At 68.0% G+C, this 54,890-nt stretch carries 57 protein-coding genes and 1 riboswitch (2 of these 58 cut by a window edge); of the genes, 31 read left to right on the forward strand and 26 right to left on the reverse strand.

Annotation, left to right across the window (positions count from 1 at the left end; genetic code table 11):
- Both BLQ70_RS16005 and BLQ70_RS16010 read left to right on the forward strand, forming a co-directional pair.
- Positions 1–578, forward strand: partial view of a GMC family oxidoreductase gene (locus BLQ70_RS16005; protein WP_091858483.1) — the final stretch only. It extends 1,087 nt beyond the left edge of the window; 578 of the gene's 1,665 nt are visible here — the last part of the coding sequence; the start codon falls outside the window, past its left edge; the stop codon is at positions 576–578.
- A gap of 59 nt (positions 579–637) precedes the next feature.
- Entirely contained in the window at positions 638–1,165 is a 528-nt protein-coding gene (locus BLQ70_RS16010) for a hypothetical protein (RefSeq protein WP_091858850.1), read from the forward strand.
- A gap of 57 nt (positions 1,166–1,222) precedes the next feature.
- On the opposite strand, the gene BLQ70_RS16015 is transcribed toward BLQ70_RS16010, so the two are convergent.
- The 3 genes from BLQ70_RS16015 to cobD form a co-directional block, all read right to left on the reverse strand.
- Positions 1,223–2,437 carry an MFS transporter gene (locus tag BLQ70_RS16015; RefSeq protein ID WP_170843436.1) on the reverse strand — a complete coding sequence of 405 codons (1,215 nt, stop codon included), beginning with the start codon at positions 2,435–2,437 and terminating at the stop codon, positions 1,223–1,225.
- A gap of 19 nt (positions 2,438–2,456) precedes the next feature.
- Positions 2,457–3,428 (reverse strand): D-2-hydroxyacid dehydrogenase, encoded by a 972-nt coding sequence (locus BLQ70_RS16020; RefSeq protein WP_091858488.1) that lies wholly within the window; start codon positions 3,426–3,428, stop codon positions 2,457–2,459.
- A 99-nt stretch (positions 3,429–3,527) separates the two neighbouring features.
- Positions 3,528–4,541 (reverse strand): threonine-phosphate decarboxylase CobD, encoded by a 1,014-nt coding sequence (cobD, locus tag BLQ70_RS16025; RefSeq protein ID WP_091858853.1) that lies wholly within the window; start codon positions 4,539–4,541, stop codon positions 3,528–3,530.
- Here cobD and cbiB point away from each other — a divergent pair.
- Complete coding sequence (gene cbiB, locus BLQ70_RS16030; RefSeq protein ID WP_091858490.1) at positions 4,540–5,517, forward strand: adenosylcobinamide-phosphate synthase CbiB; 978 nt, start codon at positions 4,540–4,542, stop codon at positions 5,515–5,517. The two genes, cobD and cbiB, sit on opposite strands and share 2 nt — an antisense overlap.
- A gap of 4 nt (positions 5,518–5,521) precedes the next feature.
- Here the strand turns inward: cbiB and BLQ70_RS16035 are convergent, their stop codons facing one another.
- The 5 genes from BLQ70_RS16035 to cobU form a co-directional block, all read right to left on the reverse strand.
- Entirely contained in the window at positions 5,522–7,177 is a 1,656-nt protein-coding gene (locus BLQ70_RS16035; RefSeq protein WP_091858494.1) for an acyl-CoA dehydrogenase family protein, read from the reverse strand.
- Positions 7,174–7,794, reverse strand: coding sequence for a TetR/AcrR family transcriptional regulator (locus BLQ70_RS16040; RefSeq protein WP_091858497.1), 621 nt, complete (start codon positions 7,792–7,794; stop codon positions 7,174–7,176). Before BLQ70_RS16040 ends, BLQ70_RS16035 begins: the two co-directional genes overlap by 4 nt.
- A 169-nt stretch (positions 7,795–7,963) precedes the next feature.
- Positions 7,964–8,428 carry an MgtC/SapB family protein gene (locus tag BLQ70_RS16045; protein WP_091858500.1) on the reverse strand — a complete coding sequence of 155 codons (465 nt, stop codon included), beginning with the start codon at positions 8,426–8,428 and terminating at the stop codon, positions 7,964–7,966.
- A gap of 97 nt (positions 8,429–8,525) precedes the next feature.
- The gene (cobO, locus tag BLQ70_RS16050) at positions 8,526–9,134 is read right to left on the reverse strand and encodes a cob(I)yrinic acid a,c-diamide adenosyltransferase (protein ID WP_091858503.1); all 609 of its coding nucleotides are present in this window, start codon (positions 9,132–9,134) and stop codon (positions 8,526–8,528) included.
- Positions 9,135–9,147: 13 nt separating this feature from the next.
- Positions 9,148–9,666 (reverse strand): bifunctional adenosylcobinamide kinase/adenosylcobinamide-phosphate guanylyltransferase, encoded by a 519-nt coding sequence (gene cobU / locus BLQ70_RS16055; protein WP_091858506.1) that lies wholly within the window; start codon positions 9,664–9,666, stop codon positions 9,148–9,150.
- A 55-nt stretch (positions 9,667–9,721) separates the two neighbouring features.
- A riboswitch (cobalamin riboswitch) is annotated at positions 9,722–9,906 on the forward strand.
- A gap of 37 nt (positions 9,907–9,943) precedes the next feature.
- Between cobU and BLQ70_RS16060 the strand changes: the two genes are divergently transcribed.
- Genes BLQ70_RS16060 through cobJ form a run of 9 tightly spaced genes read left to right on the forward strand, consistent with a single transcriptional unit; the run spans position 9,944 to position 19,230 of the window.
- On the forward strand, positions 9,944–10,120 hold the full coding sequence (locus BLQ70_RS16060) for a CbtB domain-containing protein (protein WP_061968845.1): 177 nt from the start codon (positions 9,944–9,946) through the stop codon (positions 10,118–10,120).
- A 12-nt stretch (positions 10,121–10,132) separates the two neighbouring features.
- Positions 10,133–10,873 (forward strand): CbtA family protein, encoded by a 741-nt coding sequence (locus BLQ70_RS16065; RefSeq protein WP_091858509.1) that lies wholly within the window; start codon positions 10,133–10,135, stop codon positions 10,871–10,873.
- 10 nt (positions 10,874–10,883) lie between these two features.
- Positions 10,884–11,273 carry a DUF1636 family protein gene (locus tag BLQ70_RS16070; protein ID WP_047580210.1) on the forward strand — a complete coding sequence of 130 codons (390 nt, stop codon included), beginning with the start codon at positions 10,884–10,886 and terminating at the stop codon, positions 11,271–11,273.
- A gap of 4 nt (positions 11,274–11,277) precedes the next feature.
- Entirely contained in the window at positions 11,278–12,333 is a 1,056-nt protein-coding gene (gene cobW / locus BLQ70_RS16075) for a cobalamin biosynthesis protein CobW (protein WP_091858512.1), read from the forward strand.
- A 9-nt stretch (positions 12,334–12,342) separates the two neighbouring features.
- A complete protein-coding gene (gene cobN / locus BLQ70_RS16080) occupies positions 12,343–15,786 on the forward strand; it encodes a cobaltochelatase subunit CobN (protein WP_091858515.1) in 3,444 nt (1,147 codons plus the stop codon).
- Positions 15,783–17,069: a precorrin-3B synthase gene (cobG, locus tag BLQ70_RS16085; protein ID WP_091858518.1), complete on the forward strand. Its 1,287-nt coding sequence runs from the start codon at positions 15,783–15,785 to the stop codon at positions 17,067–17,069. The genes cobN and cobG overlap by 4 nt, the downstream gene beginning before the upstream one ends.
- On the forward strand, positions 17,066–17,698 hold the full coding sequence (locus tag BLQ70_RS16090; protein ID WP_091858521.1) for a precorrin-8X methylmutase: 633 nt from the start codon (positions 17,066–17,068) through the stop codon (positions 17,696–17,698). Before cobG ends, BLQ70_RS16090 begins: the two co-directional genes overlap by 4 nt.
- A gap of 3 nt (positions 17,699–17,701) precedes the next feature.
- Complete coding sequence (locus tag BLQ70_RS16095) at positions 17,702–18,442, forward strand: precorrin-2 C(20)-methyltransferase (RefSeq protein ID WP_091858525.1); 741 nt, start codon at positions 17,702–17,704, stop codon at positions 18,440–18,442.
- Entirely contained in the window at positions 18,439–19,230 is a 792-nt protein-coding gene (gene cobJ, locus BLQ70_RS16100) for a precorrin-3B C(17)-methyltransferase (protein WP_091858528.1), read from the forward strand. Before BLQ70_RS16095 ends, cobJ begins: the two co-directional genes overlap by 4 nt.
- Here the strand turns inward: cobJ and BLQ70_RS16105 are convergent.
- The gene (locus tag BLQ70_RS16105) at positions 19,173–19,937 is read right to left on the reverse strand and encodes a cobalt-precorrin-6A reductase (RefSeq protein ID WP_061968860.1); all 765 of its coding nucleotides are present in this window, start codon (positions 19,935–19,937) and stop codon (positions 19,173–19,175) included. The two genes, cobJ and BLQ70_RS16105, sit on opposite strands and share 58 nt — an antisense overlap.
- Between BLQ70_RS16105 and cbiE the strand changes: the two genes are divergently transcribed.
- The 5 genes from cbiE to bluB are packed head-to-tail and all read left to right on the forward strand — an operon-like array spanning position 19,936 to position 24,269.
- Positions 19,936–21,186 carry a precorrin-6y C5,15-methyltransferase (decarboxylating) subunit CbiE gene (gene cbiE, locus BLQ70_RS16110; RefSeq protein WP_091858531.1) on the forward strand — a complete coding sequence of 417 codons (1,251 nt, stop codon included), beginning with the start codon at positions 19,936–19,938 and terminating at the stop codon, positions 21,184–21,186. The two genes, BLQ70_RS16105 and cbiE, sit on opposite strands and share 2 nt — an antisense overlap.
- Complete coding sequence (locus BLQ70_RS16115) at positions 21,183–21,575, forward strand: cobalamin biosynthesis protein (protein WP_170843438.1); 393 nt, start codon at positions 21,183–21,185, stop codon at positions 21,573–21,575. The genes cbiE and BLQ70_RS16115 overlap by 4 nt, the downstream gene beginning before the upstream one ends.
- On the forward strand, positions 21,572–22,336 hold the full coding sequence (gene cobM / locus BLQ70_RS16120) for a precorrin-4 C(11)-methyltransferase (protein ID WP_091858534.1): 765 nt from the start codon (positions 21,572–21,574) through the stop codon (positions 22,334–22,336). Before BLQ70_RS16115 ends, cobM begins: the two co-directional genes overlap by 4 nt.
- A complete protein-coding gene (locus BLQ70_RS16125) occupies positions 22,333–23,661 on the forward strand; it encodes a cobyrinic acid a,c-diamide synthase CobB (RefSeq protein ID WP_091858537.1) in 1,329 nt (442 codons plus the stop codon). The genes cobM and BLQ70_RS16125 overlap by 4 nt, the downstream gene beginning before the upstream one ends.
- Positions 23,658–24,269 (forward strand): 5,6-dimethylbenzimidazole synthase, encoded by a 612-nt coding sequence (gene bluB / locus BLQ70_RS16130; RefSeq protein ID WP_091858540.1) that lies wholly within the window; start codon positions 23,658–23,660, stop codon positions 24,267–24,269. The genes BLQ70_RS16125 and bluB overlap by 4 nt, the downstream gene beginning before the upstream one ends.
- 80 nt (positions 24,270–24,349) lie before the next feature.
- Here the strand turns inward: bluB and BLQ70_RS16135 are convergent, their stop codons facing one another.
- Positions 24,350–25,996 carry a caspase family protein gene (locus BLQ70_RS16135; protein ID WP_162260116.1) on the reverse strand — a complete coding sequence of 549 codons (1,647 nt, stop codon included), beginning with the start codon at positions 25,994–25,996 and terminating at the stop codon, positions 24,350–24,352.
- A 397-nt stretch (positions 25,997–26,393) separates the two neighbouring features.
- Here BLQ70_RS16135 and BLQ70_RS16140 point away from each other — a divergent pair, with 397 nt between their 5' ends.
- The 5 genes from BLQ70_RS16140 (at position 26,394) to BLQ70_RS16160 (ending at position 31,240) form a co-directional block, all read left to right on the forward strand.
- Positions 26,394–27,164: an ABC transporter ATP-binding protein gene (locus tag BLQ70_RS16140; RefSeq protein WP_061968871.1), complete on the forward strand. Its 771-nt coding sequence runs from the start codon at positions 26,394–26,396 to the stop codon at positions 27,162–27,164.
- Positions 27,151–27,891: an ABC transporter ATP-binding protein gene (locus BLQ70_RS16145; RefSeq protein WP_061968873.1), complete on the forward strand. Its 741-nt coding sequence runs from the start codon at positions 27,151–27,153 to the stop codon at positions 27,889–27,891. Before BLQ70_RS16140 ends, BLQ70_RS16145 begins: the two co-directional genes overlap by 14 nt.
- A gap of 76 nt (positions 27,892–27,967) precedes the next feature.
- A complete protein-coding gene (locus tag BLQ70_RS16150; RefSeq protein WP_091858543.1) occupies positions 27,968–29,173 on the forward strand; it encodes an ABC transporter substrate-binding protein in 1,206 nt (401 codons plus the stop codon).
- A gap of 172 nt (positions 29,174–29,345) precedes the next feature.
- A complete protein-coding gene (locus tag BLQ70_RS16155) occupies positions 29,346–30,233 on the forward strand; it encodes a branched-chain amino acid ABC transporter permease (protein WP_091858546.1) in 888 nt (295 codons plus the stop codon).
- 20 nt (positions 30,234–30,253) lie between these two features.
- Positions 30,254–31,240 (forward strand): branched-chain amino acid ABC transporter permease, encoded by a 987-nt coding sequence (locus BLQ70_RS16160; protein ID WP_091858548.1) that lies wholly within the window; start codon positions 30,254–30,256, stop codon positions 31,238–31,240.
- 9 nt (positions 31,241–31,249) lie between these two features.
- Here BLQ70_RS16160 and BLQ70_RS16165 read toward each other — a convergent pair whose 3' ends face one another.
- A complete protein-coding gene (locus tag BLQ70_RS16165) occupies positions 31,250–31,780 on the reverse strand; it encodes a hydrolase (protein ID WP_091858859.1) in 531 nt (176 codons plus the stop codon).
- A 132-nt stretch (positions 31,781–31,912) separates the two neighbouring features.
- On the opposite strand from BLQ70_RS16165, the gene BLQ70_RS16170 reads away from it, so the two are divergent.
- Together BLQ70_RS16170 and BLQ70_RS16175 are read left to right on the forward strand one after the other, a co-directional pair.
- Positions 31,913–32,359 (forward strand): MarR family winged helix-turn-helix transcriptional regulator, encoded by a 447-nt coding sequence (locus tag BLQ70_RS16170; protein WP_091858552.1) that lies wholly within the window; start codon positions 31,913–31,915, stop codon positions 32,357–32,359.
- Positions 32,360–32,476: 117 nt separating this feature from the next.
- Entirely contained in the window at positions 32,477–33,970 is a 1,494-nt protein-coding gene (locus tag BLQ70_RS16175; RefSeq protein WP_091858555.1) for an MDR family MFS transporter, read from the forward strand.
- A gap of 64 nt (positions 33,971–34,034) precedes the next feature.
- On the opposite strand, the gene dapD is transcribed toward BLQ70_RS16175, so the two are convergent.
- The 6 genes from dapD to BLQ70_RS16205 form a co-directional block, all read right to left on the reverse strand.
- Complete coding sequence (gene dapD / locus BLQ70_RS16180; RefSeq protein ID WP_061968887.1) at positions 34,035–34,877, reverse strand: 2,3,4,5-tetrahydropyridine-2,6-dicarboxylate N-succinyltransferase; 843 nt, start codon at positions 34,875–34,877, stop codon at positions 34,035–34,037.
- Between the two features lie 61 nt (positions 34,878–34,938).
- On the reverse strand, positions 34,939–35,697 hold the full coding sequence (gene cobF / locus BLQ70_RS16185) for a precorrin-6A synthase (deacetylating) (RefSeq protein WP_091858558.1): 759 nt from the start codon (positions 35,695–35,697) through the stop codon (positions 34,939–34,941).
- A 53-nt stretch (positions 35,698–35,750) separates the two neighbouring features.
- Entirely contained in the window at positions 35,751–36,002 is a 252-nt protein-coding gene (locus tag BLQ70_RS16190) for a hypothetical protein (RefSeq protein ID WP_139163567.1), read from the reverse strand.
- A 55-nt stretch (positions 36,003–36,057) separates the two neighbouring features.
- Positions 36,058–36,360 carry a hypothetical protein gene (locus BLQ70_RS16195; protein ID WP_061968892.1) on the reverse strand — a complete coding sequence of 101 codons (303 nt, stop codon included), beginning with the start codon at positions 36,358–36,360 and terminating at the stop codon, positions 36,058–36,060.
- Between the two features lie 158 nt (positions 36,361–36,518).
- The gene (locus tag BLQ70_RS16200) at positions 36,519–37,298 is read right to left on the reverse strand and encodes a VOC family protein (protein ID WP_091858563.1); all 780 of its coding nucleotides are present in this window, start codon (positions 37,296–37,298) and stop codon (positions 36,519–36,521) included.
- A gap of 23 nt (positions 37,299–37,321) precedes the next feature.
- Positions 37,322–38,308 (reverse strand): TRAP transporter substrate-binding protein, encoded by a 987-nt coding sequence (locus tag BLQ70_RS16205; protein WP_244512040.1) that lies wholly within the window; start codon positions 38,306–38,308, stop codon positions 37,322–37,324.
- 118 nt (positions 38,309–38,426) lie between these two features.
- Between BLQ70_RS16205 and BLQ70_RS16210 the strand changes: the two genes are divergently transcribed.
- Positions 38,427–39,302 (forward strand): aldose 1-epimerase family protein, encoded by an 876-nt coding sequence (locus tag BLQ70_RS16210; protein ID WP_091858864.1) that lies wholly within the window; start codon positions 38,427–38,429, stop codon positions 39,300–39,302.
- A 4-nt stretch (positions 39,303–39,306) separates the two neighbouring features.
- Here BLQ70_RS16210 and BLQ70_RS16215 read toward each other — a convergent pair whose 3' ends face one another.
- The 5 genes from BLQ70_RS16215 to BLQ70_RS16235 form a co-directional block, all read right to left on the reverse strand.
- Positions 39,307–40,896 (reverse strand): ABC transporter substrate-binding protein, encoded by a 1,590-nt coding sequence (locus tag BLQ70_RS16215; RefSeq protein ID WP_061968896.1) that lies wholly within the window; start codon positions 40,894–40,896, stop codon positions 39,307–39,309.
- A gap of 70 nt (positions 40,897–40,966) precedes the next feature.
- Positions 40,967–42,472: a serine hydrolase domain-containing protein gene (locus BLQ70_RS16220; protein ID WP_061968899.1), complete on the reverse strand. Its 1,506-nt coding sequence runs from the start codon at positions 42,470–42,472 to the stop codon at positions 40,967–40,969.
- An 11-nt stretch (positions 42,473–42,483) separates the two neighbouring features.
- Positions 42,484–43,644, reverse strand: coding sequence for an amidohydrolase (locus tag BLQ70_RS16225; RefSeq protein WP_091858566.1), 1,161 nt, complete (start codon positions 43,642–43,644; stop codon positions 42,484–42,486).
- Between the two features lie 123 nt (positions 43,645–43,767).
- Complete coding sequence (locus BLQ70_RS16230) at positions 43,768–43,983, reverse strand: hypothetical protein (protein ID WP_061968902.1); 216 nt, start codon at positions 43,981–43,983, stop codon at positions 43,768–43,770.
- A gap of 93 nt (positions 43,984–44,076) precedes the next feature.
- On the reverse strand, positions 44,077–44,817 hold the full coding sequence (locus tag BLQ70_RS16235; RefSeq protein ID WP_091858569.1) for a M48 family metallopeptidase: 741 nt from the start codon (positions 44,815–44,817) through the stop codon (positions 44,077–44,079).
- A gap of 89 nt (positions 44,818–44,906) precedes the next feature.
- Here BLQ70_RS16235 and BLQ70_RS16240 point away from each other — a divergent pair, with 89 nt between their 5' ends.
- Positions 44,907–45,263 (forward strand): hypothetical protein, encoded by a 357-nt coding sequence (locus tag BLQ70_RS16240; RefSeq protein WP_091858572.1) that lies wholly within the window; start codon positions 44,907–44,909, stop codon positions 45,261–45,263.
- A gap of 22 nt (positions 45,264–45,285) precedes the next feature.
- Here the strand turns inward: BLQ70_RS16240 and BLQ70_RS16245 are convergent, their stop codons facing one another.
- Positions 45,286–46,590 (reverse strand): polyhydroxyalkanoate depolymerase, encoded by a 1,305-nt coding sequence (locus BLQ70_RS16245; protein ID WP_091858870.1) that lies wholly within the window; start codon positions 46,588–46,590, stop codon positions 45,286–45,288.
- Between the two features lie 182 nt (positions 46,591–46,772).
- Between BLQ70_RS16245 and BLQ70_RS16250 the strand changes: the two genes are divergently transcribed.
- Positions 46,773–48,125, forward strand: a complete 1,353-nt coding sequence (locus tag BLQ70_RS16250) for an ActS/PrrB/RegB family redox-sensitive histidine kinase (protein WP_244512041.1) — start codon at positions 46,773–46,775, stop codon at positions 48,123–48,125.
- Positions 48,126–48,208: 83 nt separating this feature from the next.
- Positions 48,209–48,775: an ActR/PrrA/RegA family redox response regulator transcription factor gene (locus BLQ70_RS16255; protein WP_061968911.1), complete on the forward strand. Its 567-nt coding sequence runs from the start codon at positions 48,209–48,211 to the stop codon at positions 48,773–48,775.
- A 72-nt stretch (positions 48,776–48,847) separates the two neighbouring features.
- Here the strand turns inward: BLQ70_RS16255 and BLQ70_RS16260 are convergent, their stop codons facing one another.
- Positions 48,848–50,026, reverse strand: a complete 1,179-nt coding sequence (locus BLQ70_RS16260) for an MFS transporter (protein ID WP_091858575.1) — start codon at positions 50,024–50,026, stop codon at positions 48,848–48,850.
- Between the two features lie 99 nt (positions 50,027–50,125).
- On the opposite strand from BLQ70_RS16260, the gene BLQ70_RS16265 reads away from it, so the two are divergent.
- Complete coding sequence (locus BLQ70_RS16265; RefSeq protein ID WP_091858578.1) at positions 50,126–51,073, forward strand: LysR family transcriptional regulator; 948 nt, start codon at positions 50,126–50,128, stop codon at positions 51,071–51,073.
- A gap of 9 nt (positions 51,074–51,082) precedes the next feature.
- On the opposite strand, the gene BLQ70_RS16270 is transcribed toward BLQ70_RS16265, so the two are convergent.
- Both BLQ70_RS16270 and BLQ70_RS16275 read right to left on the reverse strand, forming a co-directional pair.
- Positions 51,083–51,550 carry an MmcB family DNA repair protein gene (locus tag BLQ70_RS16270; protein ID WP_091858580.1) on the reverse strand — a complete coding sequence of 156 codons (468 nt, stop codon included), beginning with the start codon at positions 51,548–51,550 and terminating at the stop codon, positions 51,083–51,085.
- A 50-nt stretch (positions 51,551–51,600) separates the two neighbouring features.
- Positions 51,601–52,671 (reverse strand): LacI family DNA-binding transcriptional regulator, encoded by a 1,071-nt coding sequence (locus tag BLQ70_RS16275; protein ID WP_091858583.1) that lies wholly within the window; start codon positions 52,669–52,671, stop codon positions 51,601–51,603.
- Between the two features lie 118 nt (positions 52,672–52,789).
- Here BLQ70_RS16275 and BLQ70_RS16280 point away from each other — a divergent pair, with 118 nt between their 5' ends.
- Complete coding sequence (locus BLQ70_RS16280; RefSeq protein ID WP_091858586.1) at positions 52,790–53,806, forward strand: TRAP transporter substrate-binding protein; 1,017 nt, start codon at positions 52,790–52,792, stop codon at positions 53,804–53,806.
- 89 nt (positions 53,807–53,895) lie between these two features.
- Positions 53,896–54,890, forward strand: partial view of a TRAP transporter large permease gene (locus BLQ70_RS16285; RefSeq protein WP_244512047.1) — the 5' portion only. It continues 853 nt past the right edge of the window; the window shows 995 of its 1,848 coding nt (coding positions 1–995); it begins with the start codon at positions 53,896–53,898; its stop codon lies beyond the right edge, outside the window.

Here is a 54,890-nt window from a genome sequence, read left to right on the forward strand (position 1 = left end):
TCGCGAAGTCTTCGCCGCAATACGCGACGGCGAACCTGCAATATCATTTCCAGCCGCTCTCGCTCGACAGCTGGGGCTCAGGGCTCCACCCGTTCGACGCCTTCACGGCCAGCGTCTGCAATCTCAGGCCGACCAGCCGCGGCAGCGTGCATCTGCGCTCGGCCGATCCGCGTGATGCTCCGGTGATCTCGCCGAACTATTTCGACACCGAGGAGGACCGGCAGGTCGCGGTCGACGCGATGAAGCTGACGCGCCGCATCGTGGCGCAGACGCCGCTCGCCCGCTTCCGGCCCGAGGAATACATGCCGGGCGATGCCGCCCAGTCGGATGACGCCTTGCTCGCCGCCGCCGCCAAACTCGGGACAACGATCTTCCATCCGGTCGGCACGGCGCGGATGGGCAGCAACGATGATCCGGGCGCGGTTCTCGACGAGCGGCTGCGCGTGCGCGGTGTTTCGGGCCTGCGCGTCATCGACGCTTCGGTGATGCCGGCGATCACATCCGGTAACACCGCCAATCCGACGATGATGATCGCCGAGAAGGGCGTAGCGATGCTCAAGGAAGACGCACGCCGGTAGGGGTTGTCGCGCCGGGCGGCATGGAATTGCCGCAAATCCCGGCCTATGAATCGGCTGCGATGACCGAAGATCTTCCGCCCCCATCAGCACCGGAGCGTAGCCCGCTCACACGCGGCTTGCTCGCGGTCCTGCGCGCCGTCATCACCGTCTTCGTCGTCCTCGACGAGCTCCTGCGGCCACTCTACCGGCCGCTGCTGCGCCGGCTCGCGGAATTGCGCGTCATGCGCCGGCTCGAGGAGAGCGTCGCCGCCCTGCCGCCGCCGCTCGTCCTGCTGGCGCTGGCGGTCCCCTTCGCTATTGCCGAGCCGCTGAAGCTCTTCGGCCTCGTGCTGTTTGCGCGCGGGCAGTTCTGGCCCGGGCTGGTGGTCACCGCCTTCGCGCATCTGATGAGCTTCGTCTTCGTCGAGCGCATCTATCATGCCGGCCGCGAGAAACTGCTGCGCTATCGCTGGTTCGCCTGGATCATGGGACAGGTGGTGCGCGTGCGCGACAGCGTGCTTGCCCGGGTCAGGGCCACGGCTGCCTATGGCCTGGTGATGCGGACACGCGATGCCGTGCGCCACTGGTGGCGCACGATGCTGGCCTAAGTCTTTTTTGCCGCATTTTCTTCACGCGAACCGGTGTCCACTTCGCTCGCAAATGCTCTAGCGGCTGCGCGCCAGCAGGAAAAGCGCGCCGGCGGCGAACGCCGAGAAGGCGATCAGCAGCAGCGTCGAGAGCATGACGCCGCCGCGCTCCAGCGAGACGGCGAAGACGAGCGGCGCCGCCGCCTTGATGACGAGGCCCGGCGCCGAGAGCTTGCCCATGGTTGCGCCAAAGCCAACCGGACCGAAGAGCTGGAGCGGCACGGTGCCGCGCACGATCGAGCTCAGCCCCATGCTGATGCCGAAGGCGATGGCGAAGAGCCCGGCGACGACCGGAAGCGAACCGCCGACAAGGAGCAGAGCGAGACCGAGCGGCATCAGGCAGCCCGAGACCCAGGCCGTCGTGACCGGCGAGACGGCGCGGCCGAACAGCATCTCGACAAGGCGCCCTGCGACCTGCGACGGCCCGAGCATCGCGCCAATGCCGACCGCGACGGCCGCGCTGAGCCCGAAGCCCTGGAGCAGCGCGAGCATATGCACCGCCATAGCCGAGACGACGAAGCCCTGGAGCGAGAAGGCCAGCGCCAGCAGCAGGAAGGCGCGGCGGCGCGCATCGCCATGGAGATAAGCCAGCTCCGGCTCCTGCGGGGCTGGCGTAGCCGCATCCACGGCCTGCGCGACGACCGGCCGCTTCACCCGCCCGGGCAGGAAAAACAGGTGCAGGGGCAGGCAGACCAGGAACTGCGAGAGGCCGTAGAGCCGGTAGACGCCGCGCCAGTCGAACATCCCGAGCAGGCTCGAGGTCAGCGGCCAGAACAGGGTCGAGGCGAAGCCGCCGATCAGGGTGAGCTGGCTGATGGCGCGGCGTGCCTGGCTGCCGCGCGCCTGCGTCAGCGCAGCGAAGGCAGCGTCGTAGAACACAGCGGTGGTCACCGCCTGCAGGGCAACCATCGCAAGCGTATAGCTGACGATGCCGCGCGCCTCGGCCAAGGCGAAGAGCGAGAGGCCGGCCAGCGCGGAGCCGATCGTCATCACCAGCCGCGTGCCGTAGCGGTCGATCAGGCTGCCGGTGACGGGCGCGACCGCGCCACCCAGCAAAAGGCCGATCGCGAAACCGCCGAAGGTCCATTCCGGCGCCCAGCCGAAATCGGCGGTCATGCGCGGCGCCAGCACGGTGAAGGCATAGAACAGCGTGCCGTAGCCGAAGACCTGCGTCACGCCGAGCGCGGGGATCAGCGAAGGGCCGCCCGGCCGGAGGAATCTGGGCGAAGCCATCGCCGCCACCTGCTGTCGCTCAGACGATCTGGTTGCGCAGGTTGGCTTCGCCGCGTTCGAGGCGACCCAGGTTGTCGAGGAGGATATCCACCACATTGCCTTCATAGGCGCGCGTCTCGCCAGCGCTGTGCGGGGTGACGATGACCTGCGGCATGCGCCAGAAAGGCGAGATCGGCGGCAGCGGTTCCTCATGGAAGCAGTCGAGCCCGGCGCCGGCGATGCCGCTGTTGCCGAGCGCATCGAGCAGGGCCATCTCGTCGACGACGCGGCCGCGCGCGACATTGATCAGGAAAGCGCTCGGCTTCATCGCGCCGAGGATGCGGGCATCGATCAGCCCCTCCGTCTCCGGTGTCAGCGGGCAGGTCAGGGCGACGAAATCGGCGCCGGCCACAGCCTCTGCGAGCTTGCTCGGATGCGCGACAGCCTCGACATGCGGTTGCGCCTCGGCGCTGCGGCGCACGCCGATGACGCGCATGTCGAAGGCGGCCGCCAATTTCGCCAGCCGCAGGCCGATGCGGCCGAGCCCGACGATGACCAGCGTCTTGCCGCCGAGCTCGTCCTCGCGCTGCGCCCTGTCGCCGATCATCGGGCGCCAGAACTGCTTCGCCTGGTTGTCCCGGGCGAAATGGATCTGGCGGGTCAGCGCCAGGATCAGCGACATCGCATGTTCGGCGACGGCCCGCTCATTGCTACCCTGGGCGCTGGCGAGGCGGATGCCGGCGGCGCCGATCGCCGGTTTGTCGAACTGGTCGGTGCCGGCGCTGACCGACTGGATGAAACGCAGCTTCGGCAATCGCGGCAGCAGGTCGTTGCGCCAGAGCCCGGAGACGACGAGCACATCGGCTTCCGGCGCCCGCTCGCGCAGATCGTCGAGGCTGTTGACCTCGAAACTTTTCGCAGTGCGGCCGCGCGTCAGGAACTCGTCCCGAAGCTGATAGGCTGCATGCGCGAAGCCGATCGTCAGTTCGCCTTCCGGCGGCAGGAATGCCATGCGTTGTCTCTCCCCGATTCCTTTTCGATGGACGTTAGCGGGCGCGCCCGCTCCTGTCCCCGCACTGGCCGCATGCAAGCTTCACGCTGATGGCGATGCTCAGGGGGCATCGACGCTGAGCGCCGCGTGCAGGCGCGACCAGGAAAGTTCGTCGCCCGGCAGGCCGAAACGCAGGCGATCCAGCGCATTCTGGAAGCGGCGAACATAGATGCCGTGCCGGCCGAGACGAGCGAAGAGCGTCGCCGCTTGCGGCGTTTCGAGGAGGCGAAATAGCGTCGTGCCGCCGACGATACGGCCATGCGGGGCGAGCAGGCCGTCGAGGCGGGCGGCATCGTGGGCACGCTGCGCGCCGGTCTCGGCGAGCCAAGCAGCATCCGACAGCGCCTGTGCGCCGACATGGAGCGCCGGGCCGGCAACCGACCAGGGACCGAGCGCCGCCTTGAGGCGCGCGATCAGGTCAGGCGCGCCGATGGCGAAGCCGAGCCGGAGTCCGGCGAGACCGTAGGTCTTGCCGAAGGAGCGCAGCACGATGGCTCCAGCCGGAAGGTCAGCAACGATGCTGGCCTCAGGCGTGAAATCGGCGAAGGCTTCGTCGACGACGAGGAGGCCGCTGTGGGTGGCGCAATGCGCGGCCAGGCTCGTCAATTCGGCTTGCGACAGCACGCGCCCATCGGGATTATTGGGGTTGACCACGACAATGGTCACAGCCGCCTCGGCAGGCGCCGCAGTTTCGCTGACGGCGTACCCCGCCTTGCGCCAGGCATGGCCGTGCTCGGCATAGGTCGGGCCGAGGATCACGACCGGTCCGGCGGGCGCCAGGCGCGGCAGCAATTCGATCAGGATCTGCGTCCCGGGCGCCGCGACGATGCCGGCATGCGCCGGGACGCGGTATGCAATACGGGCCGCCGCAAGGAGCGCCGCCTCGTCATCCGCGCCCGGCAGGCGCGTCCAGAGGCTTAACGGCAGCGCCGGAAGCGGATAGGGGATCGGATTGATCCCGGTGGAGAGATCGACCCAAGGCTCAGGCGCTTCCGGAAAGAGCGCGCGGGCCGTGGCGAGATCGCCGCCATGCCAGATACCGTCCTCAGCCACGACCCTGCTTGCGCCCTGCATGAACCTCTCCGCCAGCCTGCCGCTGCTCGTGCTCGCGCTGACCATCGAGGCGGCGTTCGGCTATCCCCAGCGCTTCTATGCCGCAATCGGCCATCCCGTCACCTGGATCGGGAGGTTGATCGGCGGGCTGGACCGATCGCTCAATCGGGAAGCCGCTTCCTTCGCCCTGCGCAAGGCGATGGGCGTGCTGGCGCTCCTGCTTCTGCTCGCCGTCGTCATCGCGCTGTCGGTGCTGATCCAGCACCTGTGCCTCTCCTTCGGGCTTCTCGGCCTGATCCCGCTCGCGCTCCTCGCCTCGACGCTGATCGCCCAGCGCAGCCTCTACGAGCACGTCGCCCGCGTCGCCGAGGGGTTGGAGCGGGAGGGGCTCGACGGCGGGCGTCGTGCCGTCTCGATGATCGTCGGGCGCAATCCGCAGACGCTGGATGAACCCGGCGTGTCGCGCGCGGCGATCGAAAGCCTCGCCGAAAATTTCTCGGACGGCATCACCGCGCCCGCCTTCTGGCTCGGGCTCGGCGGCTTTCCCGGCATAGCCGCCTACAAGGCGATCAACACCGCCGATTCGATGATCGGCCATCGCACCCCGCGCCATCTCGCCTTCGGCTGGGCGGCGGCGCGGCTCGACGACCTCGTCAACCTGCCGGCCTCGCGACTGACGGCATTGCTGCTGGTCGTCTCGGCAGCGCTCGATCCGACGGCGGATGCCGGCGGCGCCTGGCGGGCGGTGCGGCGCGATGCCGGCAAGCACGGCTCGCCCAATGCCGGCTGGCCTGAAGCCGCGATGGCCGGAGCGCTCGGCCTGCGCCTCGCCGGGCCACGCGTCTATGGCGAGACCCGCGTCAACGACCATTGGATGGGCGATGGCCGGGCCGAGGCCAACGCGGCCGATATCCGCCGGGCGCTCACGCTCTACAAGCGCTCCTGCGGCCTGCTCTGGGCGCTGGCGGCGCTGTTCGCGGCCTTGACGCTGCTCTGAAAGCTCAGTTCGGCACCGGCACGGCCCGCCGCGCGATCGCCTGCAGATCGGCGCCCTGCGGGAGCGAGCCGAAATGGCCGGACCAGCCGCCGGCCAATCGCGAAGCGACATAGGCGTCGGCAACCGCATGCGGCGCGTGACGGATCAGCAGCGAGGCCGACAGGGCCAGTGCCATGCGCTCGACGAAGCGCCGCGCCAGATGCTCGTGGCGGAGCACATCGACGAGGTCGGTTTCCAGTTCGGCGATAAACGCGTCGTAACGCGGATCGCTGCCGCGGGCGGCGCGCAACTCGTCGAGCAAAGCCGGCACGCAATCCGGATAGCGGCGGATCGAGCGGAGCACATCGAGGCAGACGACATTGCCCGTGCCTTCCCAGATGCCGTTGAGCGGCGCCTCGCGATAAAGCCGCGCCATCAGATGGTCCTCGATGAAGCCGTTGCCGCCATGGCATTCGAGCGCCTCGACCACGACCGGCGTGGCGCGCTTGCAGTTCCAGTATTTGGCGATCGGCGCGCCGATGCGGCCGATGAGCTTCTCCGCCTCACTGTCGCCCTCGCGGTCGAGCGCATGGACGAAGCGGAAGGCGAGCCAGGCAGAAGCCTCCGCTTCGAGCGCGAGGTCGGCAATGACATTCGCCATGATCGGCTGGTCGATCAGCGCCTTCTGGAAGGCGCGGCGGTGCGCCGTGTGATGCGCGGCCTGCGCCACCGCATGACGCATCAAACCGGCCGAGCCGACGGCGAAATCGAGCCGCGTATAGTGATTCATCTCCAGCCCGGCGCGGATGCCATGGCCGGGCTCGCCGATGAGATGGGCGATCACGCCGCGGAATTCGACCTCGGAGGAAGCGTTCGACTTGTTGCCGCACTTGTCCTTGAGCCGCTGGATCTGCAGGCGATTGCGCGACCCGTCCGGCAGCCAGCCCGGCACAACGAAGCAGGAGACGCCCTCTTCCGTGCGCGCCAGCGTCAGGAACACGTCGGAGTGCGGGACGGAGAAGAACCATTTATGGCCGGTGAGAGAATAGGTGCCGTCGGCATTGCGGGTCGCCACCGTCTGGGTCTGGCGCAGGTCGGAGCCGCCCTGCTTCTCGGTCATCGCCATGCCGACCGTGCCGCCGCGCTTCTGGCCTGCCGGCAGCGGACGGCCGTCGTAATCGGAGGAGGTGATCAAACGACCGAACTCGGCCCAGCGCGCGGGATCGCGCTGCAGGACGGGGATCGCCGAATAGGTCATGCCAAGCGGACAGCAGATGCCGTTCTCGCCCTGGTTCCAGAGATAGGAGACGGCCGCGCGCGCCACCTGTGCGCCGGCTCGTGGCTTGGTCCAGCACAGCGAATGGAATTCGTCGCGCATCGCGAGCCCCATCAACTCGTGCCAGGCCGGGTGGAACTCGATCTGGTCGACGCGCCGACCCCAGCGGTCATGCGTGCGCAACTCCGGCAGGCTGCGATTGGCCTGCCGCGCCAGATCCTGCACACGCTGCGATCCGACATGATGGCCGACCACGCTCGCCTGCTCGCGGAACCAGCCGGCGCCGAAAGCGTCGAGGATCGGCCCGAGCGCCGGATCGGCGGCGAAGGCGTCGTAATCCGCCAGTGCCGGGGCCTGATTCAGCACCTCATGCGTGTCGTAGCCGTAAGCGTCGAGCGTAGTCATGCGGCCTGTCCTTCTCGGGAAATCAACGCGGCGAGGGAGAGATCGGCGAGAGCCGCAGCGATCTCGCGACCGCGCTCGGGCGTGATCGGACGGTCCGGCGAGAGCGGACCGATCAGCGCCTCCATGAAGCCGCCGACGATCATCGCGGCGGCGGCATCGGGATCGACGGGGCGGAAGGCGCCGTGCCCTTCGCCCTCGACGACGAGCGCGCGAAAAATGCCGGCGATCTCGCGCCGGTAGTCGAGCCGCGTCGCATCGACGGCCGGATCGGCGGGCTCGGCGATCATCGACCAGGCAAGGCGGCGATTGGCGAAGGCGCGCCGGGCGAAGGCCTCGACGGCGGCGGTCAGGCGTTCGGAGACAGGCGCGTCGTTCGATGCGATCTCGCGCAGCACGGCAAGCTCGCGCGAGGATACGGCCGCAACGATCTCGGCCATCAACTCGGCCTTGGAGGCGAAATAGGAATAGACGCTGCCAGTCGAGACGCCGCTGGCGGAGGCCACCGCGGCGATCGACGTCTCGTGGAAGCCGACCTCCGAGACGATTCCGCGCGCAGCGGCGAGGATGGCTTCCCGCTTTCCAGCCTTGCGCGGTTGTTTCGGTGCGATACCGGCCATACACGATCCCGATATTGAATTTGAATTCGGATTCAATTTGAAGAGATAGCTAACCGCCGTCAAGGGCGGCAGTCGGGGGTCCAGCAGCAGCGCAGAGCAACCGGAGGCTCAGGTCGCCGACGGCATGCTCCGGCGAGCCCTGATGTCGGGATTCGAGTCAGCCCAGCACTCAGGAAGGCGGCGCCTCGCCGGTTCCGGCTGCCTCGCCGCGGCCGGCCCAGCGCTCGACCGAATGGTCGATGGCGAGCAGGACGAGCGCGAGCAGCGTTGCCGACGCCACGATGGCATGATCGCCGAGCCCGGCGGCGCAACCGAGCGCGGCGGTGACCCATATCGCCGCGGCCGTGGTCAGGCCCGTCGGCGTCGAATCGCCCCGGCGCAGGACGATGACGCCCGCACCCAGGAAACCGATCCCGGTCAGCAAGCCCTGGACGACGCGGCTGGCGGCGTCAGCCTCCTGCGGTTCGCTGAAGATCGTCGCGGCAGCGGCCGTGCCCAATCCGACCAGACCGAAAGTGCGGATCCCAGCCGCCCGCTGCTTGTTGGTCCGCTCCCAGCCGACGACGATGCCGGCAGCCATCCCTGCCAGCAGCCTGAGCAGGAGATCCAGCTCTCCCCACAGAAAACCACTCATGGCCCACCCCCGAAAACGATGATCGAGGGCAAGAACGCATGAGAACCGCTCGCGTTCGTTCCGTTGCGGAGAGCCGGCAGCCAGTGAGATATCGCTTTTAGAACTCGATGCCTTCCTGCGCCTTCACGCCGGCAGCAAAATGATGCTTCACCAGCGTCATCTCGGTGACGAGATCGGCTACCTCGATCAGCTCCGGCTTGGCGTTGCGGCCGGTGACGACGATGTGCAGGTCCGGCCGGCGGGCCGCCAGCGTCGTCACAACCTCGGCCAGCGGCAGATAGTCGTAGCGCAGGGCGATGTTCAGCTCGTCGAGCACCACAAGCCTGATCCCGGGATCGGCCATCAACTCCTTCGCCTTGGCGAAGGCGCGTTCGGCGGCGGCGATGTCACGAGCCTTGTCCTGCGTCTCCCAGGTGAAGCCCTCGCCCATGCTGTGCCAGCTCACCTGATCGCCGAAGGCTTCGAGCGCCTTGCGCTCGCCGGTCGACCAGGCACCCTTGATGAACTGCACCACGCCGATCCGCCAGCCATGGCCGAGCGCCCGCAGGATCAGGCCGAAAGCCGCCGTCGATTTGCCCTTGCCGGGGCCGGTATTGACGATCAGCAGCCCCTTCTCGAGCGTCTTGGAGGCGACCTCGGCGTCCTGTACCGCCTTGCGCTTCTCCATCTTCGCCTTGTGGCGGGCGGCGTCCTCGGTGTTGGTCATTATCTAATCCGCATCATTTCACGCGCATCGGCAATCCGGCGACCATGAAGACCACGCTGGCCGCCCGCGCCGCAAGCGCCTGATGCAGGCGCCCGGCCTCGTCGCGAAAGCGGCGGGCGAGCGCGTTCTCCGGCACGATGCCGAGCCCGACCTCGTTGCCGACAAGCACAAGCGGCGCCGTAACGCGCTCGCAGGCAGCGATCAGGACTTCACGAGCGGCGGCCGTATCGCGCTCGGCAAGGATCAGGTTGGTCAACCAGAGCGTCAGGCAATCGACCAGGATCGGCCGGCCCGCCGGCTGGGCGGCAATTGCCTCCGCCAGTTCCAGCGGCGCATCGACCGTCTGCCAGCCCGCTGGGCGGCGGGCGCGATGCTCGGCGATGCGCGCGCGCATCTCGTCGTCATAAGCCTGGGCGGTGGCGATATAGCTCCAGGGCGCTGGACAAGCCTCGATCAGCGCCTCGGCATGGCGGCTCTTGCCGGAGCGGGCACCGCCGAGGACGAGGGTGAGGTGGGAAATTTCGTTCGGCATCGTGGAAGCAGGGTTCAAAAGACCATCCTGCATTGCACAGCGGCACGGCGAAGGCTAATGATCGTCGCTGACGGTGCCTCCGCGAGGAGGTGAAAAGGGAACGCGGTGCGAGACCGCGGCTGCCCCCGCAACTGTAAGCGGATGTCCTTCGCCATCGGCCACTGGAGCGCCCGCTCCGGGAAGGCGGCAAGGGACGCGAAGTCCGTGAGCCAGGAGACCTGCCGTCAACCCGCAGAGATCCAACCGGCTGCCGGCGGGGCGGCCACGGAGAACGCATATGAACACCGTTTCGGTTTCCACCCCCACACTCAGCGTTTCGGAACGCGTCAAGGCGGTCGCAGCCGCGCTCGTGATCGGCGTCGCGCTGATCTATACGACCGGCTTCGCGGCTTCGACGAATGTCCACAACGCCGCGCACGACACCCGTCACGGCCTCGCCTTCCCCTGCCACTGAGGGAAAGCATCCATGATCACGCGTGTTCTCACGGTCAGCATTCTGGCCGGGCTTCTGGCTGGCTTGATCGTCGCCGCCCTGCAGCATGTCACCACCACCCCACTCATTCTCAAGGCCGAGACCTATGAGGCGGCGCTGGCGCTGAAAGCGCCGACGCTCGCCGCGTTCGACGGCGAGGCGAAACTCATCCTCGCACACGGCCCGGCAGGCGATGCGCCCGGCCACGACCATGCCGAATGGAAGCCGCAAGACGGCTTCCAGCGCACCCTCTTCACCGGCGCGGTGACGATCGCGACCGCGATCGGCTTCGCGGCGCTGCTGCTGGCCGGCATGATCGCGGCCGGCGACGGCATCGACCAGCGCAGCGCGCTTGTCTGGGGCGCCTGCGGCTTCCTCGCGCTCGGGCTCGCCCCGGCGATGGGGCTGCCCCCCGAACTGCCGGGTGCAGCCTCGGCCGCATTGGAGCAACGCCAGCTCTGGTGGCTCTGGACCGCCATCGCCACGGGGGTCGGGCTGTTCCTGTTCCTGCGCTTCGATCGGCCCTGGCTGAAACTCGTCGCCGTGGTCCTGATCCTGCTCCCGCATGTCGTCGGCGCCCCGCATCCGGCCGTGCCGGAGAGCAAGGTTCCGGCCGAGGTCGCCGCCCATTTCGCGGCGCTCTCGCTCGGTATCCAGGCCGCGCTCTGGCTCGTCACCGCCTTCATGGTCGGCGTGCTCTGGCCGTGGGCGAACCGCCGGTCAGCGGAAGCCTGAAGGCAAGCCAATGTCCGAGGGCGACCTCACCATCCATGTCTGCACGGCCTGCCGCCGCGCCCGCGCCGATCTCCCGGAAGGCTATGACCAGCCGGGTCTGGCACTGGCCGAGCGCCTCGCCGAACAGCTCAAAGCCAAGGGCAGCACGATCCCCGTGCTGCCCGTCGAGTGCCTCTGCGTCTGCAAGCGGCCCTGCACCATCGCGCTCAGCGCCGATGGCAAATGGACTTACCTGATCGGCGATCTCGACACCGACACCCATCTCGACGAGATCGTCGGCGCCGCGGAGGCCTATGCCGCCAGCGCCAACGGCATCGTTCCCTGGAAAGAGCGGCCGCAGTCCTTCCGCAAGGGCGTGGTCGCACGCGTGCCGCCTCTGCCGGCGCGCCAGCAAGGATGACATCATGAACGCTCCGCAGACCGCCAATCTCGGCAAGACGCCTTGCACCATCATCACCGGCTTCCTCGGCGCCGGTAAGACGACGCTGGTGCGCCATCTCCTCGAGAATGCGCAGGGCAAGAAGCTCGCCGTGCTCGTCAACGAATTCGGCGATCTCGGCTTCGACGGCGAATTCCTCAAGGGCTGCGGCATCGCCGGCTGCAGCGACGAGGATGTCGTCGAATTGCCGAATGGCTGCATCTGCTGCACCGTCGCCGACGATTTCGTGCCGGCGCTGGAAAAGCTGCTGAACCGGCCGAACCCGCCGGAGCACATCCTGATCGAGACCTCCGGCCTCGCCCTGCCGAAGCCGCTCGTCACGGCCTTCAACTGGCCGGCGATCCGCTCGCGCGTCACCGTCGACGGCGTCATCGCCGTGGTCGACGGCCCGGCCGTGGCCGAAGGCCAGTTCGCCGATGATCCGGAAGCGCTTGCGGCGCAGAAGGCGGCCGACGCTTCCGTCGATCACGACAACCCGCTGGAAGAGGTGTTCGAGGACCAGATCCTCTGCGCCGACCTGATCCTGCTGAACAAGAGCGACCTCGTCGACGAGGCCGGCCGCGCGCGGGTGAAGGCCGAGATCGCCGAACACCTGCCGAAGGCGATCAAGATCGTCGAGACCGCCCATGGCAAGGTCGAGCCGGCGCTGATCGTCGGCCTCGGTGCCGCTGCCGAAAGCGATCTCGCCGCGCGCCCCTCGCATCATGGCGAGGGCGAGCATGACCACGACCATGACGATTTCGACTCGGTCGCCGTGCCGCTGCCGGCGGGCCTGTCGCCGGAGGAGCTCACGGCGCGCGTCGCCAAGGCCGCCGAGGCCGAGGGCGTGCTGCGGCTCAAGGGCTTCACAGCCGTACCGGGCAAGCCGATGCGCCTCGTCGTGCAGGGCGTCGGCCGGCGCGTCGGTCATCATTTCGACCGGGCCTGGGGTGCGAGCGAGCCGCGCGACGGCCGCCTCACCGTGATCGGGCTCAAGGGCTTCGATCTCAAGGCCGTGGAAGCGGCGCTCGCGGGGGCGTAACCTCAACCGATGCACCTTCTCCCGACCAGCGAGATCAGGCTCGACGACGGCGAGGACGCCGTCGATCTCGCCCTGCTGCCGGGAGATGTGCTCGTTCTGTCCTTCACCGACAGCGACCTTTCGGCGCTGGCGGTGGCGGCAGGTGACAGCAACCTGTCGGTGCGGCTCGCGCCGCTCCGACGCCTGAAGCATCCCCTCTCGGTCGATTTCCTGATCGAGAAGACGGCTGCGCAATGCCGCTTCGTGCTGGTGCGCTGCCTCGGCGGGCTCGATTACTGGCGCTACGGCATCGAGCAGCTCGGCGCGGCTTGCCGCGAGCGCGGCATTCCGCTTGCGATCCTGCCCGGCGACGAGCGCGACGACCCGCGCCTCGGCGAGCATGCGACGGTGCCGGCGGGTTTCGCAGCCGAACTGCTGGCCTATTTCCAGGCTGGCGGCGGCGCCGCGAACATGCGGCGGCTGCTCGAGCAGACCGGGCGATACCTGGCCGCGTCGCACGACGCGCAGGACCTCGCTCCGCTCACGCTGCCCTCTTTCTTCGCGCTCAGCCGCAACGGCACGCCCCTGCCCTGGCGCGAAGCGCTCGCCGCCCTTTCCGCCGACAAGCCGCTCGTCCCGGTCCTGCAATATCGCTCCGGCGTCGCGGCCGGCGATACCGCCATGGGCGAGGCGGTCGCTGCCGCCCTCGCCGCGCGCGATCTTGCCCCCCTTCCGCTCGCGCTGACCAGCCTGAAAGATCCGTCGGCCACTGCCGAACTCGCGGCGCTGATCGCAATGCGCAAGCCGGCTCTGATCGTCACCACCACCGCCTTTTCCGCGCGTGGAGGTGACGATTTCGTGCTCGACGGCGCCGATTGCCCGATCCTGCAAGCCGTGCCGGTCGGCAGCCCGCGCGAAGCCTGGGACGCCTCGCCGCGCGGGCTTTCCGCCGCCGATCTCGCCATGCAGGTGGCACTTCCCGAATTCGACGGACGCATCGGCGCCGTGCCGGTCGCCTTCAAGGCCGAGGAGACCGACCCGGCGACCGGCCTGTCCATCCGCCGGCTTGTACCGGATGCCGACGGCATCGCGGCACTGGCCGATCTGGCTAATGGCTGGATCGCGCTGGCCCGGAAACCCGTCGCCGAACGCCGGCTCGCGCTGGTGATGTCGGATTATCCCGCACGCGGCGGCCGGGCCGGCTTCGCCGTCGGTCTCGACACGCCCGCAAGCGTGATCGCGATCAGGGACTTGCTGGCGGGCGCGGGGTATGAAGTTGGCTCGTCCACCAACACCCCTTCGCCGGTCATCTCGGGCGACCAAGGGGAGACCCGGGATCCATGCCTGAGCCTTTCCGAGCGGCGTTCCAGCGTGGATCCCGGATCGGCGCCGCTGACGCGGCTTGTCCGGGATGACGATGAGGGACTGACAGAGGGGGCCTTGCTGATGGCCTCGCTCACCGCAGGCCCTGCAAGCCTGAACCTCCCGGTTGCGGCCTATCGCGACTGGCTCGCGACCATCCCCGCCCTAGCGCGCGACGCCCTCGCCGCCAGCCACGACGAGCCCGAGGTCGACCCGGCTTGCCGCAATGGCGCCTTCCATTTCCGCGCCGTGCGCCATGGCCATCTCACCGTCGCCCTGCAGCCGCCGCGCGACGTCACGCCCGATCGCAAGGCGCGCTATCACGACCCCGACGCGCCGCCTGGCCATGGTTATCTCGCGTTCTATCTGGCACTGCGGCAGACGGAGGCCATCGACGCACTGATCCATCTCGGCACGCACGGGACTATGGAATGGCTGCCGGGCAAGGCGGTCGCGCTTTCCTCCGGCTGCTGGCCGCGCCTCGCGGTCAGCGGGCTGCCGGTGATCTATCCCTATGTCGTCGACGACCCCGGCGAAGCAGCCCCCGCAAAGCGCCGGCTCTCCGCGGTGACACTCGGCCATCTGCCGCCGCCGCTGGCCGAGACGGAAGCCGCCGGCGAGACCGCCCTGCTGCGCGACCTCGTCGAGGAGTTCTCGCAGGCGCAGGTGCTCGATCCGCGCCGCGCGGATATCGTCGCAGCTGAAATCCGCTCCCGCGCCGAAGCGGCCGGGCTCGCGGCCTCCTGCGGTGTTGCTGATGATACCGAGATGAACGAGGCACTGACGCGGCTCGACGCGCATCTCTGCGACATCGCCGAACTGCCCTTCCGCAACGGTCTGCACATTTTCGGGCAATCCGAGATCGACCCGGGTTCAGCCCGCAACGAACGTGAAAATCTGCTGCGCGCCCTCGACGGCCGCTTCGTCGTGCCCGGCCCCGCCGGCTCACCGCATCGAGGCCGGCCGGACGTGCTGCCCACCGGGCGCAATCTCTCGACGCTCGACCCCAGGGCGATCCCGACACGTGCTGCCACCCGGCTCGGCCTGCTCGCGGCACAGGCGGTGGTCTCGCGCCATCTGCAGGATCATGGCGATTACCCGAGACGGGTCGTCATGGACCTCTGGGCCTCGCCGACGCTCCGCTCGGGCGGCGAGGATATCGCCCACGCGCTCGCCCTGATGGGCGTCGAGCCGCTCTGGGACAACGCCTCGACCCGCGTCACCGGCTTCAGCATCATCCCGCAGCCGAAGCTCGCCTATCCGCGCCTCGACGTGACCGTGCGCATCTCCGGCACCTTCCGCGATACGTTTCCGGGGCAAATCGCCTTGCTCGACCAGGCCGCACGCGCGGTGGCTGCGCTGGACGAGCCGGATGACTGGAACGAGCCGGCCGCCGCCCGCCGTCGCGGCGAGCATGGCGCCCGCATCTTCGGCGCCGCGCCCGGCCGCTATGGCGCGGCGATGGCCGATCGCGTGCTCGACGGCGACTGGACCGAACGCGTGGAATTGGGTGCCGCTTATCTCGCAGCTTCCGACCATGCCTATGGCGGGCCGGAAGGGGTCGGCACGGCTAATCCCAGCTTTGCCGCGCGCATCAAAACCTCCGACGCCTTCATCCATGTCAGCGACACCGCCGGGCGCGACATCCTCGAAGCGAGCAGCGCCGCCGACGTCATCGGCGGACTTGCGGCGGCGGCGAAGGCGCTCGGCGCCGATCCCGTGCTCTACAGTCTCGACAGCTCGAACCCGGAAGCGCCGAAGGCGCGCACGCTGGCGCAGGACATCGCCCGCATCGTCCATGGCCGGTTGACGCATCCACACTGGATTGCCGCCCAGCTCGCCCATGGCTGGCGCGGGGCGGCGGAACTAGCGGAGGCGGTCGACACGCTTTTCGTCTTCGCGGCGAGCACGGATGCCGTCGCGAATGGGCTGTTCGATGCCGTGTTCCAGGCCTATTGCGCCGATCCGCAGGTCTGGGCAGCACTGGAAGCGGCCAATGCGCCGGCTGCGGCCTCGATCCGTTCGCGATTGGCGGAGGCGGCGCGGCGCGGGCTCTGGAGCAGCCGGCGGAATTCTGTCGGTGCCTTTCTGGCGAGGGAGGCGGCAGAATGAATGCTCTTCCCAAGGAAGCCCTGCGGCGCGGCTGGTGCCCGAGCACGCTCAGGCCGATGGAGACCGGCGACGGCTGGCTGGTGCGGCTGCATCCTCCCGGCGCAAAGCTGACGCCCGCGCAATTGCGGCGTATCGCGGCGCTGGCGGGTGAGCATGGCAACGGGCTGATCGAGATTTCGGCCCGCGCCAACCTGCAGATCCGCGGCGTGACGGCCGAGAGCCATCCAAGGCTGGTCGAGCGGTTGCTGGCAGAGCAGCTCGTCGACGAGCACGAAGGCGACGGCCCCCACCGCGTGACGCTGGTCTCGCCGCTGGCGGGACGGGACCCGAACGGCCTGATCGACGCCGCCGCTCTGGCTGCACAGATCGAGCAGTGCACCCGTACCGTACCCGGCCTGCCGGCCAAGCTTGGCATCGTCGTAGACGATGGCGGCGCACAGGCGCTGGATGGTTTCTCCAGCGATATCCGGCTGGTTGGGGTGGGCGCCACGAGCGCAGCCTTGTGCCTCGCCGATCGTCTCTGGCTTGGCGCTATCCCAGTCACCGAAGCCGCCGATGCCGTAGCAGCGATCCTCCGCGACTTTGCGGCGCGGCGAGCCGCAGCCCCGGATCACATCCGCCGCCTGCGGGACCTGTCGCCTGAAGCCTTGGCGAGCCTGACCACGCTGCCTGAAACCACCGCCCCCGCATCGCGCCCGCCGCCACGGCGCGCGGGATTGTTCGCGCTCGAAGGAGATCGGTTCGCAGCGCTTATCGGCCTGCCCTTCGGCCGTTGCGGTGCCGCCGTACTGGACCGGCTCGGTGCCGGGGACGGCTTGGTTTCCGATATCCGGCTTTCGCCCTGGCGCGGGCTCGCCTTCCGCGATCTCGGCCGGACCGAGGCTAAAGCGCAGCTGGCGCTGGCCGACGACCTCGGCCTGATTACACGCGACGACGATCCCCGCCTTTCCGTGCAGGCCTGTGCCGGCAGCCCCGCCTGCTCCCGCGCCGAGGCACCGGCCATGGCCGATGCGGCCACACTCGCCGAAGCTGCGGCCGACCTGCTGGCGGCAGGCGCGACGCTCCACGTCTCCGGCTGCATCAAGGCTTGCGCCCATCCGGCGGCTGCCGACCTCACCTTGGTCGGGCGAGACGGGCACTACGACGTCGTGCTGGGCGGGACGACGCGGGACAAGCCGGTCGCGACGCTTGACCTTTCGGCGCTGCTCACGCGATTGCAGCCCGGACAAGACATTCACGCGCGGCTGGCCAAGGCCCTGCGCTCGACGGGATCGCAGGGTTGAACAAGGCATACGACTACATCCAGGACGGCGCGGCGATCTATCAGCGCTCCTTCGCCATCATCCGCGCCGAGGCCGACCTCGCCCGCTTCAGTGGCCCGGCCGAGCGCGTCGTCGTCCGCATGATCCATGCCTGCGGCATGACCGACCTGCCCAGGGATGTCGAGATGTCCGCCGGGTTCGCCGAGGCCGCGCAGGCCGCGCTCAGGACCGGCGCGCCCATCCTCTGCGACGCCAAGATGGTCGCCAATGGTGTGACTCGCACCCGCCTGCCAGCGAACAACGAGGTTCTCTGCACACTGGATGATCCGCAGGTTCCGGCGCTGGCAGCCGAGATGGGCACGACCCGCTCGGCCGCCGCGATGGAGCTCTGGAAGCCCCGGCTTGCCGGCGCAGTCGTGGTGATCGGCAATGCGCCGACCTCGCTGTTCCGCCTGTTGGAAATGCTCGATGCCGGAGCGCCGAAGCCGGCCGCCGTGATCGGCATCCCCGTCGGCTTCGTCGGGGCGGCGGAATCCAAGGCGGCACTGGCCAAGGACGGGCGCGTGCCTTTCGTCGTGGTGCATGGACGACGCGGCGGCTCGGCCATGGCGGCAGCCGCCGTCAATGCGCTGGCGCAGGACAAGGAATAGGCGATGAGCGGGACGAACAGGACCCTGCTCTACGGCGTCGGGCTCGGGCCCGGCGCGCCGGACCTGATGACGGTCAGGGCACACGAGATCATCACCACCGCCGACCGTCTCGTGCATTTCTGCAAGCGCGGCCGACGTGGCAACGCCCGCAGTACTGCCGATGCGATCATCGCGCCCGATCCGGCCCGCGAGATCGAACTCGCTTTTCCCGTAACGATCGAAGCCAGCGTCGGCGAGCCGGATTATGACGGGCCGATCGCGGCTTTCTACGAAGAGGCCGCCGAGCGGCTCGCCGTCGAGATGCAGGCCGGGCGAACGCTCGCCGTGCTCTGCGACGGCGACCCCTTCTTCTACGGCTCCTTCATGCACCTGTGGCGGCGGCTCTCGCAGCGCTTCCCGACCGAGGTGGTGCCCGGCGTCACCGGCATGACCGGCGCCTGGGGCGAGGCCGGCGCGCCGATCACCTGGGGCGACGACGTGATGACCGTGCTGCCGGGCACTTTGCCGGAGGCGGAGCTGACGCGGCGCCTCGCCGATACCGACGCCGCCGTGATCATGAAGCTCGGCCGCAACCTGCCGAAGGTCCGCCGCGCGCTTGTCGCTGCCGGGCTGGAAGGCCGGGCAATCTATGTCGAGCGCGCGACGATGGCGCGGCAGGTCGTGGCGCGGCTTGCCGACAAGACCGACGACGAGGCGCCCTATTTCGCGATGGTGCTGGTGCCCGGCGAAGGGCGGCGCCTGTGACAGGCTCGCTCACCATCGTCGGGCTCGGGCCGGGCACACCGGACTGGATCACGCCTGCCGCGCAGGCCGCACTCGATGCCGCGACCGATATCGTCGGCTACGGACCCTATGTCGACCGAGTGCCCCAGCGGGCTGGATTGACCAAGCACGCCTCCGACAACCGCGTCGAGGTTGAGCGCGCCTCGCATGCGCTGCAACTGGCGGCGGAAGGCCGGACGGTCGCGGTGGTTTCGGGCGGCGATCCCGGGGTTTTCGCGATGGCGGCGGCGGTGTTCGAGGCGCTGGAGGCCGGACCGGCGGAATGGCGTGCGCTGCCGATCACGGTCGAGCCCGGCATCACCGCGATGCTGGCGGCGGCAGCGCGAGCCGGCGCGCCCCTCGGCGGGGATTTCTGCGCGATCTCGCTCTCGGACAATCTCAAGCCCTGGGAGGTGGTGACGGCACGCCTCGAAGCGGTGCTCGCCGCCGATCTGGTGATCTGCCTCTACAACCCGATTTCGAAGGCGCGGCCCTGGCAGCTCGGCAAGGCTTTGGAACTGGCAGCGCAACAGCGCGACGCGGCGACGCCCGTGCTGTTCGCCCGAGCAGTCGGGCGACCCGACGAAAACCTGCGCATCCTGACGCTGGCGGAAGCGGTTGCAGCCGCGAGCACGGCCGACATGGCGACGCTGGTGATGATCGGCGCGTCGAGCACGCGGCTGATCGCCCGCGAGGGCGCCGCGCCTTACGTCTACACGCCGCGTTCGGTGGCGAAGAGCCCTTGCGCCACCAGCCAGGGCAGGACCTGATCGATATGGTCGACGGCCTCGACATCGGGCTTGGGCGGGCGCTCCACCATCACTACCGGCAGGGAGAGCCGGCGCGCCGCCACGAGCTTGCCGACCGTCGCCGGCCCGCCCGAATTCTTGCTGACCAGGATCTCGACGCCCTCGCGGCGCATCAGATCCTCCTCGTCATCGGCGTCGAAGGGGCCGCGCTGCTGGATGACGTCGACATGCGGCACCGGCAGCCGGTCGCCGATCGGCTCGATGGCGCGGACGAGATAGCGATGCTGCGGAGCGTCGGCGAAAGCGGGCAATTCCAGCCGGCCGACCGTGAGGAAGACGCGCCGGGGCTCGTCGCCCAGCGCCTGCGCGGCGGCCTCGATGTCGGGCACGGATTTCCAGCGATCCCCGGCGCGCGGCTTCCAGGATTCGCGCCGGATGGCGAGCAGCGGCACGCCTTCCGCCTTGCAGGCATGCTCGGCATGGAAAGGCATGATCGCGGCGAAGGGATGGGTTGCGTCGACGACGGCGACGATACCCTCGTCGACGAGATAGCGCCTCAGGCCCTCGACGCCGCCGAAACCGCCGGTGCGAACCGGCAGATTGGTCGGGCGGGGGTCGACGGTGTGGCCCGCCAGCGAGATAATGGCACGGATATCGGGAGCCTGATCAGCCAGGTGCTGGTCAAGCGCAGCAGCTTCGCTCGTTCCGCCAAGGATGAGGACGGTCATGTCGCCAGTTTTGCGTGAATCGGATGTTCTGTCGAGCAGAGAGACGCCCGCGCCCTGGCTCGTGCTGATCGGTCTCGGCGAGGACGGGGCCGTCGGCCTTTGCCGCGAGGCGCTTGCCGCGCTGAGCGAGGCCGAGATCGTCTTCGGCGGCGAGCGGCATATCGCGCTGGTCGGCTCCGTTCCGGGCGAGCTGCGCCCCTGGCCGCAGCCTTTCCGCAACGCGCTGCCGCAGATCCTCAGGGAGCGCGGCCGCAAGGTCTGCGTTCTCGCGACCAGCGACCCGTTCCATTACGGCATCGGCAACAGCATCAGCCGCGCGATTCCGCCTGAGGAGATGCGGATCATCCCGCAGCTCTCCTCCTTCTCGATGGCCTGCACGCGGATGCGCTGGCCGCAGGAGGAATGCGCGCTGGTCTCGCTGCATGGCCGCACGCTCTACCGGATCGTGCCGCATCTGCAGCCGGAGGCGCGCATCCTCGCCCTGTCCTGGGACGAGACGACGCCGCGCTCCGTCGCCGAACTCTTGACCGCGCGCGGCATGGGTGCGAGCCGCATCACGGTGATGGAATCGCTCGGCGGGCCGCAGGAGCGGATCCGTGAGTGCCGCGCCGACGCCTTCGCGCTCGACGATATCGTGCCGCTCAACCTGATTGCGGTCGAGGTTGTGGCCACCCACGATTCCCGCATCCTGCCGCTCGCTCCCGGTCTCGACGAAGAGTGGTTCGCCCATGACGGGCAGATCACCAAGTCGGAAATCCGCGCGATCACAATCTCGGCACTCGCCCCACGCGGCGGCGAATTGCTCTGGGACGTCGGCGCCGGTTCGGGCTCGATCTCCGTCGAATGGTGCCAGCGCCACCTGCGCAACCGGGCGATCGCTTTCGAGGCGAAGCCGGAGCGGGCCGAGCGGATCAAGCGCAACAAGCTGGAGCTGGGCGGGCTTTCCGTCGAGGTCACCGGCGAGGCGCCGGCCGGCTTCGTCGGGCGCGAGGCGCCGGATGCCGTGTTCATCGGCGGCGGCCTGACCGAGGAAGGCCTGTTCGACGCCGCCTGGGCGGCGCTGAAGCCGGGCGGGCGGCTCGTCGCCAATGTCGTGACGATCGAGGGGGAAGCCAAGCTCGCTGCGCTCCATGCCGAGCACGGCGGTTCCTTACGCCGCATCTCGATCGACCGGCTCGCGCCTCTCGGCGGCAAGCATGGCTGGCGCCCGGCGATGCCGGTAACGCAGTGGCGGGTCGAGAAGCCTTGAGCGCCGGCCGCCTCATTGCCGGCATCGGCATCCGGCCCGGCACGCAGGCCGCGGATATCCTCGCCTGTCTCGACCAGGCCCTGGCGAGCGCCGGGCTTGCCGGCACGCAGACCCCGCGCTTCGCCACGCTCGCGAGCCGCGTCGCGGAGGCCGGCATGGTCGCCGCCGCCCATGAGCGCGCGGCCGAGCTCGTCGCCATCCCCGACGAGGCGCTGAAAGGTTTCGAGGCCGCCTGCGCGACACGCTCGACCCGGATCGCCTCGCTCTACGGCGTCGGCTCGGTGGCCGAGGCGGCAGCGCTGGCCGCAGCCGGGCCGGGTGGCGAACTGGTGCAGCCGCGCATCGCAACCGCGCGCGTCACCTGCGCACTCGCCAGAAGCCTCGCATGACCATCCATTTCATCGGCGCCGGCCCCGGCGCGCCCGATCTCATCACGCTGCGCGGACGCGACCTAATCGCCGCCTCGTCCGTCTGCCTCTATGCGGGGTCGCTGATCCCCAAGGCGATGCTCGACTGGTGCCCGGCGGGCGCACGCATCGTCGATACCGCCCCGCTCGATCTCGATGCGATCATCGCCGAGATGGAGACCGCGCATCACGCCGGGCAGGACGTGGCGCGGCTGCATTCCGGCGATCTCTCGATCTGGAGCGCCTGCGGCGAACAGATGCGCCGGCTCGACCGATCAGGCATTCCCTATACGGTGACGCCGGGCGTACCGGCCTTCGCCGCCGCCGCCGCCGTGTTGAAGCGCGAGCTCACCTTGCCCGGCGTCGCGCAATCGCTGGTGCTGACGCGCACCTCCGGCCGCGCCTCGGCCATGCCGGACAAGGAGAAGCTCGCAACCTTCGCCGCTTCGGGCGCGACGCTGGCGATCCACCTCTCGATTCATGTGATCGAACAGGTCGTGGCGGAATTGACGCCGTTCTACGGTGCCGATTGCCCGGTCGCCGTGGTGTTCCGCGCGACGTGGCCGGATGAGACCGTGCTGCAAGGCAGGCTCACCGATATCGCCGGGAAGGTTCGTGCGAGCGCGCTCGAGCGTACCGCGCTGATCCTCGCCGGGCCGGCGCTGGCGGCCGATGATTTTGGCGAGAGCGCGCTCTATTCGATCGATTACGACCGCCGTTTCCGGCCGCGAGGCGGGCAATGAGCACGCGCGGGTTGCTCATCGCCGCGCCGCGCTCCGGCTCCGGCAAGACCACGATCACGCTCGGGTTGCAGCGCGCGCTGGCGCGGCGGGGCCTTACCGTACGCGGACTGAAATGCGGGCCGGATTACATCGACCCGGCCTTCCATGCCGCCGCGACGGGCGCGCCCAGCGCCAATCTCGACAGCTATGCCATGACGGACGGCCTGCTTGGCCGGATTGCAGGTGAAGCGGCTGATGCCGCGGATATCGTCATCGCCGAGGGCTCGATGGGGCTGTTCGACGCGGTGCCGGGGCCGGAAGGTCATACCGGTGCGAGCGCCGATATCGCAGCCCTGACCGGCTGGCCAGTCGTGCTTGTCGTCGATGTGTCCGGGGCGGCGCAGTCGGTCGCGGCGGTCGCGCTCGGCTGCAAGCTCTACGACCCCCGCATCCGCGTCGCCGGCGTGATCCTGAACAAGGTCGCGAGCGCCCGGCATGAACGTCTGGTGCGACAGGGCATGGAGCGCATCGGCCTGCCCGTGCTGGGCGCCTTGCCACGAGAGGCGAGCCTGATCCTGCCGGAGCGCCATCTCGGGCTGGTTCAGGCCGGCGAGACCGCCGATCTGCATGCAAGGCTCGATGCGCTGGCAGAGGCTGTCTCGAACGCGGTCGATCTCGATGCGGTCATGGCAGCTTCTGGTGCCACCATGCTTCCGGTAACGCGCGACGGCGGGTCCCCGCCCCTGCCCGTGCCCGGACGGCGGATCGCGATTGCCCGCGATGCCGCCTTTTCCTTCGTCTATCCGCATGTCGAGGCGGGCTGGCGCGCAGCGGGCGCGGAACTCGTGCCGTTCTCGCCGCTCAGGGGCGAGGCGCCACCTGAGGATTGCGACGCCTGCTGGCTGCCGGGAGGCTATCCCGAACTGCATGCCGGCACGATCGCGGCGGCGAACCGTTTCCTCTCTGGTTTGCGCGACTTCGCCAGGACCCGGCCGGTGCATGGCGAGTGCGGCGGCTACATGGTTCTCGGCCGCAGCCTGACCGATGCCGACGGTATCGCGCACCAGATGGCCGGCCTGCTTTCGGTCGAGACCTCCTTCGCGAAGCGGAAGATGAATCTCGGCTATCGCCGGGCGGTCCTGGAAGCAGACGGCCCGCTCGGACCGGCGGGCGCGGCGCTGACCGGCCATGAATTCCATTATGCGAGCATCGCCGCGCAAGGCGAGGATCTGCCTTTTGCGGTGGTGACCGACTCGCATGGTTCAGCGCCGGCCCCGGCCGGAAGCCGGCGCGGGCTGGTGACCGGCTCGTTCTTCCACGCCATCGCCACGGCTGAATCGGCGTGAGCCAGGCACCGGTCTTCGATGCGGCCTTTGCCCGGCAGTTCGAGGACCTGCTGCGCTGGCGGCGCGATGTCCGGCGGTTCACGCGCGATCCGGTTCCGCTCGAACTGATCGACATGCTGCTTGCCCAGACACGGCTTTCTCCTTCCGTCGGACATGCACAGCCCTGGCGCTGGCTTTCCGTCGCGGAGCCAGCACAACGCGCGGCCGTGCAGGAGAGCTTCAGCCGCTGCAATGCGGATGCGCTCGCCTCCTATGAAGGCGAACGCGCAGCGCTCTATGCTCGCCTGAAGCTGGAGGGATTGCGGGAAGCACCCGTCCAGTTCGCCGTGTTCTGCGATCACGGCACCGAGCGCGGCCATGGCCTCGGCCGGGCCACCATGCCGGAGATGCTCGATTATTCGGTGGTCGCGGCGATCACGCAGTTCTGGCTGTCGGCACGTATCCACGGGCTCGGCGTTGGCTGGGTCTCGATCCTCGACCCCGGCGAGATCGGCAAAGCGCTCGATACCGCGCCGGAGTGGAAGCTCGTCGCCTATCTCTGCGTCGGCTGGCCGGAGGAGGAATGCGACGAGCCCGAACTGGTCAGGGCCGGCTGGGAACGCAGCTGAGCGTCGTCACATGACGCCCCAAAACGAAAGGCCGGCCCGAGGGGCCGGCCTTCCGGATGGTGGAAGCGGGAGGCGGTGCGTCAGCGGCGGAAGCCGCCGCCGATCACCCCGCCAAGCGCGCCGCCGAGGATGGAACCGAAGGCCGCCGCCCCGGCACTGTCGCCCGTATCGCCGTCACGCGTCCGGACACGGCCCTGATAACCGGTGCTGGTCGTCCCGCGGCGCGGAGTAGTCGAGCCCTGATAGGTTTCGCCACGCTCGCGGGCGATATCACGCCGGTACATCTCGTCGCCGTCATAGGTGACGCTGCGCGTCGACTTGCCGTTCGGCTGGCCATCGCTCGCCGTCTTGCGCTTTTTCTCAGCCGCAGCCTTCTCCTCGGCGAGCACTGCCTGATAGGCCGTCTCGCTCTGGGCGCGGAGCGCACTCACCTGCATCGCGGTCAGGAAGCCGGTCTCCGGAATGCTGCGCGACTTCTGCCAGGCCTGGATCGCCTTGCGGTGTGCCGGGCCGAAATTGGCCGCCGCCTTGCCCGGCTGGAAGCCGCTGACGCGCAGGCGGGTCTGCACCTCGCGCCGATCCTTGGCCCCGAGCTTCATCGCGGTTTCGGTCTGCGCCGTGCCGATCTCCTGCTTCAGCGCCTCCTCGGTGACGCCGGGCGGCGTCGCCAGGAAACCGGCCGCCGGCTTAGCCGTCTCCAGGCTGGCGAGGCGGTTGCGGGCGAAGGTCGCGAACTGCCCCGACGGGAAGGCGTCGAGATAGGCGCGATAGTCGGCAGCGGAATTGCCGCGCTCGGCGACTTCCCAGGTCTTGATGTCGATCTGGGCGCGATCGAGCGACGGGGCGGCCGGCATCGCCGGCATGGGCACGGCGGCGTCGATGGTCTTGGTCGCGGCCACGCCCGGATCGACCGCGGCGAGCTTCAGCGTCGGGTTCATCTTGAACTCGCCGATGATCGAGGAATTGGTCCAGGGCTTCTGCTTCTTGTTGGTGGTTTCCCAGACATCGGCCCGCACGCGGTCCATCACCGTGGTGATCGACACCTCGGGCGTCTCGATGTGCTTGAGCAGCGCGCTGGTGAAGGGGCTGTTGCCATCCCGCTCGCCGTCCATCGCCGTGGCGCGCGGATCGGTCGCGAAGGCGATCAGGATGCCCGAAGCCGACTGCGTCTCGATCGCGGTCAGGCCGCGGGTGACGGCGCGCGACTTCGCGGCGAGCTGGGCCGCGAAGGGATTGTCGCGGCAGGCGTCGAGGATGACGATGTTGACGCGCTCGTCGCGCTGCATCTGGCGCAGGATGAGCTGGACATTGACCGCGCGGAAATCGAGATCGGCTTCCGAACGCAGCGAGGCGTCGACCGGGATGAGATAGTTGTCGTCGCCGACGGCGATGCCGTGACCGGCATAATAGACGAGGCCGGCCTTGGCGCCGTCGAGCTTCTGCGCGAATTCGCGCACGATGCCCGTCATCGCGTCCATCTTGAGATCGTAGCCTTCGACCACGTCGAAGCCGAGACGCTTCAGCGCAGCCGAGATGCCCTTGGCATCGCGCTGCGGATTGGCGAGCGGCGGCACCGCCGTATAGGCGCTGTTGCCGATGACGAGCGCGACCCGCCGCTCGGGCACGGCCGCGGAAGCAGGCGAGGCCAGCGCCACCGCTGAGAGCACCAGCGCAAAGGCAACGGCCATTCGGGCACGGAACCCCGGAACCAGAGACGCGAAGCTCACGACAACCTCCCCAATTCGGCAATCGGCTGCCCGCCCGCAACGGTCGGCGCAGCGCACGAATAAAAAACGCAGTAATATGGACGAAAGCCAGCCGCCGTTTTTACCGCAACACGCTCCGATGGTAAACCGGAACCTCTCTTCGTCGCGCGAACCGCGCTGCGGGTTCAAATCTGTTTCGCAGCGTGCGCCCGGCCGCCAGCATCGCGCCGCCCCGAAGACCGCGACATCCTCCGATTGCATGAGACCCGTGGCATAAGACGAAGGGATGAGAGCGCATCTGCCCAGACCGCTTTGACGTCAGCGAGCGTTGACTTATGCCCGGAGCGCGGTGCAGCATGACATGCAAGGGGAACCGCATAAACAAGAAAGATAAAGCTGATGAGGGCTGACAACCGGCATGGCTGAAGACACTATTCTTTCGACTTCAGGTCTTACTAAAGAATTTGCCGGCTTTACAGCTGTGAACAGCGTCGACCTCAGCGTGCGCCGGGGGTCTATCCACGCTCTGATCGGCCCGAATGGCGCCGGCAAGACGACTTGCTTCAACCTGCTGACCAAGTTCCTCGCGCCGACACGGGGCTCGATCGTCTATAACGGCCGCGACATCTCGCGCGAAAAGCCGGCGGAGATCGCCCGGCTCGGCCTCGTCCGCTCGTTCCAGATCTCGGCGGTGTTCCCGCAGCTCTCGGTGCTGACCAATGTCCGCATCGCCCTGCAGCGGCGCAAGCGCGGCGATTCCTTCGATTTCTGGCGCTCGGAGCGGGTGCTGAGCGAACTCGACGCCGAGGCGAGGAGCCTGATCGAAGCTGTCGGCCTCACGCCATTTCTCGGCCTCACGGCGGGCGAGCTCTCCTATGGCCGCAAGCGCGCGCTCGAGATCGCGACGACGCTGGCGCTCGAGCCGGAGATGCTGCTGCTCGACGAGCCGATGGCCGGGATGGGCCGCGAGGATGTCGAGCGCATCGCGGCGCTGATCCGCAAGATCTCGAAGAACCGCACCATCCTGATGGTCGAGCACAATCTCTCGGTCGTCGCCTCGCTCTCGGACCGGATTACCGTGCTGGCGCGCGGACAGGTGCTGGCGGAGGGCGACTACGCCACCGTCTCGAAGGATCCGCGCGTGATCGAGGCCTATATCGGCTCGGGAGGCGGCCATGGCCACCACTGAGGCACTGAAGACGCCCGCGACCGGCACCGCCCCGCTGCTGAGGGTGAGCGGGCTCGAGGCCTGGTATGGCGAGAGCCATGTCCTGCACGGCATCGATTTCGACGTGGCGCCCGGCGAGGTGGTGACCCTGCTCGGCCGCAACGGCGCCGGCAAGACCACGACGCTGAAGTCGATCATGGGCGTGATCGGCAAGCGCAAGGGCTCGGTCGTGCTGGAGGGCACCGAGACGATCGCGCTGCCCTCGCGCGCGATCGCAAGGCTCGGCATCGGCTTCGTGCCGGAGGAACGCGGCATCTATTCCTCGCTCTCGGTCGAGGAGAACCTGATGCTGCCGCCGCAGGTCCGGCCGGGCGGGCTCTCGCTGGAGGCGATCTTCACGCTCTTCCCCAACATCAAGGAACGGCTGAAGAGCCAGGGCACCAAGCTCTCCGGCGGCGAGCAGCAGATGCTGGCGATCGGGCGCATCCTGCGCACCGGCGCGCATCTGCTCCTGTTGGACGAGCCGACCGAGGGCCTCGCCCCCGTCATCATCGAGCAGATCGGCCGCACCATCGCGAAACTGAAGCAGGACGGCTTCACCATCATCCTGGTCGAGCAGAATTTCCGCTTCGCCCAGACCGTCGCGGACCGGCACTACATCGTCGAGCAGGGCAAGGTCATCGACATGATCCCCAATGCCGAACTCGACGCCAATATCGACAAGCTGCACAGATATCTCGGCGTCTGACGGCCCGGGCGACAGACCCGGACCGGAGGTCAAAAAAATCGGCGAAACGCCGGCAACCAAACGAGGGAGAACGACAATGAAGCTGAAGATGTTTCTGGCCGCGAGCGCGCTCGCGGCGGTGATGGCGAGCCCCGCCCTCGCCCAGCAGATCTCGGTCAAGGCCGGCGTGCTGAACGACCGTTCCGGCCTCTATGCCGACCTTTCCGGCGAAGGCTCGGTCATCGCCGCGCGCATGGCGGTGGAGGACTTCAAGGCCGCCGACAAGGGCATCAAGGTCGAGATCGTCTCGGCCGACCACCAGAACAAGCCGGATGTCGGCTCGACCATCGCCCGGCAGTGGTACGACCAGGACGGCGTCGACCTGATCCTCGACGTGCCGACCTCCTCGGTCGCGCTGGCGGTGAGCCAGATCACCAAGGAGAAGAACAAGGTCCACATCAACTCCGGCGCGGCCACCTCCGACCTCACCGGAAAGGCCTGCAACGCCAACACCATCCACTGGACCTACGACACCTACGCTCTAGCCCAGGGCACCGGCGGCGCCATGGTCAAGGCCGGCGGCGACACCTGGTTCTTCCTCACCGCCGATTATGCCTTCGGCCATGCGCTGGAACGCGACACCGCCGCCGTCGTCACCAAGGCGGGCGGCAAGGTGCTCGGCGCGGTGCGCACCCCGTTCCCCGGCACCGACTTCTCCTCCTTCCTGCTGCAGGCGCAGGCTTCGAAGGCCAAGGTCATCGGCCTGGCGAATGCCGGCGGCGACACGATCAACTCGATCAAGCAGGCGGGCGAGTTCGGCATCGTCGCGGGCGGGCAGAAGCTCGCGGGCCTGCTCGTGTTCCTGACCGACGTGCATTCCCTCGGGCTCCAGGCGGCGCAGGGCCTTGTCCTGACCGAATCGTTCTATTGGGACACGAACGAAGGCACGCGCGCCTGGTCCGATCGCTTCTCCAAGCTGAATGGCGGCAAGCGCCCCACCATGGTCCAGGCCGGCGTCTATTCCGGCATGCTGCACTATCTCAAGGCGGTCGAGGCGGCGAAGAGCAAGGATGCCGCCGCCGTCGTCGCCAAGATGAAGGAACTGCCGACCGACGACCCGCTCTTCGGCAAGGGCTCGGTGCGGGCCGACGGCCGCAAGATGCATGACATGTATCTCTTCGAGGTGAAGAAGCCCTCCGAGTCGAAGGGCCCGTGGGACTACTACAAGCAGGTCGCGGTGCTGCCGGCCGACCAGGCGTTCCGGCCGCTCTCGGAAAGCGAGTGCCCGCTCGTCAAGAAGTGAGCGGCTGAACGCCGCTCAGAAGCCCTCCGCCGTCATCCCGGGCGACCGCAGGTCGACCCGGGATCCATCGGAGAGCTCCGGAACTCTACGATGGATCCCGGCTCTGCGCTTCGCTTGGCCGGGATGACGAAGAGGTTCGAGAGCCCGCCCCACACATTGATCTGAGTTCCGCATGTTCGAGCTTCTAGGCGTTCCGCCGCAGGCGCTGTTCGGTCAGGTCCTTCTCGGGCTGATCAACGGCTCGTTCTACGCCATCCTCAGCCTCGGGCTGGCGGTGATCTTCGGGTTGCTCAACATCATCAACTTCACGCATGGCGCGCAGTACATGATGGGCGCCTTCGTCGCCTGGATGTGCCTGAACTATCTCGGCCTCAACTACTGGGCGGCGCTGCTGCTGGCGCCGATCATCGTCGGCGCGACTGGCATCGCGGTCGAGCGGCTGCTGCTCAAGCGGATCGCCCATCTCGACCATCTCTACGGCCTGCTCCTGACCTTCGGCCTGGCGCTGATCATCCAGGGGCTGTTCCGCAACCAGTACGGCTCGTCCGGCCTGCCCTACGCCATCCCGCCGCAGCTCGCCGGCGGCAAGAATCTCGGCTTCATGTTCCTGCCGAACTACCGCGCCTGGGTGATCGTCGCCTCGCTCGTGGTCTGCCTTTCGACCTGGTTCCTGATCGAGAAGACCAGGCTCGGCGCCTATCTGCGCGCCGCGACCGAGAACCCGACCCTGACCCAGGCCTTCGGCATCAACGTGCCGCTCTTGGTGACGCTGACCTATGGCTTCGGCGTCGCTCTCGCCGCCTTCGCCGGCGTGCTCGCCGCACCGATCTACTCGGTCAATCCCAATATGGGCGGCGACCTGATCATCGTCGTCTTCGCGGTCGTCGTGATCGGCGGCATGGGCTCGATCATGGGCGCCATCGTCACCGGCTTCTCGCTCGGTCTGGTCGAGGGCCTGACCAAGGTGTTCTACCCGGAAGGGGCCGCGACCGTGATCTTCGTCATCATGGTGCTGGTGCTCCTGGTGAAGCCCGCCGGCCTGTTCGGCCGCCCGGCCTGACACAAGCAAGGACTCAAGACATGACCGACCTTGCCTCGACCGACGCCCCCGCCGCCATCGTCACCGAGACCGATGACGGCGCAGCGCGCCTGCACCGCAACCTGTTCATCGCCATCGCCGTCGCGCTCGTGATCGCGCCCTTCGTCGCCTATCCCGTCTTCGTGATGAAGGTTTTGTGCTTCGCGCTGTTCGCGCTCGCCTTCAACCTTCTGCTTGGCTATGGCGGGCTGCTCTCCTTCGGCCACGCCGCCTATTTCGGCATGGCGAGCTATGTCAGCGCCTACACCGCCAAGAACTGGGGCCTGACGCCCGAGCTCGCGATCCTGCTCGGCACCGCGGTCGGCGCGGCTCTCGGCCTCGTCTTCGGCGCGCTCGCAATCCGGCGCCAGGGCATCTACTTCGCCATGATCACGCTGGCGCTGGCGCAGATGGTGTTCTTCTTCTCGCTGCAGACACCGGGCTTCACCGGCGGCGAGGACGGCATCCAGGCCGTGCCGCGCGGCAAGCTCCTCGGCCTGATCGACCTCGCCGACGACCGTGTGCTCTACTGGCTCGTCGCGGCGATCTTCATGGGCGGGCTCCTGCTGATCTACCGTGTCATCCACTCGCCCTTCGGCCAGGTCTGCAAGGCGATCCGCGACAACGAGCCCCGCGCCATCTCGCTCGGCTATCGCGCCAGCCAGTACAAGCTGATGGTCTTCGTGCTCTCGGCGACGCTCGCAGGCCTCGCCGGCGCGACCAAGGCGATCGTCTTCCAACTCGCCTCCCTCACCGACGTCTACTGGACGATGTCCGGCGAGGTCGTGCTGATGACGCTGGTCGGCGGGCTCGGCACCGTGTTCGGGCCGATCGTCGGCGCCATCGTCATCGTCGCCATGCAGAACTACCTCGCCACGCTCGGCGCCTGGGTCACCGTCGTACAGGGCGTGATCTTCGTCCTCTGCGTCCTGCTCTTCCGCGAGGGCATCGTCGGGGTGATCTCGAAGGCGATCAGGAAGCCGCTCTGAGAGGTCCCTTCAGCGGATCAGCTTGGAGACCGGCCGGAACTGCGGATGCTCTGCGCTTCGCAGCCATTCGAACAACACCATCTCGGTGGTGACGATCTCGGCGCCGTGGCTCGCCATGCGGGCAAGCGCGATCTCCCGCGATTGCGGCACCCGCGAGCCGATCGCATCGGCCACCACGACGACGCGGCGGCGATGCTCGAGCAGGGTCAATACCGTCTGGCCGACGCAGACATGCGCCTCGCAGCCGCAGACCACCAGCTCGCGATCCCCGGCCACGGCCTCGAGGAAGGCCGGCTCGCCGCAGGCATCGAAGCTCATCTTGGTCACGGCCGGACCGACCTCCGCCAGGGCCGGAACCGTCGCGCCGAGGCCGCGCGGATACTGCTCGGTCAGGACCGCCGGAACGCCCAGCAACCGTGCCGCCTCGGCGAGGCGGCCGGCATTCAACAGCACTTTTTCACCGTCATGGATCGCCGGCATCAGCTTCGCCTGGAAGTCGATGACCACCAGCGTGGCATTCTTCGCGGTGAGCAGCGGCATGGCCCGGCCTTTCCTCTTCGTGCCGTCGAGGCGCTTCATAGCGCGGCAAGGTGCCGCCTTCGTCAACAAACGTGAAATCGCCGCGACCGAGCTTCGCTTGACTTGCCTAACGGCAGTCAACATGCAGATGAAATGGACGGCAAACCGATCGTTTCCTTCGCGACGACGCTGCATGTGCGCGATCATTGCCTGTGCCTGCATGTGCAGCGCGCAGCAAGGACGCTGGCACGCCGTTTCGACGAGGCATTGCGGCCTGTCGGGCTGACGAACGGCCAGTTCTCCCTGCTGATGGCCCTGAACCGGCCGGTGCCGGCCTCGTTCGGCCCGGTCGCGGAGCTTCTGGCGATGGACCGCACAACCCTCACCGCCGCGCTGAAACCGCTGGAACGGCGCGGGCTCGTCAGCATTGCGGTCGACCCCGCGGATCGCCGCGGCCGATTGCTGACCCTGACACCTGACGGCATGGCGCTCCTCGCCTCAGCCGTGCCGATCTGGCGGCAGATGCACGAGGCCATCGAGGCCGCCATGCCCGAGACCGCGCCGGAGAGCCTGCGCGATACCTTGCACAGCCTGGGCTGAACCACGGCAGCTTGCCCCGCCTCCGCCGCAGGGCGGCCCCGCCAACGTGTCTCTGGCGCATAGCGCCCGCCGCGATTACCCTCCCGCCATTCCCTAGACGCAAGCAAGATCACAGCCATGGACAAGCGGCTCGACACTCCCGCCCCGGCCGCAGCCCTGACGCCTGCGGATATCCGTTCGATCCTGATCGGGGTCATGCTCGCGATGTTCCTGGCCGCGCTCGACCAGACCATCGTCGCGACGGCCCTCCCGACGATCGGCCGCGACCTCAACGACGTGACGCATCTATCCTGGATCGTCACGATCTACCTGCTCGCCTCGACCGCGGTCACGCCGCTCTACGGCAAGCTCGCCGATATCCACGGGCGGCGGGTGACGCTGCTCGCCGGCATCGTCGTCTTCGTGATCGGCTCGATCGCCTGCGCGCTGGCGCCCTCGCTCTGGCTGCTGGTCATCGCGCGCTTCGTGCAGGGGCTCGGCGGCGGCGGCCTGATCGCGCTGGCCCAGACGATCGTCGGCGACATGGTGCCTCCCAAGGAGCGCGGACGCTATCAGGTCTATTTCGCCAGCGTCTTCATGTCGTCCTCGCTGCTCGGCCCCGTCCTCGGCGGTTTCCTCGCGGAAAAGCTGCACTGGTCGGTGATCTTCTGGATCAACCTGCCGCTCGGGCTCGGCGCCTACTGGATGTCAAACGCGGCACTGAAACGGCTGCCGCGCCACGAGCGCCCCCACAAGCTCGACGTACTCGGCGCCATGCTGATGACGCTGGCAACGGTGTCGCTGCTGCTCGCCCTGTCCTGGGGCGGCACCGCCTATCCCTGGGGTTCGCTCCCGATCGCAGCCCTCGTCGGTGCCTCCTTCGTGCTCTGGGCTTTGTTCGCCTGGCGCCTGCGCCGGGCCGCGGAGCCGCTGATCCCGCTCGACATCTTCGGCAATGGCGTCGTCAGGCGTGGCACGGTGGCAGCTGGCTTCGGCATGGGCACCTTCATCGGCCTCACCATCTACCTGCCGCTGTATTTCGAGACGGTGATGGGGATGAGCGCCACCCATTCCGGCCTCGGCCTGCTGCCGCTGACCTGCGGCACCGTCATCGGCGCGACCAGCTCCGGCCGAGCGATGTCGCATCTCACCCATTACAAGCGAGCGCCGCTGGCCGGGCTTTTCGTCGCGATGACAGGTACGGCGGTTCTCGCAGCCTTCTCCGGCCAGATCCCGATCCTGCCCTTCAGCATCATCCTGGCCGTGGTCAGCATCGGCTTCGGCACGCTGCTTCCGGTCGCGACCGTGTCGATCCAGAATGCCGTGCAGGCGCATCAGCTCGGGACGGTGACGGCAGTGGCCAATTTCTTCCGCCAGATCGGCGGGGCGCTGATCGTCGCGGTGTTCGGCGCGATCGTGCTCGGCGGCGTCGGCGGGGTCGGCGCGCAGCTCTCGCCCGAGGCACTGAAGCTCGGCACCGTCGACCGCGACACCATGGTCGTGCTGTTCCGCTATGTCTTCGGCGCCGCGAGCCTAGGCTTCGCCTTCGCCTGGCTGTCGCTGGCCCGGATGCAGGAACTGCCGCTGCGCGGCCGCGCGGTCGAGGCCGCCAAGGCGATCGGCGGTGAATAGAAGAAGCGCTCGCGCACCGTCATGCCCGGAGGAAGCCCGGGCATGACAGCCAGCGACCGAGGCGTCAGTCGCGGAGAAGCTCGTTGATGCCGGTCTTGGAGCGCGTCTGCGCGTCGACCGTCTTGACGATCACGGCGCAGGACAGTGACGGGCCCGGCGTACCGTCCGGAAACGGCTTGCCCGGCAGCGAGCCCGGCACCACCACCGAATAGGGCGGCACCTTGCCGACATGGACCTGGCCGGTGGCGCGGTCGACGATCTTGGTCGAGGCCGAGATGAAGACGCCCATCGAGAGCACCGAGCCCTCGCCGACGATCACGCCCTCGACCACCTCGGAGCGGGCGCCGATGAAGCAGTTATCCTCGATGATGGTCGGGTTGGCCTGCAGCGGCTCGAGCACGCCGCCGATGCCGACGCCGCCCGAGAGATGCACGTTCTTGCCGATCTGGGCGCAGGAGCCGACCGTCGCCCAGGTGTCGACCATGGTGCCGGAATCGACATAGGCGCCGATATTGACGAAGGACGGCATCAGCACGACGCCCGACGCGATGAAGGAGCCCTTGCGCGCGGCGGCCGGCGGCACGACGCGGAAGCCGGCGGCACGGAAACGGTTCTCGCCCCAGCCCTCGAATTTCGACGGCACCTTGTCCCAGAACACGCCCTCGCCCGGGCCATTGGCCATGATGACGTTGTCGGTCAGGCGGAATGAGAGCAGCACCGCCTTCTTCAGCCACTGATGGACGATCCAATCAGCGCCCTGCTTCTCGGCGACGCGAGCCTGGCCGGCATCCAGCATCTCGATCGCCTGCTCGACCGCCTCGCGAACGGCGCCTTTGGTCTGGACGCCGATCTCGGCCCGGTTTTCCCAGGCGGCGTCGATGGTCTGGTTGAGATCGGCGAGGGACATCAGGTGGCTCCGGCGCTTCCAGAAAGATCGGCGCGAGCGATGGCGGATGCAGGCGCCTGCGTCAAGCCGAACGACGGCGCAGCAGGTAGGTATCCATGATCCAGCCATGTCGCGCGCGGGCCTGCGCCCTGACCTCCGTGATCTCGGCCGAGAGCTCTGTGAGCGGACCGGCGCGCAGGATTTCATCGGGCGTGCCGAGATAGGCGCCCCACCAGATGTCGAGCCCTTCGGGATCGATCTTGCCGAAGGTCTGCTCGCCGTCGAGCATGACAACGACGCTGTCCTGATCGGCCGGGAAGCCTTCCGAGAGTCGGCGGCCGGTGGTGATCAGGATCGGCGCGCCGATCGTGTTGAGCGGAACGCGGTGGCGCGCCGCCAGGACCTGGACGCTGCTGATGCCGGGATAGACTTGCCAGTCGAGACTCAGGCCGGAAGCGGCGACGCGCTCCATGATGCGCAGGGTGGAATCGTAGAGAGCGGGGTCGCCCCAGACGAGCAGGGCGCCGGTCTGTCCTTCCTGCAATTCGGATTCGAACAGGGCGCGGTAGCGGGCAGCGATGCGCTCATGCCAATCGTCGACAACGCCGTGATAGTCGCTGCCCGCCTCGGCGCGGCGCGGGATTTCGACAGGAACCGTGCGGTAGTCCGGCTTACGGATGAAACGGGCGCAGATCGCCTCGCGCAGGGCGCGCAAGGCGGCCTTCTCCTCGCCCTTGTCGGGGATGAACAGGATGTCGGCGCGGTTCAGCGCCTCGATCGCCTCGATCGTCATGTGGTCGGGATTGCCGGCCCCGATGCCGATGATGAGGATGTTGCGCATGCCGCTCCGCCGGTTTGCGGCGGCTTAGCACGGCCCGCGCACGGAATGCGAGATCAGGCCCGGCCGAGCACGGGCATGTGGACGAGATCGCCATGAGGAATCGGCGACACGCTCAGCGCCAGCGCCGCCTGAAGCGCCTCCAGATCCGCCTGGAGGCGCGGATGCCAGCCGCAAGGGCATGGCTGGTCACCGCAATGAGCATCCGCCACCTCTCTGTAGACAGAACCGACCGCTGTCGCCGCGAGCTCGAGCAGGGTGAGCGGCGGCAGACGAGTATCGCGCAGTGCCGCGCAAAAAGCCGTCATGAGCGCCTCCCGGATCTCGGCCCGGGCGGTCTCTAGCGATTCGGCCCTGCCCTGATCAGGCTGCACGTTCGATGCCCTTGATGGCGGCATGGCGGCGGCGCTGTGGCCCTTGCAGGGGCTTGGGGCCCTGCGGGAGCTTGGGCCCCTGCTCAGGCAAGGCGACAGCGAGCAGGTCGACAAGCCGCTGCATGCGCGGCGGCAGCGCCGCGTCTGCGTCGAGATCACCCGGCCCCTTGGCGAGCGCGAGCGCCCGGCGCAGCTCCGGCCGGCTCGCACCGGTGCGGACGATCTCGCGGATGATGATCTCGTCGATGCGGCCGATCGCGGCCGCGACATCGACCTCGGTGACTCCACCCATTCCGGTCCCTCCGTCGGTTGATTCACTGATCGCGACGGAGAGATAGGCGCGCCGATGATTCGATGCAAGGCCTTGTTATTACTACATAAATAGAACTATTTTAAGGTAACGGGCCACTCTCGCCCGCGAGCGTGACCGCATCGTGACACCGTCAGCGACTAGAGGTCGCGGATGATTTCCAGGCGGGCGCCATGGGCAAGGCCGTCGTCGAGACGGGCATCGTCGGGACCGTAGAAGGAGACGGCATAGGCGCCCTGCCCGCGGCGGACGAGGTGCTCACCGAGGCTGGCAGCGGCCGGGCCGCGCGGCTCTGTCAGGGACAGCGTCTGCCGGGCGATGCGGAACTGCGCGAGCCCGAATCCCAGTCCGGGGACGCCGCCCAGCGCAACTGGCTCCTGCCCGAGCAGGGCGCGATAGCGCGCGACCGAGGTCGCAAGGTCCTGCACCGCCACGGTGACGCCGGCGACCCCGGTGATGCCATTGGCATGGCGGCGGGCCGCGCCTTCGGGGACGCGCAGGCTGCGGGCCGTGACATCGGTGCAGAGGAAGGGGATATCGGGCTCGGGCGGGCGAGCCGAGCGCCAGGCGATGCGCGTGCCGTCGGGCTGGAGCCGGCCGCCGTCAAGCGGGCCGTCCATGACGATGCCGGCGGCACGGGCGCGGTCGAGATCGGCATCGAGATCATCCGGCAGCACGGCATAATCGACGAGGCCGGGGCCGGCACGGTCCAGCACCTGCCACCAGCGATACTCCGGCAGCGGGTGCGGGAAGGCGATGATCTCGAGATAGGCGCCGTCCTCGAACACGACCAGCGCGTTGCGCGAGCCGCGCGGATGCTCGCCGCCGGGCAGCACCGTGAAGCCGAGCGCCGTATAGTCGCGGATCGCCGCGTCGAGATCGGTAACAGCGATGACGATATGGTCGATCGAAAGCGGCATGGTTCTCGTTCCCAATGCTGGTGTCAGGAGCTCTGCGCGATGGCTTCGATAGCAGACATACCACCGAGCTGCGGCGCGAAGTTCTCCCAGACCTTGCGCGCGCCGTCCTGCCAGCCCTGGCGATCCTCGGCCGGCACGACCTTGCCGCCTTCGGCCCTGGCCCGCGCCATCGAGGCTTCCTCGTCGGCCCGCATCAATTCGTCGAAATAGGCAATGCCTTCGGTCACCGCGGCCGTCAGCGCCTCGCGATCCTGCGGCGCCAGGCCCTTCCAGAACGGCGCGGCGAACATCACGACGCCGCTCGCCCAGATATGGCCGGTCTCGATCAGCACCGGCACGACCTCGTGCAGGCGGAAGCCGACATAGGCCGATTTGGTCAGGTCCATGCAATCGACCACGCCAGTCTTCAGCGCGTTATAGGTCTCCGGGATCGGGATCGGCGTGGGAAAGGCGCCGAAACCCGACCAGAGCGCGGTATGCAGCGGGCTCTGGATGACGCGGATGCGCTTGCCCCTGACCGAAGCAGGCGTGGTCAGCGGCTCCTTCGCCAGGAGATGGCGGGCGCCGTAATTGATGAAGCCCGGCACGACGAAGCCCTGCGCTTCGTAGAACGTCTTGAGCTGGGTTCCGAGCGGCCCGGCCAGCACGCGCGCGAGATGGGCACGGTCGCGGAACAGGAAAGGCAGGTCCAGGATCTGCCCGGCGGGTACCCAACCGGAGAGCGAGGACACGGTCGAGAGCGCCGCCTGGATCGAGCCGAGGCGAAGGCCCTCCGCGACCTCCTTCTCGCCGCCGAGGGCAGCGTTCGGCACGATCCGCAGGTCGAAGCGCCCCGGCGCCGTGCGCGCCAGAACCTCGGCGATGCGCCGCCAGATCCTGGTTTCCGGCTTGTCCTCGCCGAGCAGCGACGCGACAGTCATGGGCCGGCCGGCGGCGAAAGCCCGGCCGCCCCTGAGGATGGCGGGCGCAGCGAGCGAACCGGCGGCGAATTGACGGCGGGTGATCGGCAAGGCGTGCCTCCTTCGGCGCTTGCAGCGGGATCGCGCGAAACGCGCCCCGCCGCAAGCCCCAGTGGATTTTGCCGATGCCGATCGGCTATCGGGAAGTGAGCCGCCGACGGAGACGATGATGAGCGAGACCCATGAGATTGCCTCCGATCGTTTGCGCGCGACGGTGCGGGCCCAAGGCGGCGAACTGATCGCGCTTGCCGACGCGAACGGGCCGGCGCTCTGGAACGGCGGGCCGGACTGGCCGCGCCATGCGCCTGTGCTGTTCCCGATCGTCGGGCGGCTGACCGACGACACGCTGATCCATGAAGGGCGCTCCTACCGCCTGACCCAGCACGGCTTCGCGCGCGACAGCCTGTTTACCTGGGTCGAGCGCAGCACCGACAGGGCCGTGCTGGAGCTGCGGGAGAGCCCGGAGACGCTGGCGATCTACCCGTTCCGGTTCGTCTTGCAGATGATCTACGCGGTCGCTGATGATACGCTGACCGTCACCTCGCGGGTGAGCAACCCAGCCGATGTGCCGCTGATCTGCGGCGTCGGCGCGCATCCGGCCTTTCTCTGGCCGCTGACCGAGGACATCGCGAAGGAAGCGCATCGCCTGACCTTCCCGCAGGCGGAGCCGGGCCAGGGCCTCGGCGTCGAGGCCGGCCTGCTCGGCCCTGCGATCCCCCTTCCCTTCTCCGGCACTGACCTGCCGCTCGACGAAAACCTCTTCGTCAACGATGCGATCGTGATCCCCGATACGGTGAACCGCTCGGTGCGCTTCGCGGCATTGGACGGGTCAGGGCGCGAGAGCCGCGCCCTGACCGTGAGCTGGGAGGGCTATAAGGATCTCGGCATCTGGTCGAAGCCAACAGGCGCGCCGTTCCTCTGCATCGAGCCCTGGTTCAGCATGGCGAGCCCGATCGGCTGGCAGGGCGAAATCGCGGAGAAGCCCGGCATCCTCAGGCTGGCGCCGGGCGAAAGCCGCGATTTCGTCTGGCGCGCGACGCTTTAGCGCGTCACTTCTTCTCGATGTTCCAGAACAGCATGACCGGCGCCGCCAGCACGCCGGAGACATTGGTGCGCCTTGCATAGGGCTGGTCGTACTGACCGAGCACGCGATAGGGCTGCATCTCGGCCAGGCGCTTGTGCAGAGCCTCCAACGCAAGCTTGCGGCCGGCTTCGTCGGGCGCATCGATGAAGGCTCCGCGCAGCTTCTCGGCCTCGGCATCGCAGGGCCAGCCTGACCAGGCGCGCTCGCAGGCCATGTTGGTGCCGATATTGGTCAGCGGCGACTGCATGGTCGCGCCTGACGCCGTCGTGACGAAGAGGTTCCAGCCGCCCTGCTCGGACGTGCCCTTGTTCTGCTGGCGTGTGGTGACGGTGCCCCAATCGGCGACTTGCAGATCGATATTGAAGCCGACCTTCCTGAGCGAGGAGGCCGCGACCTCCGCCATGCGGCCGATCGGAGCGATGTCGTTGCTGGTCGAAAGCACGAGCTTCTCGCCCTTGTAGCCGCTCTCCTTCAGCAGCGCCCGCGCCTTGTCGAGATCGGGCTTGGCATAGCCTTCCGTGCCCGCTTCCGTGCCGTTGGGGCCGCCGCAGATGAAATAGGAGGCGCAGCGCTTCCACCATTCCTCGTCGCCGAAGCCGGCCGAGAGGAAATCGGCCTGGTCCGTGGCATAGGCGAGCGCCAGCCGCGCCTTGGGATTGTCGAAGGGCGGGTGGAGATGGTTCGGCCGCAGCATCGCCTGGTTGGAGAGGTTGGCATAGCGGTCGACCTTGACCTGACTGCTGGTCGCGATGACCGGGATCAGGTCCTGGCTCGGCTGTTCCCAGATATCGATCTCGCCGGTCTGGAGTGCGGCAGCGGCTGTCGCCGCATCCGGCATGATCTGCCATTCGACGCGGTCGACCTTGACGACGCGTCCGCCGGCGAGGCCATCGGCCGGCTCGGAGCGCGGCACGTAATCGGGATTGCGGTCATAGACGACCTTCGAGCCGCTGCGCCATTCCTCGCGGTTGAACTTGAACGGGCCGGAGCCGATCGTCTCGGTAACCGGTTTCATCGGGTCGGACTTGGCGTCGGACTCGCGCATGATCACCGGGATCTGGCCGACCGCCGAGCCGAGCGCGAAGGGCACCAGCGCCAGCGGGCGCTTCAGCTTGAGGCGGAAGGTGGCATCGTCCACCGCCTCCATGCCATCAGTATACTCGGCAAGCTTGCCGCCGATGGTATCGCGCTTCATCCAGCGGGCGAGCGAGGCGATGACGTCCTTGGTCGTGACTGGCTGGCCGTCGTGGAATTTCAGGCCGGGGCGGAGCTTGAAGGTCCAGGTCAGCTTGTCCGGCGAGGTCTCGAAGCTCTCGACCATCTGAGGCTTCGGCTGAAGGTTCGAGTCCCAGGCGAAAAGCGTCTCGTAGATCATCAACCCATGCATGCGGGTGATGACGATCGAGGCCGCAACCGGATCGAGCGTCTTGAGATCCGCATGTGGCGCGACACGCAGAACGCGGTTCGAGGCCGGCTGCGACTGTGCCGCCGCCGGAAGCGGCAGGAGCGCGGCCGCCGACAGCAGCAGCGCAGCAGTGAAACGGGACAGTTGCATCAGCGTTCTCCTCCTTCGTCATCGGCCCAACGGCCCCGCCCCTCAGCGGAGCCGCCTCAGCCGGCGCGTTTCAGACTCGTTTCATCTGCAAGATCCTTGCCCGATGGCTGGCGACCCGCAAGTCACCCTCCGCATCGAGCCAGAGACACGGCCGCGACCGCCAGGGTCCGTGCAGAAGATCGGCGAGCGCACGGCCGTTCGGCAGCGGCGTCAGAGGCGACACCGTCCCGCCGGAAGGCCACGGCATCAGGGCCGTGCCATCCGCCCTGATCTCGATTTCGGTGCCGAAATTCGGATCGTGCCAGCGCCCGACCAATCGCGCATCGAGCGGCGTGTCGGCCGGCACGCGCCGGAGCGAACGCTGCACGCCGCCGATCAGGCCGGTGAGGCGATCCTCCCCGTCCTGTTTCAGGCGGATGTCGAGATAGGCCGGCAGGCTGCGCAGGCCGCCGTTGCCATCGGTGATCAGACGCTCGAAACCACCCATGTAGCTGATCGAATCGGCGGCAAGCTCGGCCCAGAACGGCCCCTCGTCGCTGGCGAACAGGCCGACTGGCGCTTTCGCGATCGTCGGCAGCTCCTGTTCGAGCAGCGCCGCCAGCACCGTCAGGGCAGGCCAGAGCGCCTCCTCCTCGCGATTCGACAACACGACGACGCCGACACCGTGGGCCGGCGACATCCAGAAATGGTTGCGATAGCCGGCGAGCGAGCCGCCATGGCCGACGATCGCGGTCTCGCCGAGCCGGCTGGCGACAAGGCCGAGCCGGTAGACGCTCTCGCTGCCATCAGCGAAATGGCGCGGCGCAGTCAGGCGTTCCAGCATGCCGGCGAGCGGGCCGCGCCCCGCGAGCAGGGCCGAGGCCCAGCCGGCGAGATCGGCGGCGGACCCCACGAGTCCACCCGATGCGGAAAAATGCGGGCCGTTATGGCCGCGCCGCCAGTCTACCCCGTCGTTCCAACAGCCGGTGGCGAGGCCGGGCACGATTTCCGACCCGTCATAAGGCAGGCGGAAGGCGAGGCCGAGTTCGCCGGAGAGTTCCGCGACGGTGTCCTTGTAGGGCTTGCCCGTGACCTGTTCGAGGATGCGCTGGCCAAGCCGCCAGCCAGTGTTGGAATAGGCCATCTCGGTACCGGGCTCGGCACTCAGCGAAGGCAAGCGGCAGGCGAGCGCGAAGACCTCCTCCGCATTCAACGTCGCGGTGAAGGGTACGCCTTGCTGCCAGAAGCACTCCATCATGTCCGGCAGGGCGCCGGTCATGTCGAGGGCCCGACTGAATTCGACCTCGGCGAGCGGCGCCGGCAGTTCGCTCAGCCAGCGGCCGAGCGGCGCATCGAGCGGGATGCCGGCGCGCAGCAATGCGACTGCCAGGACATGCTTGCTGATCGAGGCGAAGCGGTTGGGCGTCTGCGGCGTGAAGGGCACGCCGTATTCGATGCTGGCGAGACCGCCGGCAAAGGCTTCGCGCACCCCGTCGCGATCGAACAGCACGACAGCGCCGCCCGGCCCCGCCATGCGCTGCCAGTTCGCGACGATCTCCTGCGCGCGGGTCGCAGCGCGGGTCCAATTCACTGACATATTTCGCTCCCTCAGCCCTGCGGCCGGGTTTCGCCGAGCAGATTGCGCAAGGCCCGCATGAAGACGCGCGCGCCGGGACCGATCGCATCATCCGGGAAATCGAAATCCGGATTGTGCAGATGCGCGGTCTCGCCGGAGCCGAGCAGGAACATCGCCGATTTGGAGCGGCGCCCGAACAGGCCGAAATCCTCCGAGCCGCGCGAGGGCGGCGTCGGGCCGTGCGGCACCTTCTCCTCGTCCATCGCCCGGCGCAGCATCGCGACGGCCTCCGGCTCGTTCTCGCAATGGTGGAAGACGTCGTGATAGCTGATCTCGACGGTGAGCCGGCCGGCCTCGGCCGCCTCGCGCGCCAGCTTTTCGGCCGCTTCGCAGAGCGCGCCCATCTGCGCGTCGTTGACGGTGCGCAAGGTCGCCCAGATCTCGCCATGGCCCGGCGCGATGCCGAAGGCCTGCTCCCCGATCTCGACATGGGTCACGGTGACCAGCCGGAAATTGGCATCGAGCGGCCCGCCGGGTCCGAGCGCGGTCAGCGCCGGGATCAGCGTCGCGATCGCCGGGGCCGGCGAGCGGCCATGTTCCGGTGTCGAGGCATGCGAAGTCTCGCCGGTCAGGATGATCTTGATGCCGCGCGAGGCGCAGTTGGCGGCGCCTTCCGAGATGCGGGCATGGCCCACGGGCACACCAGGACGATTATGCAGGGAGAAGGCATAGTCCGGCACGATCTCCTCGAATTTCGGATCGGCCATGACGGCGGCGGCACCCGCGCCGGTCTCTTCCGCCGGCTGGAACAGCAGGATCGCGCGGCCCTTCTTCGGCGGGTTGCGCTGCAGGCCACGCGCCAGGCCAGCGAGGATGGTCATATGGCCATCATGCCCGCAAAGATGGCCTTTGCCGGGAATTTCGGAGCGATGGTCGCTGTCGGACAATTCCTCGATCGGCAGTGCGTCGAGTTCGGCACGGATCAGAACGGTCGGGCCGGGCTCAGTTCCCTCGTAGATCGCCGCGACACCATGCCCGCCAAGCTCGGTGACGATACGATCGGGGCCGGTCGGCTTCAGGAAATCGACGATGGTCGCGGCGGTCTCGCGCTCCTCGCCCGAGATTTCGGGGCGGCGATGCAGCCGATGCCGGAGATCGACGAGATCGAACATATCGCTGTTGGTCAAGAACACGGATGAAGCCTCCCAGGCGCAGTGCCGGCCGGCGGATCACCGGCTCTTGCCCGGAAAGGTTCGACAGTTCAGCCGCTTCGGCAACCCGCGTCATCGCCGGGGGCGGCATGCGCGAGCGCGAGATCAGTTACCGAGCTCGGCCTCGATCTCGGCGTCGAAGGCCTGCGCCAGCATCGCCCGACAGGCCTCGGCCTGCTGGCGCGCCGAATCCAGCGCAATATGAGGGAGAATCTCGGCTAGATCGCGCAAGGCGAAATCGACGGCCGACATCAGGCCGAGCACCGGCTCGGCGGCGGCGGCCGGTTGTTGCGGAAGGCGGAACGCGATGACCTGACCCATAGGCATACTCACGCTGAAAGCGAATCGGCCTTCAGTGTGCCGGGGCAGGTTTCAGAAAGTGGTTAACGGCGGAATTGCGGCGGCACAGCCGGCTTAACCATAGCCATGCAGGCTCGCGCCATGGCGCTTCAGCCAGGCCTCCGCCGCCTCGGTACCGGGGCAGAGCTTGTGGGTCAGCGCCCAGAAGCGATGCGAGTGGTTCATCTCCTTGAGATGCGCGACCTCATGGGCCGCGAGATAGTCGAGCACCGGGGCCGGTGCCAGGATCAATCGCCAGGAGAAGCTGAGATGGCCTTGCGAAGAGCAGGAGCCCCAGCGGCTCGTGGTGTCGCGGATGGTGATCTTGCGGGCGGGGATGCCGAGCGTCGCGGTGTGGCGGCGCACCGCCTTCTCGAGATCCTCGAGCGCGTGTTTTCTCAGGAAATCCTTGACCCGGCGCGCAACATGGGCGGCGTCCCCGGCGACCGCGATGACGGGCGCGCCGTCAGCATCGCGCGTCGCCTGCGTCAGCCCGCGCGCCTTCGACCAGTGAACGATGCGATGCGGCACGCCGCGGAAGGGAATGCTCTGGCCGGGCTCGAACGGCACCGGGCGCGGGCGCTTCGCCATGCGCGCGGCGATCCAGCCGCCATGGTTCTCGGCGAAAGTTCGGCCTGCCGCGAAATCGGCGCGCTCGGGCAGGGTCAGCGTAATCTCGCCGGTCGCCTGCGAGACGCGCAGCGTCATCCGCCGCGCAGCGGCGCGGCGCTTGACCAGAACGGCATAGCGCGTGCCGGCATGCACGACCTCGATCCGGTCGGGGTCCGGCTGGCGCCTGAACAGGGAGATGCGCATTATCTGCGATTGTGCGGGATTCGGAGCGGTTACGGAAGAGCGCCAGCAGCGGCTTGCACCGGGGAAGGCCACGCGCGAAGCTTCCCGACATGGCAACCCATGCGCCCCCGCCGATCGCACCCGTCGAGATCATTCATTCCGTCGACGTGATTCCCGCCGATGACCGGGGCAATCACGGGGAGAGCTACAACTATCTCGACTATCTCTTCGTGGGAGACGGCCTGACGGCGCGGGCAAGGAGCTATCTCGACACGATCGAGACGGTAGTCCTGCACGGCCCGGCGCGCGCGCCGAACGGGGTCGAGCGCGTTGTCGGCACGGCCTTCGAAGAGGGCGTGCTCGCTTATCTGAAGCTGCGCTATCGCCGGATCGAGCGGCTAAACCCCGCCATCCGGACGGGGCGCCCCTATGATATCGTCTGGCAGGAGGGCGACGGGGCGGCCTGAGCAGCCCTACGCCGTGCAGGTTTCAGCCGACGACCTTGAGCGCCTTGCGCTGCTCCTTGGCGCTGTCGTCGCGACGATCCTTGGCCGCTTCCATGTCGAGGCTGACCATGAAATCGGAGATGCGCGGCTGGATCTCGGCGCGGAAGCGCGAGCCGTTGAAGACGCCGTAATGGCCGACCTTCGGCTGGAGATAATGGACGCGCTTGTCGGCGGGAATGTTGACGCAGAGGTCGTGCGCCGCCTTGGTCTGGCCGACGCCCGAGATGTCGTCGTTCTCGCCCTCGACCGTCATCAGCGCGACGCGGCGGATGGCGGTGAGGTCGACCGGCTTGTCACGGTGCATCATCTCGCCCTTGGGCAGGGCATGCTGGACGAAGACGGTGTCGACGGTCTGGAGATAGAACTCGGCGGTCAGGTCCATCACCGCGAGATACTCGTCGTAGAAGTCGCGGTGCTTCTCGGCGGAATCGCCGTCGCCGCTGACGAGATGCTTGAACATGTCGTAATGGGCAGTGACGTGACGGTCGATATTCATCGCCATGAAGCCCGAGAGCTGCATGAAGCCGGGATAGACCTGCCGGAATGCGCCGAGGCTCGGGAAGGGCACGACGGTGATGCAGTTGCGGCGGAACCAGTCCGTGCCGCGCTCCATCGCGAGCTGGTTGACGGCAGTCGGCGAGCGGCGGGTGTCGATCGGGCCGCCCATCAGCGTCATCGAACGGGGCGCGCAGGGGTCCGATTCGGCCTCCATGCGGGCGACCGCGGCAATGACCGGCACGGACGGCTGGCAGATCGCCATGACATGGGTGTCCGGCCCCAGCATCTGAAGCATGCCGATGACGTAATCGATGTAATCGTCGAGGTCGAAGCGTCCCTCGGAAAGCGGCACGAGGCGGGCATCGACCCAATCGGTGATGTAGACCTCGTGGCCCGGCAGGAAGGCCTCGACCGTGCCACGCAGCAGCGTGGCGTAATGGCCGGACATCGGCGCAACCAGCAACACCTTCGGCTGCGGCTTGCGGCGGCTGCTTGGGATCTTGCGGTCGAAATAGACCAGCTTGCAGAAGGGGCGCTCCCAGACGACCCGCTCCTCGACGGCGACCTTGACGCCGTTCATCGTGGTCTCGTCGAGGCCGAAGGCGGGCTTGCCGTAGCGGCGCGTCATACGCTCGAACAATTCGCAGGACGCGGCGACCGTCCGGCCGAAGGGCGTGTAGGTGAGCGGGTTGGCCGGGTTCTTGAAGGCCAGATGCATCGCATCCGAAACCCCGCGCACCGGGCTCACCATCATGTGAACCGCTTCGTAGGCATGGTAGGCAAACGACATGGCGGCCCCGTACATACGATGAATGTCCTTCCGGCGGCGCAACATGCAATGATGCGACGCAGCATCGCACCTTACGTTGATTTTGTTCTCATTCAACCCGGCTAAAGGCTAAGATTTTCCTGCGATGTGGATGAAGCCGGGAAAAAGCCCACGGCAGGCGCCGCGCAGGAGACCAGCAGACCTTGAGCTTCCCGGACTTCTCCGCCCCGGCCCTGGCGCGCTCCAGCCGCCATCTGCGCCTCGATACGCTGGTCAGGCTGCGCTGGCTCGCCATCGCCGGGCAGAGCCTCGCCGTCACCGGCGTGCATTTCGGCCTCGGCTTTCCCCTGCCCTTCGGCTGGTGCTTCAGCGTCATCGCGGTTTCGGCCTGGCTCAATATCGCGCTGCGCATCCGCTTTCCGCTGAGCCATCGCCTCAACGACAGGGCCGCGACCGCCCTGCTCGGCTTCGACATCGCCCAGCTCGCGGCGCTGCTCTTCATGACCGGCGGCCTGCAGAACCCGTTCGCGATCCTGTTCCTGGCGCCGGTGATGATCTCGGCGACGGCCCTGCCGCCGCAACGCACGCTCGTCCTGGGGCTGCTGGCGATGGGCCTCGCGACCCTGCTCAGCCGCTATCACCTGCCATTGCCCTGGGCCGGGAACGACCGGCCGGTGCTGCCCGCCTTTTACCAGCTCGGCAACTGGGCTGCGCTCGTGCTCGGCCTCGGCTTCACCGGCATCTATGCCTGGCGCGTCGCCAAGGAGGCGCGCGACCTCTCCGACGCACTCGCCGCGACCGAACTCGTGCTGGCACGTGAGCAGCACCTGTCACAGCTCGACGGGCTCGCCGCCGCCGCGGCGCATGAGCTTGGCACGCCGCTCGGCACGATCGCGCTCGTCGCCCGCGAATTAACCCGCCTCGCCCCGCCCGAAGGAGAGATGGCCGAGGATATCGCCTTGCTGCGCGAACAGGTCGAGCGCTGCCGCGGCATCCTGGGCAAGCTCTCCAGCCTGCAGGACGAGGATGCCGGCCCGCTCGGCCAGCTCACCCTGCGCCTGCTGATCGAGGAGACCGCCGGGCCGCAGCGGCCCTTCGGCGTGCCTTTCGAGATCACCATGACCGGCGACAAGCCCGAGCCGGTCTGCCGGCGTAATCCCGGCATGATCTACGGCCTCGGCAATATCGTCGACAACGCCGTCGATTTCGCGCGTGCGACCGTGGCGATCACAGCGGAATGGAACCAGAGCCAGGTCGTGCTGGTGATCGCCGATGACGGCCCCGGTTTCCCACCGGATGTGCTGATGCGGGCCGGCGACCCTTATCTCTCGCGCGGAGCGGGTGAAGGCCGGGCCGGCGGGGGCCTCGGTCTCGGTCTCTTCATCGCCAAGACGCTGCTGGAGCGAGGTGGTGCTACGCTGGAATTCTCGAACCGGCCGGCTCCTGCGAGCGGCGCTTCGATCCGAATTACCTGGTCCCGCGACGATTTCGAGGCCGACCTGCCCAGCGATGGGGGTACCCAGGCGGGCGCATCGGCCTTAAATGAAGCTGACTGAGCCGGCCTCCCGGGGGAGAGCCGGAAAACCGAAACCCTAATGCGCGCCGCCGCAGCGCGCCGAGAAGCGGCAAGGAGAAGACGATGCAGGATGCAGCGAGCGAAACCGACAGGGCCGGGCCGGCCGACGACATGTCCCTTCTGCTGGTCGACGACGACAGGCCGTTCCTGACCCGCCTCGCCCGCGCCATGGAAGGCCGCGGCTATGCGGTCCGCATCGCCGACAGCGTCGCGGCGGGCATGGCTGCCGTGGAAGAAGCGGCACCGGCCTTCGCGGTGATCGACCTGCGCCTCGGCGACGGCAACGGCCTCGACGTGATCGCCCGCCTGAAGGAGCGCCGGCCCGATGCGCGCGGCGTGGTCCTGACCGGCTACGGCAATATCGCGACCGCCGTCAGCGCCGTGAAGCTCGGCGCCTTCGACTTCCTCGCCAAGCCGGCCGATGCCGACGAGATCCATGCAGCGCTCGCAGCCCAGCGCGATGCCCGCCCGCAACCGCCGGAAAACCCGATGTCGGCCGACCGGGTGCGCTGGGAGCATATCCAGCGCGTCTACGAACTCTGCAGCCGCAATGTCTCGGAGACGGCACGCCGGCTCGGCATGCATCGCCGCACCCTGCAGCGCATTCTCGCCAAACGCGCGCCGCGCTGATCCCGCAAAAACGCAAAAGCCCGCCGGACAAACCGTCCGGCGGGCTTTTGCTTAATCGTTCGCTTGTGGGGCTCAGGTCGCGCAGGCGGGCACGATGCGGGTCGCGCGGCGCTCGAGCGACACCGCGAACACGGCGAGACCCAGCGCCAGCAGCGGCACGACGGCAGCGACCGGCGCGATCGCGCCATAGCCCAGCCCCTGCGTGATCACCGCGCCACCAAGCCAGGCGCCGAAGGCGTTGCCGAGATTGAAGGCGGCGATGTTCAGGCTGGAGGCCAGCCCCTGCCCGGCGCCGCCCGCCTGCTGAAGCACCCACATCTGGAGCGGAGCAACCGTGGCGAAGGCGGCGGCACCCAGTACGAAGGCCGCGATGACGGCACCAATCTGGCTGTGGAATGCGAAGCCCGAGGCGAACATCGCGATGGTCAAGAGCGCGATTGAGCCGATCAGCGCCGGGGCAAGCCTGCGATCGGCCCAGCGCCCGCCGAGCAGGTTGCCGACGACGAGCCCGCCGCCGAAGACCAGCAGGATCGGCGACACGGCGGCCTCGCTGAAGCCGGCGAGCTGGACGAGGATCGGCTGGATGAAGGTGAAGACCGCGAAGATGCCGCCGAAGCCGAGCACGGTCATGACGAGGCCGAGCTGAACCTGCGGCCGCGCCAGCACCTTGAATTCCTCGGCGAGCGAGCCGGGCACGACGCGCTCCCGATCAGCCGGGACGAAGACGGCGAGGACGACCAGGGCGACGAGACCGATCGCGGTCACCGCCCAGAAGGTCGAGCGCCAGCCAAAGGCGAGGCCGAGCCAGGAGCCGAACGGCACGCCGAGCAGGGTCGCCAGCGTCAGGCCAGTGAACATGAGCGCGATGGCCGAGGCCTTGCGCTCCGGGGCGACGAGGCTGGTCGCGACGAGCGAGCCGACGCCGAAGAAAGTCCCGTGCGCCAGCGCGGTCACGATCCGCGCCGCCATCAGCCAGCCAAAGCTTGGGCTCAGCGCCGCGGCAAGATTGCCGAGGGTGAAGATCGCCATGAGCACGAGCAGCGTCGTCTTGCGCGGAAGCGTGCGGGTCGCGATCGTCAGCACGGGCGCGCCGACGAAGACGCCGAGCGCATAGCCGGTCATCAGCAGGCCGGCGAGCGGGACGCTGATGCCGAGATCGGCGGAGACCTGCAGGAGCAGGCCCATGATGACGAATTCGGTGACGCCGATGCCGAAGGCACCGACGGTGAGAGCATAAAGGGCAATAGGCATGGAATGCCTCCGGGGAGCTTGTTCGGGCCCGGAGATAGCGCGGCGAGGGCTTGTGAATTAGACTGCATGAAAGATCAGCAATTGTGAGTTGAATTCACGATGCCACGCAGCGAGGTCAACCGGTCCGGCGAGATGGAGGTCTTCGCCCGCGTCGTCGAACTCGGCGGCTTCTCGCCGGCGGCACGCGCGCTTCGGATGACGCCATCGGCAGTGAGCAAGCTCGTCGCGCGGCTGGAGGCGCGGCTCGGCGTCCGCCTGATCGTCCGCTCGACCCGCAAATTCATGCTGACCGAGGAGGGCACGACCTTCCATGAGCGGACCTTGCGCGTGCTCGCCGATCTCGACGAGGCCGAACGGGCGGTCGCGGCCTGCCAGATCCCGCGCGGACGTTTGCGCGTGAATGCGAATGTCGCCTTCGGCTGGCACTATCTGCTCCCGGTCGCGCCGCGCTTCATGGCGGTGCATCCCGGCATCCAGCTGGACATCTCGATCACCGACGCGGTGATCGATCTCGTCGACGAGCGCGCCGATGTCGCGATCCGGGTCGGCCCGCTCAAATCCTCCCAGCTCGTCGCACGCAAGCTCGGCGAGAGCGTCTCGGCGATCGTCGCCTCACCGGATTACCTGGCGGCGCATGAAGCGCCGGATCATCCCGACAAGCTTGCCGGCTGCGACCTCATCACCTTCAACTTCGCCCGGCATCGCGATACCTGGCCTTTCGTCATCGATGGCCAGCGTGTCTTCCTGCCGGCCCATGGCCGCGTCACGGTCGGCGACGGCGAAAGCGCGCGGCGCCTGGCACTGGCGGGACAGGGCCTGACCCGGCTCTCGCTCTTCCATATCGCCGACGACATCGCCGCCGGCCGGCTCGTCCCCGTGCTGGAGGCTTTCAATCCGGGCGATGTCGAGGACATCCACGCCGTCTATGTCGGTCATGGCGGCAAATTGCCCGCGAGGGTGCGTGCCTTCATCGATTTCCTCGTCGCGGAGATCGACCTGCGCCGGTTCGCTACGATGCCGAAAGCAGCAATCGCCGCAGCCCGCTAGATGATTTTATCAGACTGAACCCTCGGGGTCCTCGATCAAGGCCAGCCGGCTGGAGGCCAGCCGCGCCAGCGCGATGGTCAGCATCTTCCGCCGCGCCGCGCTCAAGGGATGGCGCGGCGGCTCGCGCAGCAATTCGCCGCCATAGGCATCGGCGACGATCAGGCCGACATCATCAGGGAGGATTTCGCGCGGGAACTCAGGCGCAACGGCGAAAAGGAAGCCGTCGCAATAATCGCGATAATCCGGCCATTTGCCGTCGACGCGGTAGTCGGCGATGCCCGACTTGACCTCGACGACCCAGAGCTCGCCAGAAGGCGACAGCGCGACGATGTCACCGCGCCGGCCATTGGCGAAGGTCATCTCCCTGACGATGGCATAGCCGCGCTCCCGCAGGTGCCGGCCAGCGCCGCGGCAGACCATGCGCGTGATATCGGGCCGCGCCGGCGGCGGGTTCAGGACGGAATCCGGAAGGGACATGCGTGCATGTTCCCTCTTTGTTTCCAGAAATGCAAGCTTCGACCAGCAGCCTAAGGCAGGTTCTCACGCAGGATGATCTCGATGCTGGGCGGCGCCGTTCCCTCCGAGGCCGGGCGGCCGGCACGCAGATTGGCGAAGATCGCGATGCAGCTCATCAGCGCGGCATGGGGATGCTGGGTGATGACCGCGTCCATCGTGCCGTCGAGCAGGAGCGCGCGCGTCTCGGGTGTCAGGCCATGGCCGACGAAGACGACATCCTGCTGCCGGCCCGCCTCCTTCAGGGCGCGCGCGATCCCCTCCGGTCCACCGCCGATATTGTAGATGCCGGCGAGATCCGGGTGCTGGGCCAACAGCGCCTTGGCCTGGCGATAGTTGCGGCCGTCGTCGTCGAGCCCCTCGCGCAGGCCGACGACCTCGATCTGTGGAAACAGCTCCTCGAAGAGATGCAGGAAGCCCATCTCGCGCTCCTCATGGGCGCGATAGCTCAGGCTGCCGGCGATGACCGCAACCTTGGCCGGCCGCCGGCCGATGAAGCGAGCCGCGAGATAGCCGGCCGTGCGCCCGGCCGAGCGATTGTCGAGCCCGACATAGGCGGCGCGGCGGGCATTCGCGATGTCGGAAATCAAGGTCACGGCCGGCACGCCGCGCTCGGCCAGGCTGTTGACCGCCTCGCGCACCGCCGGATGTTCCAGCGCCATGAAGGCGATGCCGTCGACATCGCGCCCGACCTGGCGGAGCTGCTGGGCCAGCAATTCCGGCTTGAAGCTCTCGATGAACTCGACGCGGGCGCGCATGTTGAAGGAAGCGAGCTGCTCCTGCGCCTCGGCGATATGGCGCCCGAGCATGGCGAGGAAGCGGTTGCTGCCGGCCGGCAGCAGGAAGGCGAGCCGCATTGGCGTGAAGGCCTGCGCCGGCAGGGTTGGATCGAGCACATAGCCCAGTTCGCTCGCGGCCTTCAGCACGCGCTGGACGGTGGCCGCGCGCACGCCGGGACGCTGGTTCAGCACCCGGTCGACCGTCGCGGTCGAGGCGCCGGACAGCGCCGCGACATCGGCGATGCGGGCCATCCGGCGGCGCTGCAGGCTTTCGCCACTACCGTTTTTCTCTGCCGTACCCGTCATAGAATCACATCAAAAAACATCAGTATTTGAGTTTGACCACCATCATTCCAGCTTCCTAATCTGAGGGCAAGAAGACCGCAATCAATCAAATCGCATCAGCGATACCGGGAGGACCATCATGACGAACTTCACGCGCCGCACGGTGCTGCGTACGCTCGCCGCCGCCCCCGCAGCCTCGCTCATCGCCATGCCGCATATCGCGCGGGCGGCCGAGATCGAGCTGAAATACGGCAACAACCTGCCGCTCAGCCATCCGCTCAACATCCGCGCCCAGGAAGCGGCCGAGCGTGTCGCCAAGGAGACGAACGGCCGGGTCGAGATCAAGATCTTCCCGAACAATCAGCTCGGCGGCGATACCGACATGCTGAGCCAGGTCCGCAACGGCGGCATCACCTTCTTCACGCCGTCGGCGCTCGTCATCGCGACCCTGGTGCCGGTCGCGGCGATCAATGCCGTCGGCTTCGCCTTCGCCGATTACGACCAGGTCTGGAAGGCGATGGACGGCAAGCTCGGCGCCCATGTCCGCGAGGCCATCTCGAAGGTGAACCTCTATGCCTTCGAGAAGATGTGGGACAACGGCTTCCGCCAGATGACCACCTCGGGCAAGGCGATCGAGACCGCCAAGGAGATGGCCGGCCTCAAGATCCGCGTGCCGGTGAGCCCGCTCTCGATCTCGATGTTCAAGGCGCTCGATGCCGCGCCGGCTAGCCTGCAGTTCTCGGAGGTCTACACGGCGCTCCAGACCAAGGTGGTCGATGCGCAGGAGAACCCGCTGCCGATCATCCAGGTCGCCAAGCTCTTCGAGGTGCAGAAGAGCTGCGCGATCTCGAACCATATTTGGGACGGGTTCTGGTTCATCGCCAACGGGCGTGCCTGGCGCGGCCTGCCGGCCGATATCCAGAAGATCGTCGCCGGCGCGATCAACGATGCCGGCGTCGCCCAGCGCGGCGACATCAAGAAACTCAACGAGACCGTGCAGGCGGATCTGCAGTCGAAGGGCCTTGCCTTCAACAAGACGGACCCGGATTCCTTCCGCGCCAAGCTGCGTGAGGCCGGCTTCTACAAGGAGTGGCAGGAGCGCTTCGGCAAGGACGCCTGGAGCCTGCTCGAAGACGCCGTCGGCAAGCTGGCCTGAGACGTGCGGGCGGGCCTATAAGGCCCCCAAAGCACAAGACAGGAAACGCCCCGATGGATGCCCATAGCGCGACCCTTCCCGCTGCCGCCATGCCCGCAAACGGGCTCGGCCGCTTCGCCGGCCATCTCGACCGCGGCCTCGGCGGCCTGGTCGAGACGGTGGCGGCCGTGCTCGTGGTCGTCGAGATCATCATTCTCGGCGCCGGCGTCGTGGCGCGCTATGTCTTCCATGCCCCGCTGGTCTGGTCGGACGAGCTCGCCTCGATCCTGTTCCTCTGGCTCTCGATGCTCGGCGCGGTCGTCGCGCTCCGGCGCGGCGAGCATATGCGCATGACCGGGCTGGTCTCCCGCGTCTCACCGCAGACGCGGGCGCTGCTGGAAGCGGTCGCGATCACCGCCTCGATCGCCTTCCTGCTGCTGATCATGCCGCATGCGGTCGAATATGCCGAGGAAGAGAACTTCATCGTCACGCCCGCGCTGGAGATCAGCAATGCCTGGCGCGCGGCGGCGATCCCGATCGGCGTCGGTTTGATGCTGATCGCGGCCGGCTGCCGGCTGCTGCGCTTCGCCTCGCTGAAGCCCGCGCTGATCGCGATCGGAATCACCGCTCTGTTCGTGCTGCTGTTCTGGCTCGCCGGCCCCACGCTGAAACCGCTCGGCAAGCTCAACCTGATCGTCTTCTTCGTCGGCGTCGTCGCGCTCAACGTCTTCTCCGGCGTGCCGATCGCCTTCTCCTTCGCGCTCGCCACCTTCGGCTACCTCGCCTGCACCACCTCGACGCCGATGCTGGTCATGGTCGGCCGGCTCGACGAGGGCATGAGCCATCTGATCCTGCTCGCCGTGCCGCTCTTCATCTTCCTGGGCGCGTTGATCGAGATGACCGGCATGGCCCGCGCCATGATCCAGTTCCTGGCGAGCCTGCTCGGCCATGTCCGCGGCGGCCTGTCCTATGTGCTGGTCGGCGCGATGTATCTGGTTTCCGGCATTTCCGGCTCGAAGATCGCCGACATGGCCGCGATCGCACCGGTGCTCTTCCCGGAGATGCAGAAGCGCGGCGCCAAGCCCGGCGATCTCGTCGCCCTGCT

The sequence above is a fragment of the Allobosea robiniae genome, from assembly GCF_900102525.1.
In the GTDB taxonomy this organism is placed as follows: Bacteria; Pseudomonadota; Alphaproteobacteria; order Rhizobiales; family Beijerinckiaceae; genus Allobosea; species Allobosea robiniae.

Coding starts and splice junctions, on each gene's coding strand:
- BLQ70_RS16010 (WP_091858850.1), top strand. CDS start 638: ATGACCGAAGATCTTCCGCCCCCATCAGCACCGGAGCGTAGCCCGCTC.
- BLQ70_RS16015 (WP_170843436.1), bottom strand. CDS start 2,437: ATGGCTTCGCCCAGATTCCTCCGGCCGGGCGGCCCTTCGCTGATCCCC.
- BLQ70_RS16020 (WP_091858488.1), bottom strand. CDS start 3,428: ATGGCATTCCTGCCGCCGGAAGGCGAACTGACGATCGGCTTCGCGCAT.
- cbiB (WP_091858490.1), top strand. CDS start 4,540: ATGAACCTCTCCGCCAGCCTGCCGCTGCTCGTGCTCGCGCTGACCATC.
- cobD (WP_091858853.1), bottom strand. CDS start 4,541: ATGCAGGGCGCAAGCAGGGTCGTGGCTGAGGACGGTATCTGGCATGGC.
- BLQ70_RS16035 (WP_091858494.1), bottom strand. CDS start 7,177: ATGACTACGCTCGACGCTTACGGCTACGACACGCATGAGGTGCTGAAT.
- BLQ70_RS16040 (WP_091858497.1), bottom strand. CDS start 7,794: ATGGCCGGTATCGCACCGAAACAACCGCGCAAGGCTGGAAAGCGGGAA.
- BLQ70_RS16045 (WP_091858500.1), bottom strand. CDS start 8,428: ATGAGTGGTTTTCTGTGGGGAGAGCTGGATCTCCTGCTCAGGCTGCTG.
- cobO (WP_091858503.1), bottom strand. CDS start 9,134: ATGACCAACACCGAGGACGCCGCCCGCCACAAGGCGAAGATGGAGAAG.
- cobU (WP_091858506.1), bottom strand. CDS start 9,666: ATGCCGAACGAAATTTCCCACCTCACCCTCGTCCTCGGCGGTGCCCGC.
- BLQ70_RS16060 (WP_061968845.1), top strand. CDS start 9,944: ATGAACACCGTTTCGGTTTCCACCCCCACACTCAGCGTTTCGGAACGC.
- BLQ70_RS16065 (WP_091858509.1), top strand. CDS start 10,133: ATGATCACGCGTGTTCTCACGGTCAGCATTCTGGCCGGGCTTCTGGCT.
- BLQ70_RS16070 (WP_047580210.1), top strand. CDS start 10,884: ATGTCCGAGGGCGACCTCACCATCCATGTCTGCACGGCCTGCCGCCGC.
- cobW (WP_091858512.1), top strand. CDS start 11,278: ATGAACGCTCCGCAGACCGCCAATCTCGGCAAGACGCCTTGCACCATC.
- cobN (WP_091858515.1), top strand. CDS start 12,343: ATGCACCTTCTCCCGACCAGCGAGATCAGGCTCGACGACGGCGAGGAC.
- cobG (WP_091858518.1), top strand. CDS start 15,783: ATGAATGCTCTTCCCAAGGAAGCCCTGCGGCGCGGCTGGTGCCCGAGC.
- BLQ70_RS16095 (WP_091858525.1), top strand. CDS start 17,702: ATGAGCGGGACGAACAGGACCCTGCTCTACGGCGTCGGGCTCGGGCCC.
- cbiE (WP_091858531.1), top strand. CDS start 19,936: ATGTCGCCAGTTTTGCGTGAATCGGATGTTCTGTCGAGCAGAGAGACG.
- BLQ70_RS16105 (WP_061968860.1), bottom strand. CDS start 19,937: ATGACCGTCCTCATCCTTGGCGGAACGAGCGAAGCTGCTGCGCTTGAC.
- cobM (WP_091858534.1), top strand. CDS start 21,572: ATGACCATCCATTTCATCGGCGCCGGCCCCGGCGCGCCCGATCTCATC.
- BLQ70_RS16125 (WP_091858537.1), top strand. CDS start 22,333: ATGAGCACGCGCGGGTTGCTCATCGCCGCGCCGCGCTCCGGCTCCGGC.
- BLQ70_RS16140 (WP_061968871.1), top strand. CDS start 26,394: ATGGCTGAAGACACTATTCTTTCGACTTCAGGTCTTACTAAAGAATTT.
- BLQ70_RS16145 (WP_061968873.1), top strand. CDS start 27,151: ATGGCCACCACTGAGGCACTGAAGACGCCCGCGACCGGCACCGCCCCG.
- BLQ70_RS16150 (WP_091858543.1), top strand. CDS start 27,968: ATGAAGCTGAAGATGTTTCTGGCCGCGAGCGCGCTCGCGGCGGTGATG.
- BLQ70_RS16155 (WP_091858546.1), top strand. CDS start 29,346: ATGTTCGAGCTTCTAGGCGTTCCGCCGCAGGCGCTGTTCGGTCAGGTC.
- BLQ70_RS16160 (WP_091858548.1), top strand. CDS start 30,254: ATGACCGACCTTGCCTCGACCGACGCCCCCGCCGCCATCGTCACCGAG.
- BLQ70_RS16165 (WP_091858859.1), bottom strand. CDS start 31,780: ATGCCGCTGCTCACCGCGAAGAATGCCACGCTGGTGGTCATCGACTTC.
- BLQ70_RS16170 (WP_091858552.1), top strand. CDS start 31,913: ATGGACGGCAAACCGATCGTTTCCTTCGCGACGACGCTGCATGTGCGC.
- BLQ70_RS16175 (WP_091858555.1), top strand. CDS start 32,477: ATGGACAAGCGGCTCGACACTCCCGCCCCGGCCGCAGCCCTGACGCCT.
- dapD (WP_061968887.1), bottom strand. CDS start 34,877: ATGTCCCTCGCCGATCTCAACCAGACCATCGACGCCGCCTGGGAAAAC.
- cobF (WP_091858558.1), bottom strand. CDS start 35,697: ATGCGCAACATCCTCATCATCGGCATCGGGGCCGGCAATCCCGACCAC.
- BLQ70_RS16190 (WP_139163567.1), bottom strand. CDS start 36,002: ATGACGGCTTTTTGCGCGGCACTGCGCGATACTCGTCTGCCGCCGCTC.
- BLQ70_RS16195 (WP_061968892.1), bottom strand. CDS start 36,360: ATGGGTGGAGTCACCGAGGTCGATGTCGCGGCCGCGATCGGCCGCATC.
- BLQ70_RS16200 (WP_091858563.1), bottom strand. CDS start 37,298: ATGCCGCTTTCGATCGACCATATCGTCATCGCTGTTACCGATCTCGAC.
- BLQ70_RS16210 (WP_091858864.1), top strand. CDS start 38,427: ATGAGCGAGACCCATGAGATTGCCTCCGATCGTTTGCGCGCGACGGTG.
- BLQ70_RS16215 (WP_061968896.1), bottom strand. CDS start 40,896: ATGCAACTGTCCCGTTTCACTGCTGCGCTGCTGCTGTCGGCGGCCGCG.
- BLQ70_RS16220 (WP_061968899.1), bottom strand. CDS start 42,472: ATGTCAGTGAATTGGACCCGCGCTGCGACCCGCGCGCAGGAGATCGTC.
- BLQ70_RS16230 (WP_061968902.1), bottom strand. CDS start 43,983: ATGGGTCAGGTCATCGCGTTCCGCCTTCCGCAACAACCGGCCGCCGCC.
- BLQ70_RS16235 (WP_091858569.1), bottom strand. CDS start 44,817: ATGCGCATCTCCCTGTTCAGGCGCCAGCCGGACCCCGACCGGATCGAG.
- BLQ70_RS16240 (WP_091858572.1), top strand. CDS start 44,907: ATGGCAACCCATGCGCCCCCGCCGATCGCACCCGTCGAGATCATTCAT.
- BLQ70_RS16245 (WP_091858870.1), bottom strand. CDS start 46,590: ATGTCGTTTGCCTACCATGCCTACGAAGCGGTTCACATGATGGTGAGC.
- BLQ70_RS16255 (WP_061968911.1), top strand. CDS start 48,209: ATGCAGGATGCAGCGAGCGAAACCGACAGGGCCGGGCCGGCCGACGAC.
- BLQ70_RS16260 (WP_091858575.1), bottom strand. CDS start 50,026: ATGCCTATTGCCCTTTATGCTCTCACCGTCGGTGCCTTCGGCATCGGC.
- BLQ70_RS16265 (WP_091858578.1), top strand. CDS start 50,126: ATGCCACGCAGCGAGGTCAACCGGTCCGGCGAGATGGAGGTCTTCGCC.
- BLQ70_RS16270 (WP_091858580.1), bottom strand. CDS start 51,550: ATGTCCCTTCCGGATTCCGTCCTGAACCCGCCGCCGGCGCGGCCCGAT.
- BLQ70_RS16275 (WP_091858583.1), bottom strand. CDS start 52,671: ATGACGGGTACGGCAGAGAAAAACGGTAGTGGCGAAAGCCTGCAGCGC.
- BLQ70_RS16280 (WP_091858586.1), top strand. CDS start 52,790: ATGACGAACTTCACGCGCCGCACGGTGCTGCGTACGCTCGCCGCCGCC.